Source organism: Streptomyces sp. NPDC002838, assembly GCF_040295365.1.
GTDB lineage: Bacteria > Actinomycetota > Actinomycetes > Streptomycetales > Streptomycetaceae > Streptomyces.
Genome location: NZ_JBEOVF010000045.1, coordinates 1 through 53,935, shown reverse-complemented (window position 1 = coordinate 53,935; position 53,935 = coordinate 1). Strand labels below are relative to the sequence as shown.

At 71.2% G+C, this 53,935-nt stretch carries 60 protein-coding genes and 3 pseudogenes; 39 read left to right on the top strand and 24 right to left on the bottom strand.

The genetic code is table 11. From position 1 onward, the window contains the following. Window positions 1-134: 134 nt before the first annotated feature. From ABT063_RS39450 to ABT063_RS39425, 6 genes are all read left to right on the top strand, one after another. Complete coding sequence (locus ABT063_RS39450) at window positions 135-1,454, top strand: CAP domain-containing protein (RefSeq protein WP_351065508.1); 1,320 nt, start codon at window positions 135-137, stop codon at window positions 1,452-1,454. Window positions 1,455-1,530: 76 nt separating this feature from the next. Continuing rightward, on the top strand, window positions 1,531-2,205 hold the full coding sequence (locus tag ABT063_RS39445; protein ID WP_351065507.1) for an AIM24 family protein: 675 nt from the start codon (window positions 1,531-1,533) through the stop codon (window positions 2,203-2,205). Between the two features lie 173 nt (window positions 2,206-2,378). Then, a complete protein-coding gene (locus tag ABT063_RS39440; protein WP_351065505.1) occupies window positions 2,379-3,419 on the top strand; it encodes a tetratricopeptide repeat protein in 1,041 nt (346 codons plus the stop codon). Continuing rightward, on the top strand, window positions 3,419-4,441 hold the full coding sequence (locus ABT063_RS39435) for a polyprenyl synthetase family protein (RefSeq protein WP_351065503.1): 1,023 nt from the start codon (window positions 3,419-3,421) through the stop codon (window positions 4,439-4,441). Before ABT063_RS39440 ends, ABT063_RS39435 begins: the two co-directional genes overlap by 1 nt. Before the next feature lie 81 nt (window positions 4,442-4,522). Then, complete coding sequence (locus ABT063_RS39430; protein ID WP_351065502.1) at window positions 4,523-5,482, top strand: threonine/serine dehydratase family protein; 960 nt, start codon at window positions 4,523-4,525, stop codon at window positions 5,480-5,482. 161 nt (window positions 5,483-5,643) lie between these two features. Continuing rightward, the gene (locus ABT063_RS39425) at window positions 5,644-7,287 is read left to right on the top strand and encodes a serine/threonine protein kinase (RefSeq protein ID WP_351065501.1); all 1,644 of its coding nucleotides are present in this window, start codon (window positions 5,644-5,646) and stop codon (window positions 7,285-7,287) included. Here the strand turns inward: ABT063_RS39425 and ABT063_RS39420 are convergent. Continuing rightward, window positions 7,279-8,728: pseudogene (locus tag ABT063_RS39420) on the bottom strand (serine hydrolase domain-containing protein). The gene ABT063_RS39425 and the pseudogene ABT063_RS39420 overlap by 9 nt on opposite strands. 106 nt (window positions 8,729-8,834) lie before the next feature. Here ABT063_RS39420 and ABT063_RS39415 point away from each other — a divergent pair. The 3 genes from ABT063_RS39415 to ABT063_RS39405 all read left to right on the top strand — a co-directional run bounded on the left by ABT063_RS39415 (window position 8,835) and on the right by ABT063_RS39405 (window position 11,419). Further along, window positions 8,835-9,806 carry an LLM class F420-dependent oxidoreductase gene (locus ABT063_RS39415; protein WP_351065499.1) on the top strand — a complete coding sequence of 324 codons (972 nt, stop codon included), beginning with the start codon at window positions 8,835-8,837 and terminating at the stop codon, window positions 9,804-9,806. A 93-nt stretch (window positions 9,807-9,899) separates the two neighbouring features. Further along, a complete protein-coding gene (locus ABT063_RS39410) occupies window positions 9,900-10,931 on the top strand; it encodes a hypothetical protein (protein ID WP_351065497.1) in 1,032 nt (343 codons plus the stop codon). Between the two features lie 62 nt (window positions 10,932-10,993). Further along, the gene (locus ABT063_RS39405) at window positions 10,994-11,419 is read left to right on the top strand and encodes an SsgA family sporulation/cell division regulator (RefSeq protein ID WP_351065496.1); all 426 of its coding nucleotides are present in this window, start codon (window positions 10,994-10,996) and stop codon (window positions 11,417-11,419) included. A gap of 28 nt (window positions 11,420-11,447) precedes the next feature. Here ABT063_RS39405 and ABT063_RS39400 read toward each other — a convergent pair whose 3' ends face one another. Continuing rightward, window positions 11,448-11,948 carry a DUF6328 family protein gene (locus ABT063_RS39400; RefSeq protein WP_351065494.1) on the bottom strand — a complete coding sequence of 167 codons (501 nt, stop codon included), beginning with the start codon at window positions 11,946-11,948 and terminating at the stop codon, window positions 11,448-11,450. A 142-nt stretch (window positions 11,949-12,090) separates the two neighbouring features. Here ABT063_RS39400 and ABT063_RS39395 point away from each other — a divergent pair, with 142 nt between their 5' ends. Then, complete coding sequence (locus ABT063_RS39395; protein ID WP_351065493.1) at window positions 12,091-12,519, top strand: hypothetical protein; 429 nt, start codon at window positions 12,091-12,093, stop codon at window positions 12,517-12,519. Window positions 12,520-12,618: 99 nt separating this feature from the next. Next, window positions 12,619-12,966: a hypothetical protein gene (locus tag ABT063_RS39390; protein ID WP_351065491.1), complete on the top strand. Its 348-nt coding sequence runs from the start codon at window positions 12,619-12,621 to the stop codon at window positions 12,964-12,966. Between the two features lie 15 nt (window positions 12,967-12,981). Here the strand turns inward: ABT063_RS39390 and ABT063_RS39385 are convergent, their stop codons facing one another. Then, window positions 12,982-13,965 (bottom strand): aldo/keto reductase, encoded by a 984-nt coding sequence (locus ABT063_RS39385; protein WP_351065489.1) that lies wholly within the window; start codon window positions 13,963-13,965, stop codon window positions 12,982-12,984. A 238-nt stretch (window positions 13,966-14,203) separates the two neighbouring features. On the opposite strand from ABT063_RS39385, the gene ABT063_RS39380 reads away from it, so the two are divergent. From ABT063_RS39380 to ABT063_RS39365, 4 genes are all read left to right on the top strand, one after another. Continuing rightward, a complete protein-coding gene (locus tag ABT063_RS39380; protein WP_351065487.1) occupies window positions 14,204-15,826 on the top strand; it encodes a cholesterol oxidase substrate-binding domain-containing protein in 1,623 nt (540 codons plus the stop codon). A gap of 291 nt (window positions 15,827-16,117) precedes the next feature. Then, the gene (melC1, locus tag ABT063_RS39375; protein WP_351065485.1) at window positions 16,118-16,486 is read left to right on the top strand and encodes an apotyrosinase chaperone MelC1; all 369 of its coding nucleotides are present in this window, start codon (window positions 16,118-16,120) and stop codon (window positions 16,484-16,486) included. A gap of 32 nt (window positions 16,487-16,518) precedes the next feature. Next, window positions 16,519-17,343 (top strand): tyrosinase MelC2, encoded by an 825-nt coding sequence (gene melC2 / locus ABT063_RS39370; RefSeq protein ID WP_351065484.1) that lies wholly within the window; start codon window positions 16,519-16,521, stop codon window positions 17,341-17,343. A gap of 94 nt (window positions 17,344-17,437) precedes the next feature. Beyond that, the gene (locus ABT063_RS39365; protein WP_351065482.1) at window positions 17,438-17,890 is read left to right on the top strand and encodes an SRPBCC family protein; all 453 of its coding nucleotides are present in this window, start codon (window positions 17,438-17,440) and stop codon (window positions 17,888-17,890) included. Window positions 17,891-17,904: 14 nt separating this feature from the next. Here the strand turns inward: ABT063_RS39365 and ABT063_RS39360 are convergent, their stop codons facing one another. After that, window positions 17,905-18,606, bottom strand: coding sequence for a ribonuclease H family protein (locus ABT063_RS39360; RefSeq protein WP_351065480.1), 702 nt, complete (start codon window positions 18,604-18,606; stop codon window positions 17,905-17,907). Window positions 18,607-18,639: 33 nt separating this feature from the next. After that, window positions 18,640-19,440, bottom strand: coding sequence for a VOC family protein (locus tag ABT063_RS39355; protein ID WP_351065478.1), 801 nt, complete (start codon window positions 19,438-19,440; stop codon window positions 18,640-18,642). Window positions 19,441-19,615: 175 nt separating this feature from the next. On the opposite strand from ABT063_RS39355, the pseudogene ABT063_RS39350 reads away from it, so the two are divergent. Continuing rightward, window positions 19,616-20,664: pseudogene (locus tag ABT063_RS39350) on the top strand (zinc-binding alcohol dehydrogenase family protein). Between the two features lie 133 nt (window positions 20,665-20,797). Next, complete coding sequence (locus ABT063_RS39345; protein WP_351065476.1) at window positions 20,798-21,721, top strand: SGNH/GDSL hydrolase family protein; 924 nt, start codon at window positions 20,798-20,800, stop codon at window positions 21,719-21,721. A 39-nt stretch (window positions 21,722-21,760) separates the two neighbouring features. Here ABT063_RS39345 and ABT063_RS39340 read toward each other — a convergent pair whose 3' ends face one another. Then, window positions 21,761-22,243 carry a VOC family protein gene (locus ABT063_RS39340; protein WP_351065474.1) on the bottom strand — a complete coding sequence of 161 codons (483 nt, stop codon included), beginning with the start codon at window positions 22,241-22,243 and terminating at the stop codon, window positions 21,761-21,763. A 137-nt stretch (window positions 22,244-22,380) separates the two neighbouring features. Between ABT063_RS39340 and ABT063_RS39335 the strand changes: the two are divergent. The 3 genes and pseudogenes from ABT063_RS39335 to ABT063_RS39325 all read left to right on the top strand — a co-directional run. Continuing rightward, window positions 22,381-23,482, top strand: a pseudogene (locus ABT063_RS39335) (epoxide hydrolase family protein); the annotation flags it as partial. A gap of 168 nt (window positions 23,483-23,650) precedes the next feature. After that, window positions 23,651-24,304 (top strand): ATP-dependent Clp protease proteolytic subunit, encoded by a 654-nt coding sequence (locus ABT063_RS39330; RefSeq protein ID WP_351065472.1) that lies wholly within the window; start codon window positions 23,651-23,653, stop codon window positions 24,302-24,304. Window position 24,305: 1 nt separating this feature from the next. Further along, a complete protein-coding gene (locus tag ABT063_RS39325) occupies window positions 24,306-24,908 on the top strand; it encodes a ClpP family protease (RefSeq protein WP_351065470.1) in 603 nt (200 codons plus the stop codon). A gap of 22 nt (window positions 24,909-24,930) precedes the next feature. On the opposite strand, the gene ABT063_RS39320 is transcribed toward ABT063_RS39325, so the two are convergent. After that, a complete protein-coding gene (locus ABT063_RS39320) occupies window positions 24,931-25,377 on the bottom strand; it encodes a helix-turn-helix domain-containing protein (RefSeq protein ID WP_351065468.1) in 447 nt (148 codons plus the stop codon). A gap of 349 nt (window positions 25,378-25,726) precedes the next feature. Between ABT063_RS39320 and ABT063_RS39315 the strand changes: the two genes are divergently transcribed. Further along, a complete protein-coding gene (locus ABT063_RS39315; RefSeq protein ID WP_351065466.1) occupies window positions 25,727-26,617 on the top strand; it encodes an RNA polymerase sigma factor SigF in 891 nt (296 codons plus the stop codon). A gap of 63 nt (window positions 26,618-26,680) precedes the next feature. Here the strand turns inward: ABT063_RS39315 and ABT063_RS39310 are convergent, their stop codons facing one another. Next, window positions 26,681-27,136, bottom strand: a complete 456-nt coding sequence (locus tag ABT063_RS39310; RefSeq protein WP_351065465.1) for an ATP-binding protein — start codon at window positions 27,134-27,136, stop codon at window positions 26,681-26,683. Between the two features lie 171 nt (window positions 27,137-27,307). On the opposite strand from ABT063_RS39310, the gene ABT063_RS39305 reads away from it, so the two are divergent. Together ABT063_RS39305 and ABT063_RS39300 are read left to right on the top strand one after the other, a co-directional pair. After that, window positions 27,308-28,570 carry a streptophobe family protein gene (locus tag ABT063_RS39305; protein WP_351065464.1) on the top strand — a complete coding sequence of 421 codons (1,263 nt, stop codon included), beginning with the start codon at window positions 27,308-27,310 and terminating at the stop codon, window positions 28,568-28,570. A 189-nt stretch (window positions 28,571-28,759) separates the two neighbouring features. Beyond that, window positions 28,760-29,113 carry a nuclear transport factor 2 family protein gene (locus ABT063_RS39300; protein ID WP_351065462.1) on the top strand — a complete coding sequence of 118 codons (354 nt, stop codon included), beginning with the start codon at window positions 28,760-28,762 and terminating at the stop codon, window positions 29,111-29,113. Between the two features lie 47 nt (window positions 29,114-29,160). Here the strand turns inward: ABT063_RS39300 and ABT063_RS39295 are convergent, their stop codons facing one another. Continuing rightward, window positions 29,161-29,571, bottom strand: coding sequence for a hypothetical protein (locus ABT063_RS39295; RefSeq protein ID WP_351065461.1), 411 nt, complete (start codon window positions 29,569-29,571; stop codon window positions 29,161-29,163). A gap of 353 nt (window positions 29,572-29,924) precedes the next feature. Between ABT063_RS39295 and ABT063_RS39290 the strand changes: the two genes are divergently transcribed. Continuing rightward, a complete protein-coding gene (locus ABT063_RS39290) occupies window positions 29,925-30,308 on the top strand; it encodes a nuclear transport factor 2 family protein (protein WP_351065459.1) in 384 nt (127 codons plus the stop codon). 75 nt (window positions 30,309-30,383) lie between these two features. After that, window positions 30,384-30,668, top strand: a complete 285-nt coding sequence (locus tag ABT063_RS39285; RefSeq protein WP_351065457.1) for a DUF1905 domain-containing protein — start codon at window positions 30,384-30,386, stop codon at window positions 30,666-30,668. Window positions 30,669-30,698: 30 nt separating this feature from the next. Here the strand turns inward: ABT063_RS39285 and mgrA are convergent, their stop codons facing one another. Then, entirely contained in the window at window positions 30,699-31,694 is a 996-nt protein-coding gene (mgrA, locus tag ABT063_RS39280) for an L-glyceraldehyde 3-phosphate reductase (protein WP_351065455.1), read from the bottom strand. Window positions 31,695-31,820: 126 nt separating this feature from the next. Here mgrA and ABT063_RS39275 point away from each other — a divergent pair, with 126 nt between their 5' ends. Together ABT063_RS39275 and ABT063_RS39270 are read left to right on the top strand one after the other, a co-directional pair. Further along, entirely contained in the window at window positions 31,821-32,708 is an 888-nt protein-coding gene (locus ABT063_RS39275; protein ID WP_351065454.1) for a LysR family transcriptional regulator, read from the top strand. A 27-nt stretch (window positions 32,709-32,735) separates the two neighbouring features. Beyond that, on the top strand, window positions 32,736-33,251 hold the full coding sequence (locus ABT063_RS39270; RefSeq protein WP_351065452.1) for a mycothiol transferase: 516 nt from the start codon (window positions 32,736-32,738) through the stop codon (window positions 33,249-33,251). On the opposite strand, the gene ABT063_RS39265 is transcribed toward ABT063_RS39270, so the two are convergent. The 8 genes from ABT063_RS39265 to ABT063_RS39230 all read right to left on the bottom strand — a co-directional run bounded on the left by ABT063_RS39265 (window position 33,233) and on the right by ABT063_RS39230 (window position 38,804). Continuing rightward, window positions 33,233-34,303 (bottom strand): adenosine deaminase, encoded by a 1,071-nt coding sequence (locus tag ABT063_RS39265; RefSeq protein ID WP_351065450.1) that lies wholly within the window; start codon window positions 34,301-34,303, stop codon window positions 33,233-33,235. The genes ABT063_RS39270 and ABT063_RS39265 overlap by 19 nt on opposite strands. Window positions 34,304-34,328: 25 nt before the next feature. After that, on the bottom strand, window positions 34,329-34,742 hold the full coding sequence (locus tag ABT063_RS39260) for a VOC family protein (RefSeq protein ID WP_351065448.1): 414 nt from the start codon (window positions 34,740-34,742) through the stop codon (window positions 34,329-34,331). A gap of 94 nt (window positions 34,743-34,836) precedes the next feature. Then, a complete protein-coding gene (locus ABT063_RS39255; RefSeq protein ID WP_351065446.1) occupies window positions 34,837-35,511 on the bottom strand; it encodes a maltokinase N-terminal cap-like domain-containing protein in 675 nt (224 codons plus the stop codon). A gap of 22 nt (window positions 35,512-35,533) precedes the next feature. Beyond that, window positions 35,534-36,439 (bottom strand): aldo/keto reductase, encoded by a 906-nt coding sequence (locus ABT063_RS39250; RefSeq protein WP_351065444.1) that lies wholly within the window; start codon window positions 36,437-36,439, stop codon window positions 35,534-35,536. A gap of 64 nt (window positions 36,440-36,503) precedes the next feature. After that, a complete protein-coding gene (locus tag ABT063_RS39245) occupies window positions 36,504-37,370 on the bottom strand; it encodes a hypothetical protein (protein WP_351065443.1) in 867 nt (288 codons plus the stop codon). Next, window positions 37,367-37,939 carry a sigma-70 family RNA polymerase sigma factor gene (locus ABT063_RS39240; RefSeq protein ID WP_351065441.1) on the bottom strand — a complete coding sequence of 191 codons (573 nt, stop codon included), beginning with the start codon at window positions 37,937-37,939 and terminating at the stop codon, window positions 37,367-37,369. Before ABT063_RS39240 ends, ABT063_RS39245 begins: the two co-directional genes overlap by 4 nt. Then, window positions 37,936-38,100, bottom strand: coding sequence for a hypothetical protein (locus tag ABT063_RS39235; protein ID WP_351065439.1), 165 nt, complete (start codon window positions 38,098-38,100; stop codon window positions 37,936-37,938). The genes ABT063_RS39240 and ABT063_RS39235 overlap by 4 nt, the downstream gene beginning before the upstream one ends. Window positions 38,101-38,357: 257 nt before the next feature. Next, window positions 38,358-38,804, bottom strand: a complete 447-nt coding sequence (locus ABT063_RS39230; protein WP_351065437.1) for a MarR family winged helix-turn-helix transcriptional regulator — start codon at window positions 38,802-38,804, stop codon at window positions 38,358-38,360. A gap of 142 nt (window positions 38,805-38,946) precedes the next feature. Between ABT063_RS39230 and ABT063_RS39225 the strand changes: the two genes are divergently transcribed. The 6 genes from ABT063_RS39225 to urtE all read left to right on the top strand — a co-directional run bounded on the left by ABT063_RS39225 (window position 38,947) and on the right by urtE (window position 45,124). Further along, window positions 38,947-40,059 carry a substrate-binding domain-containing protein gene (locus ABT063_RS39225; protein ID WP_351065436.1) on the top strand — a complete coding sequence of 371 codons (1,113 nt, stop codon included), beginning with the start codon at window positions 38,947-38,949 and terminating at the stop codon, window positions 40,057-40,059. Between the two features lie 305 nt (window positions 40,060-40,364). Next, complete coding sequence (gene urtA / locus ABT063_RS39220) at window positions 40,365-41,621, top strand: urea ABC transporter substrate-binding protein (RefSeq protein ID WP_351065435.1); 1,257 nt, start codon at window positions 40,365-40,367, stop codon at window positions 41,619-41,621. A 59-nt stretch (window positions 41,622-41,680) separates the two neighbouring features. Beyond that, on the top strand, window positions 41,681-42,577 hold the full coding sequence (gene urtB / locus ABT063_RS39215; RefSeq protein ID WP_351065433.1) for an urea ABC transporter permease subunit UrtB: 897 nt from the start codon (window positions 41,681-41,683) through the stop codon (window positions 42,575-42,577). Further along, window positions 42,574-43,662, top strand: a complete 1,089-nt coding sequence (gene urtC / locus ABT063_RS39210) for an urea ABC transporter permease subunit UrtC (protein ID WP_351065431.1) — start codon at window positions 42,574-42,576, stop codon at window positions 43,660-43,662. The genes urtB and urtC overlap by 4 nt, the downstream gene beginning before the upstream one ends. Further along, window positions 43,659-44,432 (top strand): urea ABC transporter ATP-binding protein UrtD, encoded by a 774-nt coding sequence (urtD, locus tag ABT063_RS39205; RefSeq protein WP_351065429.1) that lies wholly within the window; start codon window positions 43,659-43,661, stop codon window positions 44,430-44,432. The genes urtC and urtD overlap by 4 nt, the downstream gene beginning before the upstream one ends. Further along, window positions 44,432-45,124: an urea ABC transporter ATP-binding subunit UrtE gene (gene urtE, locus ABT063_RS39200; protein WP_351065427.1), complete on the top strand. Its 693-nt coding sequence runs from the start codon at window positions 44,432-44,434 to the stop codon at window positions 45,122-45,124. The genes urtD and urtE overlap by 1 nt, the downstream gene beginning before the upstream one ends. Window positions 45,125-45,134: 10 nt before the next feature. Here urtE and ABT063_RS39195 read toward each other — a convergent pair whose 3' ends face one another. Together ABT063_RS39195 and ABT063_RS39190 are read right to left on the bottom strand one after the other, a co-directional pair. Further along, complete coding sequence (locus tag ABT063_RS39195; protein ID WP_351065425.1) at window positions 45,135-46,325, bottom strand: RNA polymerase sigma factor; 1,191 nt, start codon at window positions 46,323-46,325, stop codon at window positions 45,135-45,137. Continuing rightward, window positions 46,325-46,678: a YciI family protein gene (locus ABT063_RS39190; protein ID WP_351065423.1), complete on the bottom strand. Its 354-nt coding sequence runs from the start codon at window positions 46,676-46,678 to the stop codon at window positions 46,325-46,327. The genes ABT063_RS39195 and ABT063_RS39190 overlap by 1 nt, the downstream gene beginning before the upstream one ends. 98 nt (window positions 46,679-46,776) lie before the next feature. Between ABT063_RS39190 and ABT063_RS39185 the strand changes: the two genes are divergently transcribed. Beyond that, window positions 46,777-47,817: an acyl-CoA dehydrogenase family protein gene (locus ABT063_RS39185; RefSeq protein ID WP_351065421.1), complete on the top strand. Its 1,041-nt coding sequence runs from the start codon at window positions 46,777-46,779 to the stop codon at window positions 47,815-47,817. Window positions 47,818-47,900: 83 nt separating this feature from the next. On the opposite strand, the gene ABT063_RS39180 is transcribed toward ABT063_RS39185, so the two are convergent. Next, window positions 47,901-48,068: a DUF8839 family protein gene (locus ABT063_RS39180; protein WP_172629584.1), complete on the bottom strand. Its 168-nt coding sequence runs from the start codon at window positions 48,066-48,068 to the stop codon at window positions 47,901-47,903. Between the two features lie 219 nt (window positions 48,069-48,287). On the opposite strand from ABT063_RS39180, the gene ABT063_RS39175 reads away from it, so the two are divergent. After that, window positions 48,288-48,725, top strand: a complete 438-nt coding sequence (locus ABT063_RS39175) for an SPW repeat protein (RefSeq protein WP_351065419.1) — start codon at window positions 48,288-48,290, stop codon at window positions 48,723-48,725. 90 nt (window positions 48,726-48,815) lie between these two features. Here ABT063_RS39175 and ABT063_RS39170 read toward each other — a convergent pair whose 3' ends face one another. Together ABT063_RS39170 and ABT063_RS39165 are read right to left on the bottom strand one after the other, a co-directional pair. Then, window positions 48,816-49,583, bottom strand: a complete 768-nt coding sequence (locus ABT063_RS39170) for an ArsR/SmtB family transcription factor (protein ID WP_351065554.1) — start codon at window positions 49,581-49,583, stop codon at window positions 48,816-48,818. Between the two features lie 78 nt (window positions 49,584-49,661). Then, window positions 49,662-50,396 carry a phosphotransferase gene (locus ABT063_RS39165; RefSeq protein WP_351065418.1) on the bottom strand — a complete coding sequence of 245 codons (735 nt, stop codon included), beginning with the start codon at window positions 50,394-50,396 and terminating at the stop codon, window positions 49,662-49,664. A gap of 70 nt (window positions 50,397-50,466) precedes the next feature. Between ABT063_RS39165 and ABT063_RS39160 the strand changes: the two genes are divergently transcribed. From ABT063_RS39160 to ABT063_RS39145, 4 genes are all read left to right on the top strand, one after another. Continuing rightward, entirely contained in the window at window positions 50,467-51,018 is a 552-nt protein-coding gene (locus ABT063_RS39160) for a GNAT family N-acetyltransferase (RefSeq protein WP_351065416.1), read from the top strand. 43 nt (window positions 51,019-51,061) lie between these two features. Next, window positions 51,062-51,640 carry an adenylyl-sulfate kinase gene (locus ABT063_RS39155; RefSeq protein ID WP_351065414.1) on the top strand — a complete coding sequence of 193 codons (579 nt, stop codon included), beginning with the start codon at window positions 51,062-51,064 and terminating at the stop codon, window positions 51,638-51,640. 73 nt (window positions 51,641-51,713) lie between these two features. After that, window positions 51,714-51,977, top strand: coding sequence for a GlsB/YeaQ/YmgE family stress response membrane protein (locus ABT063_RS39150; RefSeq protein WP_351065413.1), 264 nt, complete (start codon window positions 51,714-51,716; stop codon window positions 51,975-51,977). Between the two features lie 170 nt (window positions 51,978-52,147). Beyond that, window positions 52,148-52,540, top strand: coding sequence for a GNAT family N-acetyltransferase (locus ABT063_RS39145; RefSeq protein ID WP_351065411.1), 393 nt, complete (start codon window positions 52,148-52,150; stop codon window positions 52,538-52,540). Window positions 52,541-52,606: 66 nt separating this feature from the next. On the opposite strand, the gene ABT063_RS39140 is transcribed toward ABT063_RS39145, so the two are convergent. Then, window positions 52,607-53,530 (bottom strand): NAD-dependent epimerase/dehydratase family protein, encoded by a 924-nt coding sequence (locus ABT063_RS39140; protein ID WP_351065409.1) that lies wholly within the window; start codon window positions 53,528-53,530, stop codon window positions 52,607-52,609. Window positions 53,531-53,935 lie beyond the last annotated feature (405 nt).

Below are 53,935 nucleotides of genomic sequence, written 5' to 3'. Positions count from 1 at the left end.
GGATCCTCTCCGAACGGGATGACGACCGGGTGAACTCGTAGTGTTCCCACAGAGCGGGCGGGAACCCGTGTGCCTTGGCGCACGTTGTCCGGACGACCCCGAGGGGTCCCGGACGACGACATCAGGGCGGCACGATGAGCGAGTTGGTCCCCGGCGGCAATCTGCTTCTCCCGGGCGGTGCCGTGACCGTCCGGGTCCCCGGCCCGTTCGACGTGTCCGCGCTCATCACGGACGACGGCGGCAAGGTCCGGGGCGACGACGACTTCGTGTTCTACAACCAGCCGGCCGCTCCGGGCGCCCGACTGCACGGCGACACCCTGACCGTCGACCCGCCGAGGCTGCGCACCGGAGCGAGCCGGGTCACGGTGGTGGTCAGCCCCTCCGACCCCGCCACTCCCCTGGGCCGCCTGCCCGCCCCCACGCTCCACGTCACCGGTGCGGGCGGCCGACCGCTCGCCCGGTTCGCGCCGCCACGGCCCCGACAGGAGACCGTGCTGCTGCTCGCCGAGATCTACCGGCGCGGCGACGGCTGGAAGCTGCGGGCACTGGGGCAGGGGTACGCCGACGGACTGGCGGGCCTCGCCCGTGACTTCGGGGTCGACGTCGTCGACGACACGCCGACGCCTCCGGCCTACGGCACGTCCCCCACAAGCCCGGAGCCGCCCCTGCCCTCCCCCGACCCGGACGGCTTCCTCGGCCTGGTCAACTCCGCCCGCAGCGCGGCCGGTTCACCGCCGGTCGTCCTCGACCCCCGTCTGACCGCCGCGGCCCGTGCCCACGCCTCCGCCATGGCCTCGTCGGGGCGCCTCGGCGTCGAGGGCCCGGACGGTGTCTCCGTCCACCAGCGTGTCACCGCCACCGGATACGCGTATCTCACCGTCGGCGAGCACCTGGTCTCCGGCCCGCGCACGCCCGCGGAGTTCGTCGCGTACTGCCTGCGCACCGACCAGCCCCGCCGCACTCTGCACGACCCGGTCTTCACCCACGCCGGTCTGGCGTACGTCGGTGACGGCCGCACCGGCGACACGTACTGGACCGCGCTGTGGACGAGCCCCTTCACGCCCGCCGGTCTGGCGCGGACGCAGGCCGACGTCGTCGACCTCACCAACCGGGAGCGCGCCCGGGCGGGGCTGCGTCCGCTGGCGGTGGATCCGCTGCTCACCGTCGCCGCGCAGGCGCACAGCGCGGACATGGTGGCCCGGGCCTTCTACTCCCACACCTCGCCGGAGGGTTCACAGCCCTGGGACCGGGCGGCCGCCGCGGGATGCCGACGGCGTTCGATCGGCGAGAACATCGCCTGCGGCCAGCGCTCCCCCGCCGAGGTGGTGGAGGGCTGGATGAACAGCCCGGGCCACCGCGCCAACATCCTCAAGCCGGACTTCACCCACATAGGGGTCGGCTTCGAGGGCGGCGGTCCCTCGGGCACGTACTGGACCCAGCTCTTCGGCGCCTGAGAAGGCGCCCGGGGCACCGACACGACCGCGAGCCGCGATCTTGGCGGAGCGCGGCCTTCCGGGACAGGATGCCTCCATGAAGGGTGACCTGTTTTCCAGCGAGCACATGGTGCAGCCGGCCACAGCGCCGGGTATGACGGTCGAGAACTCCAAGTGCATCCGGTACGCGGTGCACGGCGAGATGCTCGCCCGCCAGGGGGCGATGGTCGCCTACCGCGGCAATCTCCAGTTCGAACGCAAGGGCCAGGGCGTGGGCGGCATGCTCAAACGCGCGGTCACCGGGGAGGGGCTGCCGCTGATGGCGGTGCGCGGGCAGGGTGAGGCCTGGTTCGCGCACGAGGCGCAGAACTGCTTCGTCGTCGAGGTGGACCCCGGCGACGAGTTCACCGTCAACGGCCGCAACGTCCTGTGTTTCGACTCCTCGCTGTCGTATCGGATCTCGACCGTGAAGGGGGCCGGAATCACCGGTGGCGGTCTGTTCAACAGCGTCTTCTCGGGGCACGGCAAGCTGGGGCTGGTGTGCGACGGCACTCCGCTGGTCATCCCGGTCTCGCCGCAGTATCCGGTGTTCGTCGACACGGACGCCGTCGTCGGCTGGACGGCGGGCCTGGACACCTCGCTGCACCGTTCGCAGTCGATCGGGTCGATGCTGCGCGGCGGTTCCGGGGAGGCCGTGCAACTCATGCTTCAGGGACAGGGCTACGTCGTCGTACGGCCGAGTGAGGCCACACCTCAGAAGGCTCAGCAGTGAGATCCCCCGTGAGGTGATCTGCGCCTCACGGGCAACCCGGTCGGCTCCGCCCACGTCTTGATCGACAACAGACCACGCCCTGGCCCTTGGGCCGGGGCTGGTTTTCGACGAACTATACACTCTGTGTATACATGCAATGTATAGATGGCGTGTATACGGACCGAAAGGTATGCATGTACGGCAAGGCATTCGCCCCCGAGTACCAGGGCGCCCTCACCACCCTCTCCGTGAACTCGTCGCTGACCGACGTACTGGCCGTCGGCACCGAGCGGTTGAGGGCCGCCGAGCGCGCCGGGCAGCACGGGGAGGCGGCGCGCTCCGGGCTCGCGGTGGCCGAGGCGCACCGCCGGCTGGGCCGGATCGGGGAGGCGGACCGGGCGTGGAAGGCGAGTTACCGGGCGGCGCGGGCGGCCGGGGACACCGCCTCGATGGCGTGGGCACTGTGGAGCGGCGGCACGCTGGCCCGGCAGCGCGGCGCGTTCGCCCTGGCCCGGCGGCTGCTGGAACTCGCGGCCGACCTCGGCGAACGCGGCGGCGACATCGTGGCCCGCGGCTACTCGCTGGCGGGCCTCGCCGAGACCGGCCGTATCCAGGGCGACTACGAGGCCGTCGGCAGGCTGCACGAGCAGTTGCTGGCCGAGGCACGTCGGCGTGGCGAGGCCCGGCACACGGTGTGGGCGCTGGAGGGCATCGCGCAGATGCACCGCAACACCGGCGCGTACGACACGGCGTACGCGATGTTCGAGGAGGCGGCCGGCATAGCCGCCCGGGCGGAGGACCGGCGGGGTCACGCCTGGGCGTTGCGCGGGCTCGCCGATGTCGTCTCCGTGCGCGACGGCGACACCGAACGGGCGCTCGCCCTGCTGTCCGAGGCGGAGACGACGTGCCGGGCGATGAACCTCTCCAGCGCGCTGGCGTACAACCACAAGATGCGCGGCAACGTCCTCTACCGCGCCGGGCGTTACACCGAAGCCAGGGACCTGTACGAGCAGGCGCTCGGGGAGTTCCGGGCCATGAGCGAGCCGCGCGGTGAGGCGCTGGCCCGGCTCGGGCTGGCCAAGTCCCTGGCCCGGCTGGGCCGCGACCGCACCGAGACCGCCGCCGAACTCGTCGGCCTGGCCCGCGTCCTGGAGCGGATCGGTCTGCGGCACGCGCGCGAGATGGTGGCGCGGGCCCAGGAGGAGCTCGGGCTGCGGGCGGAGGTCGTACGGTGATGGCGCTCACGTCGGCGGTCGCCGTTCCCGAAGTTCTCGAACGCTGCCGGGCGTTGGTGCGGCCCGCGCTGCGGGACGCCGTCGGACGGCTGCATCCATGGGTCGGCGAGATGGCCGCGTACTCCTTCGGCTGGTGCGAGGTCGGCGGCAGCCCGGCCGTCGCGCCCGGTGGCAAGGGGGTGCGGCAGGCGCTGGCCGTGCTGGGCGCGGAGGCGGCCGGTGCGCCCGGGCGGGACGGGGTGCCCGCGGCGGTCGCGGTGGAGTTGGTGCACACCTTCTCCCTGCTGCACGACGACATCATGGACGGCGACGCGGCCCGGCGCCGCCGTCCCACCGTGTGGAAGGCGTACGGAACGGGCCCGGCGGTCCTGGCGGGCGACGCGCTGTTCGCCCTGGCCGTCGAGACGCTCGCCGTCCCACCGGCGGGCCCCGGGGCGCTGCGTCTGCTCTCCGCGGCCCTCGGCGACCTGGTGTGCGGCCAGGCGGACGACCTGCTGTTCGCCGGGCGGCCGTGGACGGGGCGGCGGCGGGTGCGGCCGGAGGAGTATCGCGCGATGGCCGAGCACAAGACCGGCGCGCTGCTCGGCTGCGCGGCCGCGCTGGGCGCCCTGCTCGGCGGCGCGCCGCCCGCCACGGCCGCCGCGCTGGACCGTGCAGGACGGCACCTGGGGGTCGCGTTCCAGGTGGTCGACGACGTGCTGGGGATCTGGGGCGACCCGGCCGTCACCGGCAAACCGGTCCACAGCGATCTGCGGGAACGTAAGAAGACCTTCCCGGTACTGGCCGCGCTCGACTCGCCGAGTCCCGCCGCCGGACGCCTCGCCGAACTACTGGAGGCGGACGGGGAACCAGGGGCGGTGGCCGCTCTGATCGACCAGGCGGGCGGCCGGGCGGCGGCGCTGGCCGAGGCACGCCGGCACCTGACCGCGGTCGATGCGGCGCTCCTCGACGTGCCACTGGCGGCGGGGCCGGCCGAGGAGCTGCGGTCGCTGCTGGACTTCCTGCCGCGGCGCGACCTCTGAGGCCGTGTTGACCTTCGCCGCACCGCGCGTCAGGGTTCGAGGCGGCGCGGATCTCCGCCCCGTGCCGGAAGGGTGACTGCCTTGATCGGGATCACGGACATCGAGAACGCGGCCGAGCGGATCGCCGGCCACTTGGTACGCACCCCGACAGTGCCGAGCCCCGGCCTGTCCGCACTGCTCGGTGTCCCGGTCACGGCGAAGCTGGAACTGCTTCAGCGCACCGGCTCGTTCAAGGCGCGTGGGGCGACGGCCAGGCTGCTATCGCTCGGCGAGGCGGAACGGGCCGCCGGGGTGGTGGCGGTCAGCGGCGGCAACCACGGGATCGCCCTCGCGGTCATGGCCGCGGCCCTCGACGTGAAGGCGACGGTCGTCATGCCGCGCTCGGCGCCCGCCCGGGCGGTGGAGATCGCCGGGGCCGTCGGCGCGTCGGTCCGGCTGACCGACGACATGGACGGCGCGTTCGCGCTGGTGACGCGGCTGCGGGACGAGGGACTCACGCTGGTCCATCCCTTCGACGACCCGGTGGTGATCGCCGGGCAGGGCACGGTCGGACTGGAGTTCGCCGAGGACGCCGGTGACCTCACCGACGTGCTCGTCAGTGTCGGGGGCGGCGGGCTGATCGCCGGTGTCGCGGCGGCACTGCTCGCCCGCCGGCCGGGCCTGCGGATCTGGGGCGTGGAGACCGAGGGCGCCGAGGCGATGTCCCGGGCGCTGGCGGCAGGCGGCCCGGTGCCGGTCGCCCTGTCGTCGATCGTCTCCACGCTCAGCGCCCCGTCCGTGTCGCAGCTGACGTACGACCATGTGTCCGCCCTGGTCACCGAGGTGCTCGTGGTCTCCGACCGGGAGGCCGTGCAGGGCTCGCTCGATCTGGCCGACCACGCCAAGGTATGGGCCGAACCGGCCGCCGGCTGTCTGCTTCCCGCGGCCCGGCGGGTCCTGGAGCGGGTCGGTGACGGGGCCCGGCTGGGACTCGTGGTCTGCGGGGGCAACGCGACGACCGGTGATGTCATGACCTGGTCCCAGCGGTTCGGGCTGCGTTGAGACGGGACAACTCCGATCAGCGGTTGGACAGTTCTTATTGACTGGTCGTACAGCAAGCGAACAAAAGAAAAGAGGCGCCTTTCAGTTGCGGATTCATTGAACGCACCCCGACGCAGCCGCCGTACCACTGTGAAAGGTGAGAACCAGGGGTTCAGCGAGGGATGACCATGGTCAAGGCGCACGTCTCCACACACGAGTTGGTCGCCGGCAGGTACCGGCTCGTGGAGGTCCTCCACCGCGAAACGAACCGCATCTGCTGGTACGGCGAGGACATCCAGGTCGAGCGCCCCTGCCTGCTCACCCAGATCGGGCTCCCGGTCGGCCTGGACGGGGAGACCTCCCGTCGGGCCACCGCCCGGGTCGTCCGGATGTCGGAGACCATGGGGCTGCTGTGTCCCGGCCGGGTCGCCGTGGTCGTCGACGCCGTCGAGGAGTCCGGCACCCTGTGGACCGTCACCGAGTGCATCGACGGCATCCCGCTGGGGGAACTCATCGCCCGGCAGGGCACGTTCAACTACGTACGGGCGGCCCGCATCGGCCTGGAGCTGCTCGACGTGCTGGAGGCCGCGCACGGCGAGGGCATCACGCACGGCGAGCTCAGCCCGGGCCAGGTGTTCGTGCAGGAGGGCGGCTCCGTCGTGGTCACCGGCTTCGGGCTGGCCGGCGCGACCCTCGCACCCCGGGTCAGCGCACCCTCGTACGCCTCCCCCGAACAGGCTCGCGACGATCGCATCGGACCGGCCGCCGACCTGTGGGCGCTCGGCGCGATTCTGTACACGATGGTCGAGGGCCGTCCGCCCTTCCGCGACCGGGACCGGCCCGAGACCACCCTGAAAGGAGTGGACCGCCTTCCACTGCGCACGCCGGTGCGCGCCGGCCCGCTCACCCAGACCTTGCAGGGGCTGCTCCGCAAGAACTCCACGGAGCGACTGACCCGCCCCGTGGTCCGCGAGGCGCTTACACGTGTCCTTACCGGGGACCCCGACGAGGCCACTCCCATGGTGGGCAGGCCCCGGCTGCGCGGCGTGTACGGCGCGGGCCCGGGGTGGAGCAGGCGCACCATGGTCGCCGGCACGGCCCTGGCCGTCGTCACCGTCGCCGTCTCCGTCCTCGCCGTGACCCGGCAGCTGCCGGGCACCGGCACCTCCGCCGGCGAAGCGCCGCCCCAGCCCTCCGTCTCCGCCTCCGTGCCCGACGACGGCGCCGACGGACAGCAGCCCTCCCAGCCGCCGACGACACCGACAACACCGACACCCACCCCTACGCCGACACCGACTCCGACGCCCACACCCACGCCCACCCCCACACCGACGGCGTCCCCCACAGGCACGCCGCTGCCCCCCGGGTTCCACCTCTACCACTCCCCGGAGGGCTTCTCCGTCGCCCTCCCCGAGGGCTGGAAGCCGCTGCGCACGACGCGCGCGTCCGGCCTGGCGTACCGCGTCGTCTTCGGCGCGGACGACGACCCACGCGCACTGGCCGTCACCTACAGCGAACGCGTGGGCCCGGACCCCGTCGCCGTCTGGCGCGACGACGTCGAGCCGGGTCTGAAGGAGGAGGCGGGCAGCTACCGGCGGGTCGGCGACATCCGCGCGACGACCTATCAGGGACGCGAGGCGGCCGACATGGAGTGGCTCGCCGACATCAACGGCACCCTCCTGCGCACCTTCGGTCGGGGCTTCCTCATCGGGGAGGGCCGCAGCTTCTCGCTGCGCTGGGCCACCCCGGCGGAGGACTGGAACGACGCCGCGAACCAGGAGGCGCTGGACACCTTCCTGAGAACCTTCCGGCAGGCCTCAGACTGAGCCACGGGGAGCCCGCATCGCGTGGAGCGGCCCTCCGTGCAGCGGCTCGGTGCGCCAGCGCGCCGTGAACGTCCGGTCCGCGAGCGAGCACGTCACCACCAGGTGGTGCGGCGTCTCCAGGAAGGCCACGTCCACGACGAGGGTGTGGGCGTCGGTCCATCCCCCGCTCACGGCCGTCGGGACCGGGCCGTCGTCGTGGACGGTCCAGCCGTCCCCGCCGAGCCGCAGGACGAGTCGGTGACCGACCTCGGTGAGCGTCAGACTCCAACCGTCGGCGTCCGCGCCGACCCCCACCGCGGTCAGCGTCGGCTGGTCCGCGCAGGCACCGCCGTACGGCGTGAACTCTGCGCCGGACCAGGCCTCCGGCCGCTCCGGCGGGGTCGGCTTGCCCGCGGCCGGCGGCAGCGCGAGCCGCGCCGGCCGCTCCCCCAGTGCCGCGTCGGCGTCCTGCCCGCCGGGCAGCGGTCCGGGGCCGAACGCCGGCAGCAGATGCTCCCAGACCAGGTTCAGCAGTTTCTGCATCTGCTCGGTGGCCGCGGTCGTGGCGATCACGGCCTCGTGCTCGGGCAGCACCAGGCAGAACTGGCCGTACGCCCCGTCGCCGCGGTAACCGTGCCGGGACCTCCAGAACTGGAAGCCATAACCCTGCTGCCAGTCCGACAGCGCGCCCTCGGGCGTACCGTCGGCGTTCGACACGTGAGCCCGCGTTGCCTCGGCGACCCATCCCTCGGGCAGCAGCCGCTCGCCGTCCCACACACCGTCCTGGAGATGGAGCAGCCCGAGCCGGGCGATGGCGTCGGTCGTGGCGTGCAGTCCGCTGAAGCCCAGTTCACGCTCGGCCCGGTCCCGCGCCCATGCGACCTCGCCGATGCCGAGCGGATCCAGCAGCCGGGGTCGCAGATAGTCGGTCAGCGACTGGCCGGTGACGCGCTGGAGGATGGCGCCGAGCGTGTACGTGGTGGGCTGGTTGTACGCGAAGACACTTCCCGGCTCACGCTCGGGCGGCAGCAGCAGGAATCCGCGCACCAGTTCCCCGGGGTCGATCGCGTGTGCGCGTTCGAACGTCTCGGCGTCGTGTCCGCTAGGCCATCGACGCCACGTGCCGCACGAGCATCGCGCGGCTGCGCGGGTCGGTGATGTCGGCCTCGAACTCCGGGAAGTACGAGATCACCGGGTCGTCCAGCCGGATCAGTCCCTCGGCGACGGCGAGACCCGCGGCCGTCGCCGTGAAGCTCTTGCTGAGCGAATACAGGAGATGCGGCCGTTCCGGGGTGTACGGCGCCCACCACCCGGACGCCACGACCTGACCGTGCCGCAGGATCATCAGGCTGTGCGGCTCGATGTCCGGGGCCGCTTCGAGGGCGTCGAGGAAGGTGCGGACGCCCGCCGCGTCGACGCCTTGGGCGGCGGGGGTGCTCCGGGGCAGCGGGCGATCGCTCATGCCCGCATCCTCTTCCGGCGACCGGGAGGTGATCGAGGGGAATCGAGCGGTTTGCCGGCCCTCAGACGGCCTGTTTTCGCTTCCGCTGACCGGGGACTCAACCCTTATGGTGCAAATCGGATACACGATGATGACCGAGCAGGCCGGCCCCCGTGAGCTCGTCGACCATCTGGTACGGGCCGAGGAGGCGGGCTACGACTTCTCGGTGACCTCGGACCACTACTTTCCGTGGCTGCGCTCACAGGGTCACTCGCCGTACGCGTGGAGTGTGCTGGGCGCGGCCGCCCAGGCGACCTCGCGCATCCCGCTGATGACGTACGTGACGTGTCCCACCGTCCGCTACCACCCGGCGGTGGTGGCGCAGAAGGCGGCGACGATGCAGCTGCTGTCGGAAGGCCGGTTCCGGCTGGGGCTCGGCTCGGGCGAGAACCTCAACGAGCACGTGGTGGGCGGCGGTTGGCCGTCCGTGGACGTGCGGCACGAGATGCTCGAAGAGGCGGTGGAGATCATCCGCGCGCTGTTCGAGGGCGGCCATGTGAACCATCGCGGTACGCACTTCGACGTCGAGTCGGCCCGGCTGTGGGACCTCCCCGACCAGCCGCCGCCGATCGGCATCGCGGTCTCCGGCGAGCAGTCCTGCACCCTGGCGGGCCGACTGGCCGACCTGGTCATCGCCACCGAGCCCAAGTCGGGGCTGCTCGACGCCTTCGACCGGCACGGCGGCGAGGGCAAGCCGCGGGTGGGCCAGCTGCCCGTCTGCTACGACCCCGACCGCGACGCGGCCGTCAAGCGCGCCCACGCGCAGTTCCGTTGGTTCGGAAGCGGCTGGAAGGTCAACTCCGAGCTGCCGCACCCGGACGCCTTCGAAGCGGCCACGCAGTTCGTCACGCCCGACGACGTCGCCGACGCGATTCCCTGCGGCGACGAGCCGGAGGACTTCGTGGAGGCCGTACGGCCGTACGCCGAGGCCGGTTTCACCGAGATCGCCCTGGTGCAGATCGGCGGGGAGTCGCAGCAGGCGTATCTCGACTGGGCGGCGAAGACGCTGCTGCCCGCGCTGCACGACGCCCTCGACTGAGCGGGACGTACGGCCCCCGCACCGCGGGCGGGTGCAATAGGCTTCCGACCTGCACATTGTGCGGTCCGACCAGCCTGCCCAGGAGAAACAACCGTGACCCTGTCGATCGTCCCGTCCGAGACGTCCCCCGTACCCCTGTCCGACCTCGTGGCGCGGGACGCGCGCGAGTTCGGGGTCTACGCACGGACCGGAGGATGGGCCTTCGGCCTGCTGGTGGCGCGCAGCGTGCGGCCCGGAGGCCAGAGCGCGGACGAGACACCGAAGGTGTCGGCGAAGGAGTTCGCCGAACTCGCCGGATGCTCGCCCGAGCGCGTCATGCGCTACTACAAGGCCTGGGACCGTGCCGCCGACGACGGTCTCGTCCCGCACTTCGAGGCGCTGACGCCGGGTCAGGAGGTGGAGCTGCCGGACGCGGACGTATGGCTCAGCTACTACGTCTCCCGCAACAGCGCCACCTCCGAGCGCGGCACCGCCATCGCCGAGGCCGCCGAGGCCGAGGGCATCCGGCCGACCAAGGCGCTGGAGGTCGCCGAGAACCCCACCGCGCTGCGCGCCGCGATCCTCGCCGACCCCTCCACCGCGCGGGCCGCGCGCAGCGCGCTGCTCGACCGGCTGAGGGAGGACCCGGAACTCCAGGCCGAGTTGGCGCGTGACGTCGTACGCACCGACGACCTGAAGAAGGCAGTCGCCAGCGAGAGCCGGGCCGCCGACCGGATCGGATACGTGCGGCAGATCGCCGAGTCGGGCCAGGTCAAGACGCCCGCCGGGCAGACCATCGACGCGCCCGTCGACCTCCGTCAGGAGGCCGAGCGGCATCTGTCGCTCCTCGATGAGCTGGAGGAGGACGAGGACACCGGCGAGTGGGCGACCGATGCGTACGACACCATGAAGTCGCTCGTCGTCGAGGCGGTGGAGGCCGATCCCGAACTGCGCGTCCAGGAACGGCGGACGAAGTTCTACAGCAGCCTGCAGAAGGCCACCAAGGTCTTCGAGGAGCTCACCTTCGACGACGCCCAGGAGTTCTACGAGGACGACATGGTCCAGCGCCTGGAGGAACTCCAGCAGGCCATCGCCACGTGCATCACCTCGCTGCGCGGGGCGCGGGGCAATCACCCGCAGGGCTGAGCATCTTGTGCACGACGGGGGTACTAGAGGGCTCTACGACAGTTCTCACCGGAGGCCCTCTCGTGAACTCCTTCGTGCACAAGTCCCTGGTCGTGCAGCTCCAGGCGGGCACCACGGACCGCTTTCCGGTACTCGCCCATCTGAGCTACGACGCGGCGGACCCGTTCGCCGTCACCGCGGTGTTCAGCCACGACGGCCGGGTGCTCGCGCGGTGGCGGCTGGACCGGGAGATGCTCAGCGACGGACTTCAGGGCCCGGTGGGCGTGGGAGACGTGCGGCTGCGTCCCGTGTCGACGGGCGTGTGGCAGGAGCTGCGCATGGAGTTCCGCGGCGACGCCCGCCCCGACGGGGGCCGTCCGTGTGCCGTGGTGTTCGCCTGGGCCCCGGCGCTCGCGGCCTTCCTGCGGGAGACCCGCGACATCGTGGCACCCGGGCGGGAAGAGGTCCGCATCGACGACTTCCTCGCGGAGGTCATCGCCGGGGGCTGACACGAACGGCGGTTCGACACCCTCGCCATCACTTCGACGTACGGCCACGCCGCGTCAGCATCGGAACGACGAACCAGCACAGCACGTACCAGACGAGCACTCCCGTGACCAGCCAGGGCACGTACGCGTCATCGGTCGCGACCCTGAGGATCAGCAGGAGCGCGGAGGTCAGGGTGGCAAGCAGCAGCATCAGGCCGACGAAGGTCAACCGGGAGGCCCACTCGACCGCCTGCGGCTTCACCCGCCGCCCCACCACCAGGCGGTGCAGGGACACCGGGCCGATCAAGGCGCCGGTGGCGGCGGCAGCCAGCAAGACCGTCACGATGTAGATGACCTTGTCCGTGTGCGGCAGGTCCTCGTACTTGGGCGTGAACACGACGGTGAGCAGGAAGGCGAACAGAATCTGCACGCCCGTCTGGGCGACCCTGACCTCCTGGATCAGCTCTCCCCACTTCCGGTCGGCTCTCTCCTCCTCGGTCTCGTTGCGCCCCGTGTATCCCGCATCTGCTCCGCTTCCGGTGCCCGACACGCTTCCTCCCTGCCTGAGTGGCCCCGTTCTCCTTCTCTGCACCGTGTTCCCTGCTTCGCGCGGAACGGACAGGTCCTGCGTCGATGGGCACAGCATGTGACGCAACGTGTTTGCGACGCGGCCGAGCGGCAAACCGGATCCCATGACGGAATCGGAGAAGGAAACGAACAAGAAGACAGCAGCCGCCTCGACCGCCGCCTCCAAGGCGCGGCAGAACGCGGACAAGGCGACGGCCCCGGCGGCGGAGACCGCGCGCGCCGCCGCCACGAAGACGGACGACGCGGCGTCGATGGCGAAGGCCGGTGCGCAGCGGGCCGCCGATTCGACGAGCGCGGCCGCGCACACGGCGGCCAAGAGTGTGGAAGCGGGCCGTCAGGCGATTGTGTCGGCCTCGGGCCAGGTCGCGGCCGGCGCGAAGACGGCGTGGACGGTGCTCAGCCACCGCAAGCTGGTCACCGCGGGCGTCGGAGCGGGCCTGACCGCGCTCGGCGCGGCGTCCTACGTGGCGGGCCGCCGTGCGGAGCGACACACTCTCGGGCCGGTCACGCGGCTCACCGGCGGACGCCTCTGAGGTGCCGACGGCGTGGGCGGGGGCCGTTTCAGCGATCAGCGGACGGTTACACGAAGCGCGAGACGTACGGCGTCGACCATCCGAGGAGTCCCGTTGACCATGTCCGGCCCCGAGCTCACTGTCACACTCAGCGGCGGCAGCACCGCCGACGCGCAGAAGATCGTCCGGGCCCTGGAGCCCGCCTTCGGCCCCGCGGACGACCTGCCCGCCGACGATCACGCCACCGTCCACACGGCGACGTTCGCCGACGGCACCGCCGACCGGCTCGCCGGGACTCCGCAGGGCCACCTCGGTCACCTGTCCGCTCCGGTGACCGTCACCGTGCAGGGCACGCCGAAGGCCGTGGAAACGGCGAGCGACATGCTGTCCCGCGCCTTCCCCGTGCACGACCAGGGCTCCGCCTCGGGCGACCAGGAGCGGGAGAGGCAGCTGCTCCTGGCGCCGTGAGCGACATGCCGGGACCTACCAGCGGGCTTCCACCTGGTCCTTGATCCGCCGGTCGTACAGGTCGCCGATCGCGGTGAGCGTCGCCTCCGACAGCTCCGGCAGCTTGGCGGCGGCCGCGTTGGCGCGGGCCTGCTCGGGCGAGCGGGCGCCCGGGATCACGGTGGTCACGCCCGGCCGCTGGATGATCCAGCGCAGGGCCAGCTGGGCCGGGGTGTACCCCTCGGGGGCGAGCGCGGCGAACTCGGCGGCGGCCTCGACGCCCGTCGTGTAGTCCACGCCGGAGAAGGTCTCACCCACGTCGAAGGCCTCGCCGTGCCGGTTGTAGGTGCGGTGGTCGTTCTCCGGGAAGACCGTGTCCTTGGTGTACTTGCCCGACAGCAGGCCCGAGGCCAGTGGGACGCGGGCGATGATGCCGACGCCGGCTTCCCGGGCGGCGGGGAGCACCTCGCGCAGGGGCTTCATGCGGAACGGGTTGAGGATGATCTGCACGCTCGCCACGCCCGGCCGGGCGATCGCGGTCATCGCCTCCTGGCAGGTCTCCACACTGACGCCGTACGTGGCGATCCGCTCCTCCTCGACCAGGGTGTCCAGGGCGTCGAACACCTCGTCCGTGGAGTACACCGGCGTCGGCGGGCAGTGCAGCTGGACGAGGTCGACGCGGTCGACGCCGAGGTTGCGCCGGGAACGGTCGTTCCAGGCGCGGAAGTTGTCCAGGACGTAGTTCTCCGGGATCTGGTCGACGCGGCGGCCCATCTTCGTGGCGACCAGCACATGCAGGTCGGGCCTGCCGCGCAGGAACGTGGCGATGGTCTGTTCGCTGCGCCCGTCGCCGTACACGTCGGCCGTGTCGAAGAAGGTGACCCCCGACTCGGCCGCCGCCTCCAGTACCGCCAGGGCTTCCTTGTCGTCGACGTCTCCCCAGTCGGCACCCAGTTGCCAGGTGCCGAGACCGACGACGGATGCGTGCTGTTGCGACCTACCGAATGTGCGCTCGTCCATGACGTCAGTCTGTCATCCGTCACCCGCCCGCGCGGAAGCGGCCGCTCCGGCCGGTCACCCGCACATCGTTCACTCACACGAGTGAGGAGGCGCCACGGAAGGCATGCACGCGTCAATCGCCGCCTAGTGTGGGCCCGTGCCCGATCGTTCAGCATGCAACTTCCCACAGGGAGACCCTTCCTGAACCCGTCGCGGCTTCCTCCGTTCCGCCGCCGCCCTGGCCGCCGTACCCGTCCTGGTGGCGGCGGATCCGGCGGTCGCGGCCGAGGAACTGCCGGACTTCCCGGCGGGGGTCGCCCTGTACCGCTCGGCGTACCGGAACTGGGTCGGCGAGATCACCGCCGACGGACTGTGGGCCTGTGCGCCGGCCGGCCCCGACCAAGTCGTCGCCGTCGTCAACTGGGCCTGGCGGCACGACTGGACGGTACGCGCCCGAGGCTCCTCGCACGGCTGGTCGCCACTGACGATCACCGAGGGCACCGCGTCGGACGCACGTGTCCTCCTCGTCGACACCGCCTCCCACCTCACCGGCCTGTCCGTGGAGTCCGCCTCCTCCGTCCGCGCCGGCACCGGCGTCACGCTGGAAGCGCTGCTCACCTACCTGGAGGAGAACGGCCTCGGTGTCACCGCCGCGCCCGCTCCCGGCAACCTCACACTCGGCGGCGCGCTGGCCATCGACGCGCACGGCACCGCCGTACCGGCGCGGGGCGAACAGCGGCTGCCCGGGCACACGTACGGCTCGCTCAGCAATCTCGTGCTGTCGCTGACGGCGGTCGTCTGGGACGAGGACAGCGGCGCCTACGCGCTGCGGACCTACCGCCGCGACGAGGCGGACTGCGCCGCGCTCCTCGCCCACCTCGGCCGTGCCCTGGTCACCGAGGTCGTGCTGCGGGTGGGCGCGAACACGAATCTGCGGTGCGTGAGCCGTACGGACATTTCGGCCGGCGAGCTCTTCGCGGCACCCGGCGGTGACGGGCGTACGTTCGCGAGCTTCCTGGAGCGGTCCGGGCGGTTGGAGGCGATCTGGTTCGCCTTCACGGAGTATCCGTGGCTGAAGGTGTGGAGCGTGGCATCCACACGGCCGCTCACCTCCCGGCGGGTGACGTCGCCGTACAACTACCCGTTCTCCGACAACGTCCCGACCCCGGTGGCGGACCTGGCCGGGCGGATGGTCTCGGACGCGGCCTGGTACCTCGCGCCGGTGCTGGGCACCGCACAGTACGAGGCGGCGGCGCTCGGGCTCGTGGCGACGCTGTCCGCCGACATCTGGGGGCCTTCCAAGAACACCCTGCTCTACCTGAAGCCCACCACGCTCAAGATCACCACGAGCGGGTACGCCGTGCTCACCACCCGGGACCAAGTGCAGCGTGTCGTCGCCGAGTTCGCCTCCTTCTACCGGGAGCGGCTGACGGTGTACGCGGCGCTGGGCCGCTTCCCGGTGAACGGCTCGGCGGAGATCCGGGTGACGGGCCTCGACGATCCCGCCGACGCCGAACTGGACGGCGCCCGCGCCCCACTGCTGTCGGCGCTGCGGCCGAGCGGCGAACACCCCGAGTGGGACACGGCCGTCTGGCTGAACGTCCTGACGCTGCCCGGCACGCCGCACGCGGAGGCCTTCCTGCGCGAGATCGAGCGGTTCCTGCTGCGTGCGTACGACGGCGGGCACGCCCTCACCCGGGTCGAGTGGTCCAAGGGCTGGGCGTACACGGAGGAGGAGGTGTGGGACGACGAGGAGGTGCTGGGCACGGCCGTGCCCGCCTCATACGGCGAGAGCCTGTGGGAGGAGGCGACCGGAGTCCTGGACCGGCTCGACCCGCACGGCGTCTACGGCAACGCCTTCCTCGACCGGTTGTTCCGTTAGGGCGTAACGGGTCGGCGGCCTTCCGGATCGCGTCACTTTCTTCGGGTGAGGCAGGCCACTGCTGGGGCCCCGTCCATGAAAGATCACCGGAATGCGCGCTCCCGCGCGAAGGAATTCCTCCTTCCGGGTCCCGCGGACCACCCTGACAGCAAGATCATCTTCGTTCAATCTTGCACGACATGTTGGTAATTGTCCGGATCGGAGCCAACCACCCTCGGGGGATTTCTCCCGCTCTCATCCGCACCGATAGGCATGCGGGGTCGCCAAACGAACGATCCCAGGAGGTCCCGCATGCCCGAACTCAGCCGTCGCCGTGCGCTCACCGCCGCGGCCGCCCTCGCCACGGTGGCCGGCGCCCACGCCGTCGCCGCGCCACCCGCGGCCGCCGCCGACCACCACCCCGGCTCCCCCGAGGCCTTCGACGAGGTCTACAAGGGCCGCCGCATACACGGCCGGTCGGCCGCCGGCGGCGGTCACCACCACGGCACCGGATACGCGGTGTTCGTCGACGGGGTGGAGCTGCACGTCATGCGCAACGCAGACGGCAGCTGGATCAGCGTCGTCAGCCACTACGACCCGGTGCCCACCCCGCGCGCCGCCGCCCGCGCCGCGGTCGACGAACTGCGGGGCGCCCCGCTCCTCCCGTTCCCCGCCAACTGACCCCGCCCATACGCTCGTTGGGAGACCCGCAGATGACCGTCCGCAAGAACCAGGCGAGCCTGACCGCCGACGAGAGGCAGCGTTTCGTCGCCGCGGTCCTGGAGCTCAAGCGCAGCGGCCGTTACGACACCTTCGTCACGACGCACAACGCCTTCCTCCTGTCCGACACCGACAACGGCGAGCGAACGGGCCACCGTTCACCGTCCTTCCTGCCCTGGCACCGCAGATTCCTGCTGGAGTTCGAGCGCGCGCTGCAGTCGGTGGACGCCTCGGTCGCGCTGCCGTACTGGGACTGGAGCACCGACCGCTCGGCGCGCTCCTCCCTGTGGGCGCCCGACTTCCTCGGCGGCACCGGACGCAGCCGGGACGGCCGGGTGATGGACGGGCCGTTCGCCGCCTCGACCGGCAACTGGCCGATCACCGTGCGCGTGGACGGGCGCACCTACCTTCGGCGTGCGCTGGGCACCGGTGCCCGGGAGCTGCCGACGCGGGCCGAGGTCGAGTCCGTCCTGTCCATACCGACGTACGACATGGCCCCCTGGAACAGCGCCTCGGACGGCTTCCGCAACCACCTGGAGGGCTGGCGGGGCGTCAACCTGCACAACAGGGTCCATGTCTGGGTCGGCGGGCAGATGGCCAGCGGGGTCTCCCCCAACGACCCGGTGTTCTGGCTGCACCACGCGTACATCGACAAGCTGTGGGCCGAGTGGCAGCGCCGTCATCCGGGCTCCGGTTACCTGCCGGCCACCGGGACGCCGGACGTGGTCGACCTCGGCGAGACGATGAAACCGTGGCATGACACGCGTCCCGGGGACCTGCTGGACCACACCGCTCACTACGCCTTCGACACCGACTGACGGACGCCGGTCGCCGGTTTGCTCCGCAGGTCACGCGGTACCCGCGCCGGACAACACCCGACGAGTCACATAACGACGAGGAAGGGAGCGACCCGTGTCGAAGGTCGAGGAATCCATCGAGGTCGGCGTTCCGGTGCACACGGCGTACAACCAGTGGACGCAGTTCGAGACGTTCCCGGAGTTCATGAACGGGGTGGAGCGCATCGAGCAGCGCTCCGACACGCTCACGCACTGGGTGACCAGCGTCAACGGCGTGCACAGGGAGTTCGACGCGGAGATCACGGAGCAGATCCCGGACGAGCGGGTCGCGTGGACGACGGTCTCCGGGGAGGCCCGGCAGGCGGGTGTGGTCACCTTCCACCGGCTCGACGACGACCACACGAAGGTGATGCTGCAGATGGACTTCCATCCGGACGGCGTCACCGACACCGTCGGCGACAAGCTCGGCTTCGTGAAGCGGCAGACCAAGGGCGACCTGGAGCGCTTCAAGCAGTTCATCGAGGAGCGCGGCCAGGAGACCGGCGGCTGGCGCGGCGCGGTCGTCTGACCGGGCGCGGTGCGCTAACCGGCCGCTTCAGTACGGCACTCCGGGTGCCCCCAGCCCTGGGCGTTCTTGGCGATGGGCTCGCCGGCCGCGTAGGACCGCCCGCACAGACAGCGGCCGGGGAACTTCGCCTTGATCGTCCTGGCCGAACCGCCGCGCCCGGCCGAAGCCTTGGCCCCGCCGGACCGCTTGCGCGGGGCACGAGCCGGTACGTCCGGTGCGGGCGGCGGCTCCGGCGAACCGAGGCCGCTGCCCGCGGGCTCCTGGACAGTCGCCGCCTGGCTGGCGGCCCGGTCGGCGAAGTCGTTGAGCTTGTCGCCGTCGACCTGGTGGGCGGGCACGTAGCGGAACTCGACCGAGCGGCCGTCGAGCAGTTCGTCGATGCGTACGACCAGGTCCTGGTTGGCGACGGGCTTGCCGGCGGACGTCTTCCAGCCGTTGCGCTTCCAGCCGGGCAGCCAGGTGGCGACGGCCTTCATGGCGTACTGGGAGTCCATCCGGACCTCCAGCGGCACGTCCGGGTCGGTCGCCGCCAACAGGCGTTCCAGCGCGGTCAGTTCCGCCACGTTGTTGGTGGCCTTGCCGAGCGGCCCCGCTTCCCAGCGGGTCGGGGTCTCCGACTCGTCGGCGACGACCCAGGCCCAGCCGGCCGGTCCGGGGTTTCCCTTCGAAGCGCCGTCGCACGCGGCCACCACACGTTCACGCATGGACCCGATCATGCCACGGCCGGACGGGGCGCTCGGACCCCGCTGTCAGGAGACCTCGGTGACCTGCGGCATCTCGCCCTCGGTCGTCGTCACGTCGATCACCGAGAAGCTCGCGCCCTGCGGGTCGCTGAGGGCCGCGAACCGGCCGAACGGGGTGTTCATCGGTCCGAACCTGAGGACGCCGCCGAGCTTGGTGGCCCGGGCGACGGCGTCGTCGCAGTTGTCGACGGTGAAGTAGACGTTGATGTACGGCGGCACCTCGGGCGGGAACTCTTCCGTCATCTTCATGCGGCCGAGGACCATGTCGCCGTCGACCTCGAACAGGCGGAAGTCGACCGCCTCGTCCTGCATCTGCTTCGCGGAATACGGGAAGACGGCCGGGAAGAACGCGTCCGACTTCTCGGGCTCACGGGTGAAGACCTCGGCCCAGCAGAACGCGCCGGGCTGCTCGGGCGGCGCCTCGAACCCCTCGTGGGCGCCGGCCTGCCACACGCCGAAGACGACGCCGCTGGGATCGCGGCCCAGACACATGGTGCCGAAGTCGCCGACCTGCATCGGCTCCATCACCACCTCGCCGCCGTTGTCCCGGATCTTGCGGGCGGTGGCCGCGGCGTCCGCCGACGCGAAGTACAGGCACCACTGCGACTGCCCCTCCTGGCCGGGCATCGGCGGTACGACGGCGGCGACGGCCTTGCCGTCCGAGTAGGCCTGCGTGTAGTTGCCGTACTCCGACGACGCCTCGCCGAAGGTCCAGCCCAGGACGTCACCGTAGAAGCTCTTGGCTCCCTCGACGTCCGTGAACATCGCGTCGGCCCAACAGGGGGTTCCCTCAGGTTGTACGGCCATGGCTGCGGCCCTCTCCGAATCGGTGGATGGTCCGTTTCCTCACGCTAGCCATCGATGCGCCCGACCGCGCGTCGAATGGCCGGGTCCGTTTCAGACTGGACAGGAGAGGTCGGCTTTCGACGGGATTTCCGGCAGGGGCCTCGGCGGGACGGGGTGCGGTATGGCGGACGGAATGATGCGCGCGTGGTCCGTGGTGGCGCCCGGGCCGGTCGAGGAGGGCTCCCTCCGGTTCGTGGGCAAGCCGGTGCCCGTGCCCGGGACGACGAGTTGCTGCTGCGGGTGCGCGCCTGCGGGGTGTGCCGTACGGATCTGCATGTCGCCGAGGGCGACCTGCCGGTGCGCCTGCCGGGGGTGACGCCCGGGCACGAGGTGGTCGGGGAGGTGGCGGGCCTCGGGGCGGCGGTGCGCGGCTTCGCGCCCGGCGACCGGGTGGGCGTGGCGTGGCTGCGCGGCACCGACGGCACGTGCGGCTACTGCCGACGCGGGGCCGAGAACCTGTGTCCGGCCTCCCGGTACACGGGCTGGGACGCGGACGGCGGATACGCGCAGTACACGACCGTCCCGGCCGCCTTCGCACACCGGCTGCCCGACAGTCTCGACGACGTGACCGCCGCGCCGCTGCTGTGCGCGGGCATCATCGGCCACCGCGCGCTGCGGCGGGCCGCGCTGCCGCCGGGCGGACGGCTCGGTCTGTACGGCTTCGGAGGCAGCGCCCACCTGTGTGCGCAGGTCGCGCTGGCCGAGGGCGCCACCGTGCACGTCATGACGCGCGCAGCCGAAGCGCGGCGGCTGGCGCTCGCCCTGGGAGCCGCCTCCGCCCAGGACGCGTACACCCCGCCGCCCGAGCCGCTGGACAGCGCGATCCTGTTCGCGCCGGTCGGCGAGCTGGTCCCGGTCGCGCTGCGGGCCCTGGACCGGGGCGGGATCCTGGCGGTGGCCGGTATCCATCTGAGCGACATCCCGCCGCTGCGCTACGAGAGCGACCTCTTCTACGAGAAGGAGCTGCGCAGCGTCACCTCCAGCACGCGTGCGGACGGCCGCGAGTTCCTGGCCCTCGCCGCCCGGTACGGTGTGCGCGCCACCACGCACACCTATTCGCTGTCCCGGGCCGACGAGGCCCTCATGGACCTCAAGGCCGGCCGCTTCGACGGGGCTGCGGTGCTGGTCGACGACCTGGCCGCCCGAACCGGCTCGTCGGCAGGGAGCATGGGCGGCGGCTTGTGAGGCGGCCGGGCGCCCTTCACGCGGACCGCGGGTGAGCGGCGCGCGGGTCCGTCGTGGCCGACGCGTGTCTTCCCCCCGGTGCCCGGCTGTGCTTGCCTGGGGAACCGTTTCGGGCCAGGGCGGGAGTGGTCGCATGCGGAGAGCGTGGATCGTGGGTGTGCTGCTGGTCGGCCTGCTGCTCGGCGCGTGCGGGGATCCCTCGTCCGGTCCGGAGGGCGCGCCGCCCTCCCCCGACGTTCCGGCCTCGTCGGCCACCACCGAGCACCGGCGGCCGGCCGCCTCTCCGCGGGCATCGGCGAAGGCGCCCGGCGCACCGGCGAAGGCACCCACCGTGCTGTATCTCGGCGACTCGCTGGCGATGGAGAACCAGCGGGTACTCGGCGAGGAGCTGCGCCGCGACCTGAAGGCGCGGTACACCAGCGCCCCCTATTCGGGCACCACGTTGTGCGACTACCTGGAGGGCACCGGGGCGAAGTCGCTCGTACCGGACCGGGACAAGGCGGCCGCCCTGGTGCGGTCACTGCACCCGGACTACGTGGTCCTGCAGTTCTGGGGCAACGCGTGGGACTACACCTGGTGCATGGACGGCATCGCCCACGCCGACTCGCCCACCGAGTACTTCAAGCGGTACGCCGCCGACGCCCGGCGGCTCACGGAACAGATCACCGCGGCCGGCGGTGACCGGCGTCCGCGGATCGTCTGGGTGTCGCAGGGCCCGGACCCGATCACCCCCGACCGGGTCCGGCGGGTGAACGAGCTCTACGAGGAGCGGGCGGCCGCCTCGGGCGACCTCGTCGCCGACGCGGGAAGGACGGTGAGTGCCGCCGGAGCCCGCTACACCTGGGTCCAGCACCTGCCGTGCACCGACTACGAGCACGACCACCCCGACTACTGCACCCAGCCGGACCGGGACCGCACCGCCCTCCACCTCGACGACGACTACCTGCACTTCTGCCTGGCACCCACGACGTCCACGCCGAAACCCTGCCCGGTGCGCTCCCCCGGCATCCTGCGGATCGCCCGGGAGATCACGCGGGTGATCGGCGAGGATCTGTAGCGTCGGCCGCCCTTGTGCGGGCGGCCGGCCCAGCGTGGCTCACTCGCCCGCGGCCGCCTTTTCCAGGGCGGCGATGTCGATCTTGCCCATCGCCATCATGGCCTTGGTCGCGCGGGCCGCCGTCTCCGGGTCCGGGTGCGTGGTCAGCTCGATCAGGCGGTCGGGGACGACCTGCCAGGACAGGCCGTACCTGTCCTTCAGCCAGCCGCAGGGGCCGGGCTCGCCGCCGCCCTCGGTGAGCTTGGTCCAGTAGTAGTCGACCTCTTCCTGGTCCGCGCAGGCGATCATGAAAGAGATCGCCTCGGTGAACTTGAACTCCGGGCCGCCGTTCAGGGCGAGGAACCGCTGGCCGTTGGCCGTGAACTCGACGGTCAGCACGGAACCGGCGGGTCGCGGGCCGGCCTCGGTGTAGCGGGAGACGTTCCCGACGCTGGAGTTCTTGAAGATCGAGACGTAGTAGTGGGCGGCTTCCTCGGCCTGGTCGTCGAACCAGAGACACGTGGTGAATCCGTCGGTGGCCATGACTACCTCCTGGGGCGTGGAACTCGGTCATCTGTATCGACCGATCCTCGCCGCGGAACTCATCGGTCGGACCGCCGATCAATCCGGGTGGCCGATACACCGGCCGGAACTAGCATCCGGACCATGACGTCTTCCCCCGTTGGCCGGACGATCTGTCCGGCACGGGCTGGGCGTACGGCGTACCGGCGGACTACCTGAGGGAGTTCGTGCGGTACTGGCGGCACTCCTACGACTGGCGGGCGGCCGAGGCGCCGCTGAACGAGTGGCCGCAGTTCACGACCACCCTCGACGGGGCGAACGTGCACTTCGCCCACATCCGCTCCCCCGAGCCGGACGCCACTCCGCTGATCATCACGCACGGCTGGCCGGGACCGATCGTCGAGTTCCTCGACATCGTCGGGCCGCTGACCGACCCGGCCGCCCACGGCGGCGATCCGGCCGACGCCTTCCACCTCGTCGTGCCAGCATTCCGGGGTTCGGCCTGTCCGGCCCGGCTGTGGACACGGGCTGGGAGGCGGGGCGGGTCGCGGACGCGTGGGCCGAGCTGATGCGGAGGCTCGGCTACGAGCGGTTCGGGGCGCAGGGCGGCGACTGGGGAGCGGCCATCTCCCGCGAGCTGGGCCGGGCCCATCCCGACCGGGTCATCGGCGTCCATCTCAATCTGCTGCCGGGCGCACAGGCGGCCACCGAGCCGACACCGGAGGAACTGGCGGCGCTCGGCCCCGAGGAGCGGGAGCGCACGCTCGCCTCCTGGCGCCGGTGGAGCGAGTTGTTGCGCGAGGGCACCGGATACGCCGTGCTGCAATCCACCCGGCCGCAGACCCTGGCGTACGCGCTCACCGACTCGCCCGTCGGTCAACTCGCCTGGATCGTCGAGAAGTTCCCTGAATGGACGGACTCCGAGGAACCGCCCGAGGAGGCCGTGTACCGGGACCGGCTGCTCACCGACGTGATGCTGTACTGGCTGACCGGAACCGCCGGTTCGGCCGCCCGGATCTACTACGAACGGGCCCACGCCACGGACGTGCCGCCCGGCCGACCGAGCCGTCGACCGCGCCGACCGCGCTCGCCCTCTTCCCGGCCGAGCCGCGGATCCCGCTGCGGCACAAGGCGGAGCGCACCGAGAACATCGTGCGATGGACGGAGTTCGACCGGGGCGGCCACTTCGCCGCGATGGAGGAGCCGGACCTGTTGGCCGGGGACGTGCGGGCGTTCTTCCGGCAGCTGCGCGAGAAGTGAACCGGTGAAGTCCCTCTGCCCGTAGCGAATCTGCTGCGGGCCTACAAATCCCCGGCAGGGGCGGTCCCCGGCCCAGAGTGGAGATCACGGCGACGCGCACCGCGTCCCGACCACCCCCGACGACTCGACGACTCGACGACTCGTCACAGCTCGTCCTAAGGAGTGCCGATGTCTCCATTCACCGCCGGCCCGGGGCCGGCCCTGCTGCCGCGGGCGGAGGAGGGCGACACCCCTCCGACCCGGTTCGACGACCACCTCGCCGCCCAACTGCTCGGGCAGCGCATCGTCCTCCTGGGCACCCAGGTCGACGAAGTCTCCGCGAACCGGGTCTGCGCCCAGCTGCTGATCCTGTCCGCGGAGGACCCGCGCACCGACATCAGCCTGTACATCAACAGCCCGGGCGGTTCGGTCCACGCGGGCCTGGCCATCTACGACACGATGCGGCTGATCCCGAACGATGTCTCGACCCTCGCCATGGGCTTCGCGGCGAGCATGGGGCAGTTCCTGCTCAGCGTCGGCGCGCCCGGCAAGCGCTACTCGCTGCCGAACGCGCGGATCATGATGCACCAGCCGTCGGCGGGCATCGGCGGCACCACCGCGGACATCGAGATCCAGGCGGAGAACCTGGAGCAACTCAAGCGGACCATCGAGCGGATCACCGCCGAGCACACCGGGCAGAGTCCGGAGACCATCTCCCGGGACGGCGACCGGGACCGCTGGTTCACCGCCGAGGAGGCCAGGGAGTACGGCATGGTGGACCGGGTCGTGGAGTCGCTCGCCGACGTCCGCCCGGCCGCCTCGAAACGACGGATGGGGCTGTGACATGGGGACGTACACGATTCCGAACGTCGTCGAGCGGACCCCGCAGGGCGAGCGGTCGTACGACGTCTACAGCCGGCTGCTGGCCGAGCGGATCATCTTCCTCGGCACCGAGATCGACGACGGCGTCGCCAACGTCGTCATCGCGCAACTCCTCCATCTGGAGTCCTCGGCCCCGGAGAACGAGATCGCGATCTACATCAACTCCCCCGGCGGCTCGTTCACTTCGCTGATGGCGATCTACGACACGATGACCTATGTGCAGCCGCCGATCTCGACGGTCTGCGTCGGCCAGGCGGCCTCCACGGCGGCCGTCCTGCTGGCCGGAGGGGATCCCGGGCGGCGGGTCGTGCTGGAGCACGCGCGAGTGCTGCTCGGGCAGCCGGCCACCGCCGGCAGCCGGGGCACGGTCTCCGATCTCGCCCTGCAGGCCAAGGAGATGGTGCGGATCCGCTCCCAGGTCGAGGAGGTGCTCGCGCGGCACACGCACCACGACATCGCGACGCTGCGCGCCGACATGGACCGCGACAAGGTGTTCACCGCCGAGGAGGCGGTGGCGTACGGGCTGGCCGACGAGGTGCTCAGCCGACGCCTCGTGACAGTCTGAGGCGCCGGCCGACGCCGATGGGTCAGGCGGCCAGGCAGAGCCCGTTGTAGGGCGCGGTGGACGGGCCTCGGCTCCTGCCGGAGTGGCGGGTGAGCTCACCCTGCGCCAGCGACAGCAGGTCGCCGAGACCCAGGCCGAGGGCATGGGCGGCGGCCGCGAGGACCTCCGAGGAGGCCTCCTTGCGGCCGCGCTCCACCTCCGAGAGATACGGCATGGAGATCCGGGCCGCGTCGGCGACGTCCTTGAGCGTGCGCTCCTGGGCGAGGCGTTGGCGCCGCAGGACGTCACCGATCAGGTCGCGCCAGAGGGGTTCCTTCGGCGCGCGGGGGGCTTGGGGAGCGGGGGCCGACGGCACCGCGCGGGGCGGGGACGCGGCGGGGCGTTCGGACGCTGGGCGGGCGGTCCCCGGGCGGGCGGCGGGCGGGCGCAGGGGGATGACGCGGGCTTCGTTCGGCGCTTGGTTGCTCACCTCTTCAGACTAAATTCCCTGGCCCGAAGGGGAAGGGTCCGGCATTCCGCCCTGGGTGGAATCACGATCGAGAAGGGGTGCGGGAACGGTGCTGCGCGAGACGTTCGCCTCCGGCACCGGACAACTCACCGTCCCTCTGGACGAGTTCGGCTGCCCCTGCGCGAAGTCGGTCAGGGGGCGGGCGCCGCTGTGAGCCACCACCCAGTTTCTCTCCCGGCCATGCGTTCGGGCATGCGCCGTCACAGGCCGGGTACGCGCTACGGAGAACAACCGCGAAAACCGCAGCAGGATCCGAGACAACCGAGGCCGAAGAGGCAGAAGTCGAGCCGTGACTTTCGTGGGAGAGGTAATGGACACCGCCGTGATCCGGTCGAAGGCACAGGTCGTGAAGCAGACCGCCGTGACCAGGACGACGGGTGACGGACCGCTGCCAGGAGTCGAAGACCCGAAGACCGTGGCTCCGCGCGACGCGCGAGAGCTGTCCCGCCAGTTCTTCCAGCGCCTGACGCAGCTCGAGGAAGGCACACACGAGTACCAGTACGCGCGCAACACGCTCATCGAGATGAACATCTCGCTCGTGCGGTTCGCGGCCGGCCGGTTCCGGGGCCGCGGGGACGACATGGAGGACATCGTCCAGACCGGGATGATCGGCCTCATCAAGGCCATCGACCGTTTCGAGCTCGCGCGCGAGGTGGAGTTCACGTCGTTCGCGCTGCCGTACATCGTCGGAGAGATCAAGCGGTTCTTCCGTGACACCACATGGGCGGTGCACGTACCGCGGCGGCTGCAGGAACTGCGCGTGGAGCTGGCCAAGGCGCGCGAGGAACTCGCCAGCCGCCTGGACCGCGAGCCGACCGTCGCCGAACTCGCCACCCTGATGTGCATCCCCGAGGACGAGGTCGTCGAGGCCCAGATCGCCTCCAACGGCTACAACTCCTCGTCGCTGGACGCGGCGCTCACCGGCGACGGGCCCGAGGGCGGCGAGGCGGTCCTCGCCGACTTCATCGGCGTGGAGGAGGACGGGCTGCGGCTGGTGGAGGACTTCCAGTCGCTGGCCCCGCTGATGGCCGAACTGAGCGAGCGCGACCGGCAGATCATCCACATGAGGTTCGTGGAGGAAGCCACCCAGGCGGAGATCGGCGAACGTCTCGGCTGCTCGCAGATGCACGTGTCCCGGCTGATCAAGCGGATCATCGCGCGGCTGCGCGAGGGCATGCTGGGCGAGCTGGGCTGCGCCTGACCCGGATGCCTGAAGGCGGGTGCCGCCCCACGTACGGGTCCGGGGCGGCACCCGCGACTCGGCTCACTGTCCGCCGAAGGGCACCACGGCGCGTACGCGCTTGCCGACGGGCACGCGTTCGACGGCGATCTCCGCCGCCAGCGTGTGCACGATCTCCAGCCCGTGCCGGCCGACCCGTTCGGGATCCCGGGGGAAACGGCGGGGCAGTGCGGCGCTGCTGTCGTAGACCACCACCCCGACCGCGGTGTCCGTGCCCTCCAGCTCCAGGATGTACGGGCCGTTGCTGTGCCGGTCCGCGTTGGTGACCAGTTCGCTGACCACCAGGAGCACCCCGTGCTCGGTGCGGTCGTCGACGGTGGCGCACCACTCGGTCCTGAGCTGGTCGAGGAAGGCCGCGGCGAAGGTCCGCGCCTCGGCTATGGAACCCGGTTCACCGCTGTAGTGCGCCGCCCGCCGTAGCGGTTCCACGGGCACGTCGAAGCCAGTGGGTATCACTGCTCCGTCCAGGTGCTCGATCATGCGTTTCTCTCTCGGAAGCCGGACTGGCCGGACGCTGCTGCATCAGTGCTCGTACCCCGAGCCGCGCGCCGCAGTCCCCGAGTCCGCGTGACGGCCCTTACGTCGTCGACGGCGCGACGCGGACGGCCCTCCCGGCGGGCGCGCCGCGCGGGTGCTGCTTAGCGTGGCAGCGTGAGTCCGCGAACACCCTCCGAGCAGGCCGTCGTCGCCCGGCACGGCTGGCTGCAGGCGGCGGCCACCGTCCTGGGCGCGCTGATCGTCATGGGGGTGGTCGCCGCTCTGGGGCTGTGGGCGGCCGGTGCGGCCGACCTGCCGGACAACGCCTTCCCCCGGGTGGTCGCGGCGACCGTCGTCACGGCCGTCGGCGGCACGATCGAGCTGTCGGGGAACGCCGGAGAACTCGCCACCACCGAGGCGGGGCTCACCGTGACCCCGCTGTCGGTCACCCTCGTCGGGGCGCTGGTGCTCGCCGCCGGCTTCCTGCGGCCCCTGCGGCACCGGGCGGTCACCGGCGCCGGTGAACTGGTCGAATGGGCCGCCCGGATCGCCGTGCTGTGGCTGCTCGCGCTCCTTGCTCTGGCCCTCGCGGCCCGCCAGACCTTCGCGGTCTCCCTCGGCGACGGCACGCTCGGCGACATCGGTGAATTGTTCGGCCTGGCGCCGGAGGTCGGGTTCACCACGGATGTGCCGCTGACGCTGTTCTTCGGCCTGCTGTGGCTGGCCGGTGTGATGGTGCTGGCCATACTCGTGTCGCGCGGGGCTCCGGTGCCGCCCCGGCTGCTGCGCGTCCAGGAGACGGTACGGCCCGCCGCGTACGCCATGGTCGTCCTGCTGCTCGCCTGCGTCGTCCTCGGGATCGTCATCGCGCTCGTCGTCGCGGCGACGCGCGGCCACGCTGCGGAGACCTTCGCGCTGATCCTGCTCGGCATGCCGAACCTGGTCTGGCTCACCTTCACGATCGGCCTCGGCGCCACGTGGAACGGCCGGGTGGAGGGCCCGTTCGGGCTGCCGATGCCGCATGTGCTCGACCAGGTGCTGCGGGGTCAGGACGTCTCGGCGCTCAACCTGAGCACGATCGCCGAGTACGACGGCAGGGTGTGGTGGCTCGTGGTCGTGGACGCCGTACTGCTGCTGGGCGCCGCGTTCCTCATGGCGACACGCTCCCCGGCCCGGACGCGCGCCTGGCAGAACGCCGTGCACATGGCGGTCGCCCTCGCACTCACGGTCCTCGTGATCTGCCTCGTCGGCCGCATCTCCGCGCACTACGGTCTGTCGCTCCTCGGCATCGGCGACCTGGCCGGCGATCTGGCCGGAGAGGTGTTCCTGAAGCCGGAGGTGTGGGGCGCGCTCAGCCTCGCCCTGCTGTGGGGGCTGCTCACCGGCTTCCTGGGCGGGCTGCTGCCGAGGCCGGTGCGATGGCGGCGTGCGGACTAGGGCCCTTCTGATGGATCAGATCGCAGGAAATCGGCGGCGCCCCGTCGACGCGGCAGACGGGCGTGCCAGACCTCGCCTCTGCGGCATGGTCCGCCGGACAGGCCCCTGGCTGCACTGGAGGCTGGGTGCGTCGCCGCACGACGGCTCTGGCCCTGCGGTACACCCGAAGACCGCCTGGCCGTCTCCGAGTTGATCGCCCTGCACGGGCATCTGGTCGACGCCGGCGAGCTGCACCGTTCGGCGGAGGTCTTCACCCCGGACGTCGTCTACGACCTGTCCGACTTCGGCCAGGGCCAGGTCACCGGGATCGCCGCCCTCACCGAGGCGGCTCTTGCGCTGGGCGCCGCGAATCCCGTCGCGCACCACGTCACCAATGTGGTGATCGAGGAGATGGACGACGGCCGGGTGCGGGCCCGGTCCACGGGGCTGGGTGTCATGGCGGACGGCTCGTGCGGGTCCGTGACGTACGAGGACACGGTGGTGCGTGCCGCCGACGGCTGGCGGATCTGTCACGCAGGGTGCTGGCGCGGCGCGTGCCGCTGAACGGGCTGGGACAGGCCTGACGGTCCGGCACTCCCGCGGGACGCGGCTCAGGCGACGGGCGTGAACAGCGCCGCGGCGGTCCGCTGCATGCGTAGGGCGTCGACCGACTCGGCCAGCAGTTCGTACTCGGTGGTGTCGTCACTGGCGGCGATCCGTACCAGCCGTCCCGCCGCCAACTCGTCGGCGACCAGCTCCTGTTGGGCCATGTCCCCGCACCAGGCGCGCAGCATGGCGGGCACGTCGGGCACGGTGTCGGCGACCGGGGCGAGCGCGCCGGGCGGGAAGTGCCCGGCCTCGGGCTGGGGGTCTAATCGCTCGGCGATCCAGGAGGCGCGGTCGCGTAACCACCACAGGGCCAGGGCGAGGGTGGGGGCGCGGTAGGTTCCGAGGGGTACGCCGATGCGCCGACCGCCGCAGGTGCCGTACCCCGTGACATGGCACAGGAATTCGTCGTGCACGATCACTCCCCCGTTGCTTCACTAGCCTGTCGGCCGGGCCTCGCTTTCGATGCGGCTCGTGTGCTGTGCGCGGCTCATGCGCAATGCGTGACGGGAGCTTCGCTGGATGTGAAGGCTCCTAGCAGATGAGTATGTTCACTACTGAAACACTGTCACCACAACTTTCCGGCCAGTCTCCTGGCATATTCACCGCCCGGACTGGCCGAAATCTGACGAGTGCATGCCGACGCCGTCATTACCCGAGGGGTAATCGACCGCCGCGGGCCGTCCGGGCATGGTTGCGGTACCGGGTCCGCCGCGCCGCGGACCCGGTTCCGACCAGCAGATACGTCCTCGTTGGAGGCTGATGTCCCATGCCCGAGAACACCGACCGTCACGAGAGCGCCGTCGCCCGCTACTTCGAGGCCTGGAACGCGCGTGAGCCCGAGGTGCGGGCCAAGGCGGTCGCCGCCGCCTGGACCGCGGACGGCGGCTACACCGATCCTCTCGCCGACGTCAGTGGCCATGAGCGGATAGCGGCCGTGATCGCGGCGGCCCACGAACAGTTCCCCGGCTTCGCCTTCCGGCTCACCGGCGCGGTCGACGGGCACCACGACACGGCGCGCTTCTCCTGGGAACTGGTGAGCGAGGCCGACGGATCGGCGCCCGTCGCCGGATCCGATGTGATCACGCTCGACGCCGACGGGCGGATCAGCACGGTGCTCGGTTTCCTGGACCGGGTGCCCGCCGGGGCGTGAGGGACGTCGTCCGCGATGAGTTTTCCCGCTGCCGGTGGTCTCTTCAACAGGAGACCACCGGCACAGGAGGACATCATGGCCACGACCGGAAAAGTGGACGCGGAATTCACCGCCGAGCTGCGCGGGAGCCCGGAGAAGGGCAGCTGGACGTGTGTCCTGTGGCCCGCGTCCGTCGAGTTCTTCGGCACCCGCGGGTTGGTCAAGGTGCGCGGGACGATCGACGGGCACCCCTTCCGCAGCTCCTTCATGGCCCTCGGGGACGGTACCCACATGCTGCCCGTGAAGGCCGAGGTGCGCCGGGCCATCGGGAAGGAGGCGGGGGACACGGTGACCGTGCACCTTCAGGAGCGGCTCAGCTGATACGTGCCGACAGTCCCCCCGCGATACGGGTCAGGCCCTGACGATCGCGTCGATCCGCGCCAGCTCCTCCGCGTCGAAGTCCAGGTTGCGGATCGCGCCGACGCTGTCCTCCATCTGCTGCGGGCTGCTCGCCCCGACGAGCGCCGAGGTCACCCGGCCGCCGCGCAGGACCCAGGCCAGCGCGAGCTGGGCCAGCGTCTGGCCGCGGGACTTGGCGATGTCGTCGAGGGCGCGCAGCCTGCCGACCAGTTCCTCGGTGACCGCGTCGGAGTTCAGGAAGGGGCTGTCGCTCGCGGCCCGGGAGTCCTCCGGGATGCCGTCGAGGTAGCGGCCGGTGAGCAGGCCCTGCTCCAGCGGGGAGAAGACGATGGAGCCGACCTGGAGCTCGTCGAGTGCGTCGAGCAGGCCCTCGTCCTCGGGACGGCGGTCGAGCATCGAGTAGCGCGGCTGGTGGATGAGGAGCGGGGTGCCCAGCTCACCCAGGATGCGGGCGGCCTCGCGGGTCTGCTCGGCCGAGTAGTTGGAGATGCCGACGTACAGCGCCTTGCCCTGCTGGACCGCCGAGTGCAGGGCGCCCATCGTCTCCTCCAGGGGAGTCTCCGGGTCGGGGCGGTGCGAGTAGAAGATGTCGACGTAGTCCAGGCCCATCCGCTTCAGGCTCTGGTCCAGCGAGGACAGCAGGTACTTGCGCGAACCCCACTCGCCGTACGGGCCGGGCCACATCAGATAGCCGGCCTTGGTGGAGATGATCAGCTCGTCGCGGTAGGACGCGAAGTCGGCCTTCAGGGCCTCGCCGAAGGCGGACTCGGCGGCGCCCGGCGGCGGGCCGTAGTTGTTGGCCAGGTCGAAGTGGGTGACGCCGAGGTCGAAGGCGCGGCGCAGGATGGCGCGCTGCGTCTCGACGGTCCGGTCGGCGGGGCCGAAGTTGTGCCACAGGCCGAGCGACAGCGCGGGAAGCTTCAGGCCGCTGCGTCCGGTGCGCCGGTAGGGCATGTCCGCGTAGCGGTCGGGGTGTGCGGTGTACAACGCGACTCCAGAGGGGTTGGCACACGAAGGTCGGTTTCCGATGAACCGGTATCCACTCTTTCGCGACCTGCTGGCAGTGGTCCAACAGGTAAATCAGATGGAATTCAGCGGATACGCTTCTCAATCATGGAACTACGCCATCTCCAGCACTTCGTCGCGGTCGCCGAGGACCAGCATTTCACCCGGGCTGCCGAACGCCTCATGGTGTCCCAGTCGGGTCTGTCGGCCTCGATCCGGGCGCTGGAGCGGGAGTTGCAGACCCCGCTGTTCGTGCGGACGACCCGACGGGTGACTCTGACGCCTGCCGGGCGGGCGCTCCTGGGTGAGGCCGAGCGGATCCTGGCCCAGGTGCGGGCCGCCCACGAGGCGGTGGCCGCGGTGCAGGGCGTGCTGCGCGGGATGCTCGCGCTCGGGTCGGAACAGTGCATCGCCGGGGTGAATGTGGCGGGACTGCTCGCCGCGTTCCGGCGGCAGCACCCGGACGTGGAGATCTGCCTGCGGCAGGCGGGCTCGGGCGCGCTCGCGGAGGAGGTCGCGGCCGGGCGCCTCGACCTGGCGTTCGCCGTGCGGTCGGCGCACGAGGAGGACGAACAGCTGCGCGCCGTACCGGTGACCAGCGAGCCGATGACGGTGCTGTGCCACCCCACCCACCGGCTCGCGGCAGCCGGTGCGGCCGTCACCCCGGAGGAACTGGGCGGCGAGGTCTTCGTCGACTTCCACCCCGACTGGGGGCCGCGCCGCACCACCGACGCCGCGTTCGCCGCGGCGGGCGTCCGGCGCACCGTCGCGCTGGAGGTGAACGACGTGCACAGCCTGCTCGACCTGGTGGACGAGAACCTCGGCATCGCCGTCGTGCCACGGCACTTCCGGTCCAAGCGCGCGTCGCTGACCGCCCTGCCCGTGAAGGACACCGGCGAGACGGTGTACGAGACGGTCGCCCTGCTGCCGCCCCCGCAGGCCACCAGCCCGGCGGCCCGGGCGCTGATGGCACTGCTGGCCACAGAGAGCGCGTGACGGACGGGGATGCGCGATGGTGGAGGCATGCATGCCAAGGACATCCTCATCGACGGATACAGCCGCATCCAGGAAGAGGTCCACGCCGCCGTCGAGGGTCTCGACCCCGACGACCTGCACGCCCGCCCCTCCGACGCTGCCAACTCCATCGCCTGGCTGGTCTGGCATCTCACCCGGGTCCAGGACGACCACATCGCCGACGCCTTCGATCTCGACCAGGTGTGGCTGTCCCAAGACTGGCAGAAGAGGTTCGGGCTGGATCTGCCGCGCCGCGACACCGGGTACGGCCACACCCCGGCGAAGGTGGCCAAGGTGCGAGTCGACTCCGGTGACCTGCTGACCGGCTACCACGACGCCGTGCACGCCCAGACCCTCCAGGCCCTGCGCGAGCTGACCGCCAAGGACCTGGAGCGGATCGTGGACGAGCGCTGGGATCCGCCGGTCAGCCTGGGCGTACGGCTGGTCAGTGTCCTGTCCGACGATCTCCAGCACGTCGGACAGGCAGCCTACGTCCGGGGGCTGGTTCAGAGCGCGGGCTCGTAGCCCGGCAGGACGACGCCCTCGATGAGGGCCTTGCGCTCGTCGAACGGGAGAAACGCGCTCTTCACTGCGTTCACCGTGACCGTGCGCAGGTCCTCGACCGTCCAGCCCGCCTGCTCGACCAGCAGGGACATCTCACGGGTCATCGTCGTGCCCGACACCAGGCGGTTGTCGGTGTTGAGGGTGACGCGGAAGCCGAGGTCCTTCAGGGCGGTGATGGGGTGCTCGGCGATCGAGGCCGCGGCGCCGGTCTGGAGGTTGGACGTCGGGCACATCTCCAGGGCGATACGGCGGTCGCGGACCCAGCCCGCGAGGCGGCCGAGCTTGCCGTCGACGATGTCGTCGGTGATACGGACGCCGTGCCCGATGCGCTGGGCGCCGCACACCTGGAGGGCCTGATGAATGCTGGGCAGGCCGTGGGCCTCGCCGGCGTGGATGGTGAACGGGACGCTCTCGCGGCGCAGGTGCTCGAAGGCGGCCAGGTGGTCGGCGGGCGGGAAGCCGTCCTCGGCGCCGGCGATGTCGAAGCCGACGACGCCCGCGTCCCGGAAGGCGACGGCCAGGTCGGCGGTCTCCTTGACGCGGTCGAACATCCGCATCCCGCACAGCAGCGTGCCGACCCGTACCGGCGTGCCCGCGGCGGCGGCCTTCACCATGCCCGCCGCCAGGCCCTCCTGGACGGCTTCGACGACCTCGGGCAGAGTCAGCCCGCCCTTCAGCATCAGCTCGGGGGCGTAGCGCACCTCGCCGTAGACGACGCCGTCCGCGGCCAGGTCGAGGACGTACTCCTCGGCGGTGCGCAGCAGGCCCTCGCGGGTCTGCATCACCGCGAGGGTGTGCTCGAAGGTGGCTATGTAGCGGACCAGGTCGCCGGAGCCCGCGGCATCGAAATACCAGGCGGCGAGCTCGTCGGGGTCGGTGGTGGGCAAGGTGTGGCCGACCGCGTCCGCGAGCTCCACCACGGTGGCGGGGCGCAGGCCGCCGTCGAGGTGGTCGTGCAGCACGGCCTTGGGCAGCCGGCGGAGGGTGTCGGTGTCGATGCGGGGCGCGGTCATGTGCGTGTTCCTCGGCAGGTGGTTCTCAGTCGGTGGCGGGCTGGAGGTCGGTGGCGGGCTGCAGCAGGTCCCAGCGGTTTCCGTACAGGTCCTGGAAGACGGCGACCGAGCCGTACGACTCGTGGCGCGGCTCCTCCAGGAAGGTCACGCCCGCGGCGAGCATGCGGGCGTGGTCGCGGGCGAAGTCGTCGGTGTGCAGGAAGAAGCCGACGCGCCCGCCGGTCTGGTCGCCCACCCGGCTCCGCTGTGTCTCGCCATTGGCGCGGGCCAGCAGCAGATCGGCGCCGGCCTGCCGCAGACCCGGCCGCACGACGACCCAGCGGGAGCCGTCGGGCCGCGGGGCGTCCTCGACGAGCCGGAATCCGAGGGCCTCGGTGTAGAAGCGGATCGCCTCGTCGTAGTCGTCGACGACGAGTGTGACCAGGGCGATACGTCTCATCGAAACCTCTCGGGACGGGTGATTGACGGGAGAGGTTATACGTAAAACCTCGTGCGCGCCAGTCGGCCGGGACCGGGAGCCCGGACGGTGCCCCTCAGCCCCGGGGGCCGGTGTGCAGCACGGCGAGAAGCCCCCGTGCGCGGGTGCCGCCCGGCAGGTGCCAGGCGCCGGCGACGTGGCCGGTCGCGCCCGGCGGCAGGACGGGCGTGCCCTCCTGGGCGGGTCGCAGGACCCGGTGCAGCCGGAGTGCCGCGCCGTGCGGGAGGGACAGCTCCGTGCCCTCTGCGTCGTCGGTGGCAGTGGTGCGGAGAGCCGAGAGGGCGGGGCCGTCACCGGTGCAGGAGCGGGTGACCTCCCGGTCGGGGGCGTCGGTGGTGTTCTGGTCCTGGGCGTGCACCCGGCCCTCGATCAGGGCGAGCAACTGGGCGACCAGCACCGGGTCGTGGCAGCCGTCGTAGGCCCAGCGGCGCCCCAGCACGCCGTGCTCCATGGTGCCTACGAGGGCGTGCTCCGCCCCGTCGAGCGGGGCGCCGCGATAGGTGAGCGGCACCAGGTACGCGGCCGGGTCGGCGCCGGAAGTGTCAGCTGTGTCGGTGACCACCATGAACTCGATCCCGACCTCACCTTGCGGATCGTCCAGCCGGAACCCGCCGGCCTTCGTCAGCGCCGGTTCGCCCGCGCCGCCGGAGTACCAGGGGCGGGAGGGAAGCCAGGCGGTGAGCAGTTCGAGCTTGGTCGGCTTGAGGGTGGTGTGGTGGATGACGGCCATGCCGGAGCTTCCCTCTCTGGTCTCAAGCAGCTTGCTGGTGCAGCGCGTCGAGCGTGGCCAGTTCCTCGTCGGTCAGGCGTACGGCGCCCGCGGCCACGTTCTCGACGAGGTGGTCGGGGTTGCCGGTGCCGGGGATGGCCAGGACGTGCGGGCCCTGCTGGAGGGTCCAGGCTATGCGGATCTGGGCGGGGCTCGCTTCGTGGGCCTGTGCGATGGCGAGCACCTCGTCGTCGTGGGATGCGGTGGCGCCCTGGGAGCCGCCTTCGCCCGCGATGGCGAAGAACGGTACGAAGGCGATGTCCTGTTCGCCGCAGATCCGCAGGAGTTCGTCGGTCGCGGGGTCGTGGAGGTCGAGCCCGAACCGGTTCTGTACGCACACCACCGGTGCGATGGCCTGCGCCTCGGCGAGGTGGCGGGGCTCGACGTCGGAGATGCCGAGGTGCCGGATCAGGCCCTCCTCGCGCAGCTCGGCGAGCGCGCCGAAGTGCTCGGCGATGGAGTCCTGCCGCATGCGGCGGAGGTTGACGACGTCGAGGTGGTCGCGGCCGAGCTGGCGCAGGTTCTCCTCGACATGGCCGCGCAGGTCGTCGGGGCGGGCCGAACTGCCCCACTCCCCCGAGTAGTTGCGGAAGGGACCGACCTTGGTGACCACGACCAGGTCGTCGGGGTACGGCGACAGCGCGCTGTTGATGAGTTCGTTGGCGGAGCGCAGGGAGGAGAAGTAGAAGGCGGCCGTGTCGATGTGGTTGACGCCGAGTTCGATCGCCTTGTGCAGTACGGCGATCGAGCGCTCCCGGTCGCTCGGCGTTCCGAGGTGGAAGGCGGCACTGCCCGTCAGACGCATCGCGCCGAAGCCGATGCGGTGGACGGGCAGGTCGCCGAGTTTCCAGGTGCCCGCGGCGTCCGCGGTGATCGTTTCCGTGGTCATCGGCGGAGTGTCGCACATGCGGCGAACGTCTGCCCAGGCACGCCTCTCCGCCGGCGCTCGGGCCTCAACAGGCCACCGTCTCCTCACACTTGCGCAGCGCCTCCTGGACATCGCGGCTCCAGTTCCGCGCGGGCCGCGGAGAGGCCGACGACACGGTGTGCACGTTCGACTCCCTGCGTTCGGGCAGCGCTCCGCGCCTGGTGCGGCGGCGTTCCCGGACGGGGGCCGAGCCGTACGCGGTGACTTCTTCGACGATGTCGGCCAGATCGCCGTCCGGGAGGGGAAGCTCCAGGTCGTCGTCGACGAAGCCGACCACCGCCGGCACGTACTCCACCAGCGCCCGCAACGCCCTGGGCAGCCCCCTCCGGTCGCGCCGCAGGGCGGTGAGCACATGCAGTGCGGTGGCGATCTCCAGCTCGGTGGCCTCCCTGCTCAGGGTGGCGGGGGTGATCTCCGTGTGGCTCAGCCACCAGTCGGCCTCCTCGTCCTCGCCCATCGACCGATGGTGGAGGTAGAGGCAGTACGAGGAGACAGTGTCGGAGGCGCCGGCGCCGTACTGCCACCAGAAACGGGCGCTGTCCTCGCAGCCGGCCAGGTAGAGGATGGCTCCGAGGATCCTGGCACCGGAGGGCTCGGGCAGCGCGCTGCCGAGGAAGTTGCCGAGGCCGTGCAGAGCACCGGGCCGGGTGAGGAGCGCCTCGCACAGCGCCCGCAAATCCCGGGCCGCGGGGTGGGTCCCCGGGGGGCGGCAGGCGACGGCGGCGGTCCAGGCGTGGGCCCTCGCCCGGGTCTCGCCGATGCCGCCGGCCGCCACCCGGGCGGCGATACGCGCCTCGGCGGCCTCTATGTCGGAGCGGGTGTAGGGGGCTGTGGGCGCGAGCCGCACCCTGGACAGCAGGGTGTCCACGTCACTCGCGGTGTCGAAGGTCATGAACGCTCCGCCTCCTCCTCGGCGCACGCCGCGTAGATCTCGCGCAGACGACGCTTGGCGTATCGCTCGATGGAACGCACTCCGGCTTCGGTGATGCCCATGTGGAAGGCCACATCGGCGGTGCTGCAGCCCTCGCAGTAGCGGAGCCGGATGACGTCCTGCTGCCGTTCGGGGAGGGCGGAGATGGCGTGGAACAGTCGCAGGTTCTGCTCGATCACCTCGAAGGCGTCCTCGGCGCCCTGCAGGGTCACGGTCTCGAACACCGCGGTGTCCATGAGCGTGGCGCGACGGCCGCGGGCTCGGGCGTGGTCGATGATGCGGTTCTTCACCACCCGCCAGGCGTAGGCGGCGGGGTTGTCGGTGCGCAGTATCTGCCGCCACTCCTGGGCGAGTTGGACGAAGGCCTCGTCGACGGCCTCCTCGGCGTCCGCCCGGCAGCGCAGGCAGCGCTCGGCCTCGCGGACGTAGCGCGGGCGGTGCATCTGGTGGAAGGCGGAGAAGTCCAGGGGGAGCTTCTCCGGGGCCCGCGGGTTTCCGGCGGGACGCAGCGACGACTCCTCCCGGGTCACCGATCGCCTCCCGGCAGTCGGCGATCCATCTCGCTGACGCCCACCCGCACGAGGGCGGCCGCGACCCGGCGCGAGAGGGAGACGACGCCGGGCCCGAAGACCCGCAGGGCGAGAAGGGACAGCGCCACGTCCCGGGCAAACTGTTCGAACTGGTGGTTCACGGACCCTTCGGTCCTCTCCGCTGGCTGGTCGGGGCCCGCGGGCCCCGGAAGGCGACGGTTACACCTTCTGCCCCTACGGCGTCCGGCCGTGCCGTTTCGTGCATGCCGGATTCGAAAGTCTTTGGGAATTGGCCGTTTCGGACTACGGACCTTGCCGTTCCGGACTAAGTACCGTGGCGTTCCTGCCACTTGGCGGGCTACTTGCGCCCGGAGATGCCCGGAAGGCGACACGCGGCCGATCGTCCCATCCGGACGACTCAGCCGGTCGGCTCCGCCGCAGCCCCGTCGAGGGTGTTCACCAACCGCTCCAGCAACGCCCGCAGCAGGTCGTCGTCGCTCTCGCTCAGCACCGGCCACTGTGCGTGGACCTCACGGCTGATCCGGCGCCAGTGGGCCTGCCCGCGCGGGGTGAGGTGGGCGAGTATGCGGCGGCGGTCCAGGGGGTCGACGCGGCGGTAGACCAGGTTCTGGTCCACGAGGTGGTCGACCAGCTTGGTGAGCGTCGGCGGCGGCAGGAAGACCGCTTCGGCGACCGCCGTCATGTGGTGGCCCTCGCCGTCCGCGAGCAGGGCGAGCACCCGCCAGGCGTCGAGCGAGCAGCCGTCCTCGTCGAGGACGGCCTGCAGCCGCCGCGCGGCCAGTCGTTCGGCCCGCGTCAACAACTGCATCAGGTCCTGGGGCTGACGCGGAGGTGGGGCAGGCATCCGTCTCCTCGGTCGGGGTGCGGACATCGTACAAGTGCCGTCTTGCGAAAGGATCGTGTCCGTCTTCCCTTACCCTTCCGCCCCGCCGACCGGTCCACGAGACGGACTGGAGTTCACCGGGCGGACCCGGAATCATGACCGCATGTTCGAGCTCGATCCCCATCCGCTCGACTGGTTCACAGTCGACGACTCCGCGATCAGCGTGGCGCTGGTGTTCCCCGCGCAGGGCGCGGCGGGGATCTTCGGACCCACCTGCGAGCTGTGCGCGCGGCTGGCCGCGGAGGAGGTCAACCACGCGGGCGGGGTGCTCGGCAAGGAGCTGCGGCTGCTGCCGGTCGACGGCGGCGCCGAGCCCGGGGAGATCGCCGACCGCGTCGAGACGCTGGTGGACCTGGGTGTCGTGCAGGGGGTCACCGGCTGGCACATCTCCTCCGTACGCCAGGCGCTGGCCCCGCGCATCGCCCACCGCGTCCCGTACGTCTACACGGCCCTGTACGAGGGCGGGGAGCACACCACGGGCGTCTTCCTGACCAGCGAGACGCCCGACGACCAACTGCGCCCCGCGATACGGCTCTTGGCGCGCGAGCACCGGGTGCGCCGCTGGTTCGTGGTCGGCAACGACTACGTGTGGCCGCGTCGCACCGCGCAGGCCGCACGCGCCTACGCGCGCGAGTCCGGGGGCGGCATCTGCGGCCAGGCCTATCTTCCGCTCGGCACCCACGAGTTCGACGGAGTGCTGCGCCGGATCGAGCAGACGGAGGCGGACGCCGTGCTCATGCTCCTCGTGGGCAGTGACGCGGTCCGCTTCAACCGCGCGTTCGCCGCGGCCGGGCTCGACCAGCGGTGTCTGCGGCTGAGCACGCTGATGGACGAGAACATGCTGATGGCCAGCGGACCCACCGCCACCGTGGACCTCTACAGCACGGCCGGGTTCTTCACCTCGCTCGCCAACCAGGACACCCTCGACTTCCACGGCCAGTACGCCGGAAGGTACGGCATCGAGGCGCCCGCTCCGGGCAGCCTCGGCGAGTCGTGTTACGAGGGCGTGCTGCTGCTCGCGGCGCTCATCGCCCGGGCCAGGACGCTGGATGTGACGGCCATCGGCGCGACGGCCGAGTCCGTGTCGTACGAAGGGCCGCGCGGGCTGCTCCGGTTGCGGGACGGCCACGTCAAGCAGCGCATCTACCTCGCCCAGGCGGACGGGGTGGACTTCGACGTCCTCACGCAGCTGGACCTGGACCCGGCCCACCCTTGACATGCCCGCAGCACAGCCAGATACTTCACGCAGGAAGTATCTAAAATACCCCGGGCGACTTGTGAATTCTGGTGAAGAATTCGGCCCGGGGATTTTTTGTTTCCCGCTTTGTTTCCCGCGAAGGGTCGGAAGATACGGCCGGGAAAGTCGCGCGAAACGCGTCGGAAACAGGGTGACTTGAGGCTGTGGACCGCACTTCAGGGACCAGCCGGAACACCATCGCGCCTGAAGGGCTGCCGATTCATGACTGATTCCTGCTGATTCCTTCCCTTTCAGGTCTCCTCGTAAGGGGCAAGGGGGTTCTTTTGTCCAGCGTTCCCAGCATTCACCGGCGCCGGCTCCTGGCCGGCACCGTGGCACTCGCGGCCGTCGTCGCGCTCTCGGCGTGCGGCGCGAAGACCGACGCGGCCGATTCGTCCGACAAGGCCGCGAAGATCGACGCCAGCGGCGACACGGTCAAGGTCGGCCTGCTCAACTCCCTCTCCGGCACGATGGCCATCAGTGAGGTCACCGTACGCAACTCGCTGCTGCTCGCCATCGACGAGATCAACGCCAAGGGCGGTGTGCTCGGCAAGAAGATCAAGCCGATCAGCGAGGACGGTGCCTCGGACTGGCCGACCTTCGCCGAGAAGGCGACCAAGCTCATCAAGGAGGACGGCGTCGCGGCCACCTTCGGCTGCTGGACCTCCGCCAGCCGCAAGGCCGTCAAGCCGGTGTTCGAGAAGAACAAGTCGCTGCTCTTCTACCCCGTGCAGTACGAGGGCCTGGAGGAGTCGCCGTACATCTTCTACACGGGCGCGACCACCAACCAGCAGATCGTCCCCGCGCTGGACTACCTCAAGAGCCAGGGCAAGAAGAGGCTCTACCTGGTCGGCAGCGACTACGTCTTCCCACGCACCGCCAACAAGATCATCAAGACGTACGCCGAGGCCAACGGCATGACGATCCTCGGCGAGGACTACGCACCGCTGGGCTCCACGGAGTTCAGCACGATCGCGAACAAGGTGAAGGCCTCGAAGGCGGACGCCGTCTTCAACACACTCAACGGCGACTCGAACGTGGCCTTCTTCAAGGAGTACAAGTCCGCCGGCCTGACCGCCAAGAGCATGCCGGTCGTCTCGGTGTCGATCGCCGAGGAGGAGGTCAAGTCGATCGGAGCGCAGTACCTGGCGGGCCAGTTGACGGCCTGGAACTACTACCAGACCACCCCGGGCGCGGCGAACACCACGTTCGTGAAGGCGTACAAGGCCAAGTACGGCCAGGGCAAGCCGACCAGCGACCCGATGGAGGCCGCCTACACCTCGGTCCATCTGTGGAAGGCCATGGTCGAGAAGGCGAAGTCCTTCGACCCGGAGAAGGTGAAGGCCGCCTCGGACGGCATCACCTTCGCCGCGCCCGAGGGCGAGGTCACCGTGGACGGCGCCTCGCAGCACATCTACAAGACCGCCCGGATCGGCGAGATCGGCACCGACGGACTGATCAAGCAGGTGTGGGACTCCGGCAAGCCCATCAAGCCGGACCCGTACCTCAAGGGCTACTCCTGGGCCTCCGGCCTGTCCTGACCGCCCGTCACGCGGGGGCTCGACCGGCCCCCGCGTACCGCCCTTCCCGGAGCCGCCGTATGACCGTGATCCTCGGTCAGACCTTCACCGGCATCAGCATCGGTGCCGTCCTGCTGCTCATCGCGCTCGGCCTCTCGCTCACCTTCGGCCAGATGAACGTCATCAACATGGCCCACGGCGAGTTCATCATGGCCGGCGCCTACACCACGTACGTCCTGCAGAAATCCATTTCCGGCGCCGGAGTCTCACTTATCGTCGCGCTGCCCGTCGCCTTTCTCGTCTCCGGCGCCCTCGGCGCGCTGCTCGAATGGCTGCTGATACGGCGCCTGTATCTGCGGCCGCTCGACACCCTTCTCGTCACGTGGGGCGTCTCGTTGATGCTCCAGCAGCTCGCCCGGGACATTTTCGGCGCGCCGAACGTGCAGACCCGGGCGCCCGACTGGCTGACCGGGAACATCACCCTCATCGGCGGCGACGATCCGCTCACCGTCGCCAACAGCCGCCTGTTCATCCTGGGGCTGGCCCTCGCGGCGGTGGTCGCGCTGTCGCTGACGCTGCGGCTGACGCCGCTCGGCCGCCGGATCCGGGCCGTGGTGCAGAGCCGGGACCTCGCCGAGGTGTCCGGGATCTCCACCAGCCGGGTCGACCGCACCGCGTTCTTCCTCGGGTCCGGGCTCGCGGGCGTGGCGGGCGTCGCGCTGACGCTGGTCGGGCCGATCGGGCCGACGATGGGCACCAACGTCATCATCGACGCTTTCCTGGTGATCGTGGTCGGCGGCATCGGGCAGCTCAAGGGGACGGTGATCGTCGCCTTCGTGCTGGGCGTGCTGCAGTCGGTCCTGGAGTACTCCACGACCGTCAGCGTCGCCAAGGTGCTGGTGCTCGTCGCCATCGTCGCGTTCCTCCAGTGGCGGCCGCAGGGGCTGTACACGCTGCGTACGAGGAGTCTCGTATGAACCTTCTGAAAGGTGGCTCGGCGCGGGCCTGGGCGGGTTTCGCCGGGGCCGCGGTCCTCCTCTTCGCCCTCGCCCCGCTCGCCCTGTCCGACTTCCGGCTGGGCCTGCTCGCCAAGTACCTGTGCACGGCCATGGTCGCCGTCGGCATCTGTCTGGCCTGGGGCCACGGCGGGCTGCTGACGCTCGGTCAGGGCGTGTTCTTCGGCCTCGGCGGCTACGCGATGGCGATGCACCTGAAGATCGCCGACGCGGGGCCCGGGAACCTGCCGGACTTCATGCAGTTGTACGGCACCGCCTCCGAACTGCCGTGGTGGTGGCAGCCGTTCGCGAACCCGGTGTTCGCGCTCGCCGCGACCGTGCTGCTGCCGATGGTGGTCGCGGCGCTGCTCGGGTCGTTCATCTTCCGGCGCCGGGTCAAGGGCGCCTACTTCGCGATCCTCAGCCAGGCGCTCGCCGCCGCCTTCGCGATCTGGCTGATCGGCCAGCAGGCCACGACCGGCGGCACCAACGGACTCACCGACATCCAGGGCTTCTTCGGATACGACCTCAACGACCCCGTCAACCAGCGGATGGTGTACTTCGTCATCGCCGCCGCCCTGCTGCTTCTGATCGCCCTCGCGCGTCAGCTGATCCAGAGCCGGTACGGCGAACTCCTGGTCGCCGTACGGGACTCGGAGGAGCGGGTGCGCTTCCTCGGCTACGACCCGGCCAACGTCAAGCTGGTCGCGTACGTCGTGGCGGCGGGCATGGCGGGCCTCGCGGGCGCGCTGTTCGTGCCGGCGGTGGGCATCATCTCCCCCGCGCTGATCGGCATCGTGCCGTCCATCGAGTTCGTCATCGGTGCCGCGGTGGGCGGCCGGGCCAGCCTGGCCGGCGCGGTGCTCGGCGCGGTGGCGGTCGCCTGGGCGAAGACGGCGCTGTCGGAGGAGTTCCCGGCGGCCTGGACGTACTTCCAGGGGCTGCTGTTCATCGTCGCCCTGGCGTTCCTGCCGGGCGGTCTCGCCTCACTGGCGGTGTTCGTACGGCGGCGCAGGAGCGGGCGGAAGAAGACGGCGGCCGTCGTACCGGTGGGAGAAGCGGCATGAGCGAGCTCGCGGGACTCGAGATACGTCAGCTACGGGTCTCCTTCGACGGGTTCACCGCCGTCGACGGCGTGGACCTCGACGTCCGCCCGGGCGATCTGCGCTTCCTCATCGGGCCGAACGGCGCGGGCAAGACCACCCTGGTCGACGCGGTCACCGGTCTGGTGAGGGCGGAGGGCTCGGTGCGCTTCGGCGGCGCGGAGCTGCTCGGGCGGAGCGTGCACCGGATCGCCCGGTCCGGGATCGGCCGGACGTTCCAGACGGCCACCGTCTTCGAGGAGTTGACGGTCCTTCAGAACCTGGACATCGCGGCAGGTGCCGGCCGCGGCATGTGGACCATGCTGCGCCGCCGCAAGGGCGTGCCCGAGCCGGTCGCCAAGGCGCTGGAGACGGTCGGGCTCACCGAGCTCGCCGACTCCCCCGCCGGGACGCTCGCGCACGGCCGGAAGCAGTGGCTGGAGATCGGCATGCTGCTCGTGCAGGACGTACAGCTGCTGCTGCTCGACGAGCCGGTGGCCGGAATGAGCCATGACGAGCGTCAGGCGACGGGCGAGCTGCTGGAGCGGATCAGCGTGGAGCGGACCGTGGTCGTCATCGAGCACGACATGGACTTCATGCGGTCCTTCGCGCGCAGCGTCAGCGTGCTGCACGCGGGCAAGGTGCTCAGCGAGGGCACGGTGGCCCAGGTACAGGCGGATCCGAAGGTGCAGGAGGTGTACCTCGGGCACGCGGCCACCGAGACCACCACCGACGTGGCCGTACAGGAGGCGTGATGCTCCAGATCGACGACGTCCGCGTCGGCTACCAGCGCAGCACCGTCCTGCACGGGGTGACCGTCGAGGTGCCGCAGGACGGCGTGGCCGCCGTGCTCGGGCACAACGGCGCCGGCAAGAGCACCCTGCTGCGCGCGGCCGTCGGCCTGCTCTCCCCCACCAGCGGCACGGTCCGCCTGGACGGCGAGGACATCACCCGCCGCAAGCCGCACGAGCGGGTGGCGCGCGGGATGGCGTACGTGCCGCAGGGCCAGCAGTCGTTCCCGCACCTGACGACCGCCGAGAACCTCCAGCTGGTCGCCGACGGCCGCAGACGCGGCAGGGAGGCGATCGCCGAGGCACTGGACCTGTTCCCGGCGCTGCGGGCGCTGTCGAACCGCCGCGCCGGACTGCTCTCCGGCGGTCAGCGGCAGCAACTCGCCATCGCCCGCGCCTTGGTGACGGAGCCTCGGCTGCTGCTGCTCGACGAGCCCACGGAGGGCATCCAGCCGTCGGTCGTGGCCGAGATCGAGGAGACGATCCTCGCCCTGGCCGCCCGCGGCGGGCTCTCGGTGCTGCTGGTCGAACAGCATGTGGGCTTCGCGATGCGGGCGGCGCAGCGGTACTACGTCCTGGAGGCCGGGCGGGTCACATCGTCCGGGGAGGGCGGCAAGGAGGCCGAGGTGGCGGTGCGGGAGGCGCTCAGCGTGTGAGGGCAAGCGGTCACGTCGGGTCGAGTTCCCGTCGGCGGCGTTCGAGGAAGGCGCGCTCCGCCGGGTTCTCCGTCAGCGCGAGGGCGGCCTCGTACGCCCGTACGGCCTCCGTGTCGCGGCCGAGGCGGCGCAGGAGGTCGGCGCGGACCGCGTGGAAGACGTGGTAGCCGTCGAGGTCCAGGTCGTCCACCAGGTCGAGGGCCTGTCGCGGGCCCTCGGTCTCGGCCACGGCGACCGCCCTGTTCAGGGCCACGACGGGGCTGGGTGCGAGAGCCATGAGCTGGTCGTACAGCTGCACGATCTGCCCCCAGTCGGTGGCGCCGGCGGTCGGCGCGTCGCTGTGGACGGCCTGGATGGCGGCCTGGATCTGGTACGGCCCCGGCTGGTTCCGGCGCAGGCAGCGACGGACGAGTGTCTGTCCCTCGGCGATCAGGTTCCGGTCCCAGCGGTCGCGGTCCTGCTCGGGCAGCGGCACCAGCTCGCCGTGCTCGTCCTGCCGGGCGGACCTGCGCGACTCGACCAGCAGCATCAGCCCGAGCAGGCCGGTGCCCTCGGGTTCGTCCGGCATCAGCTCGGCCAGGAGGCGGCCGAGACGCACGGCCTCCGCGCACAGCTCGGGCGGGCCCTCGTACCCCTGGTTGAAGATCAGGTAGACGACGGCCAGGACCCCCTTGAGCCGGTCCGGCAGGTCGGCGTCACGGGGCACGCGGTACGGGATGCGCGCGTCGCGGATCTTGGTCTTGGCCCGTACGAGTCGCTGGGCCATGGTCGGCTCGGGCACGAGGAAGGCGCGGGCGATCTGGGCCGTGGTGAGCCCGCCCAGGAGACGCAGGGTGAGGGCGACCTGCGCCGGAGTGGCGAGCGCGGGGTGGCAGCAGGTGAAAATGAGGCGGAGCCGGTCGTCGCGCACGGGGCCCTCCTCGGGCGGTGCGTCGGGGGCGTGCAGCAGGGCAGCGTGGGTGTGCCGTTCGTCCCGCTTGGCCTCCCGGCGCAGCCGGTCGATCGCACGGTTGCGGGCGGTGGTGATGATCCAGCCTGCCGGGCTCGGCGGTACGCCGGTCTCCGGCCAGCGCTGGACGGCCAGGGTGAAGGCGTCCTGGACCGCTTCCTCGGCGAGGTCGATGTCGCCGAGGAAGCGGACCAGGACGGCGACCGCGCGGCCGTACTCCGCACGGAAGACGGCCTCGACGTCCGTGGCCATCAGTCCTCGGCTTCGCCCATGAACGGCCGCACCTCGATCGGCAGTGTGGTCGCCAGCGCCAGCTTGCGGCCCCACTCGAGGGCGGCGTCCAGGTCGGGCGCCTTGATGAGGCTGATGCCGCCGAGCATCTCCTTGCCCTCGGCGTACGGGCCGTCGGTGACGAGGACGTCGCCGTCGCGCGGGCGGAGCACGGTGGAGGACTCCGGGCCGTGCAGTCCTCCGGCGAAGACCCAGGCGCCCGCTTCCCGCAGCTCGCGGTTGAGGGCGTCGAGGTTCTTCTCGATCTCGGCCAGGAACTCCGGGGCGGGCGGCTCCCCCACCGGCTGCATCACGTTGAGCAGGTAGTACTTCATGACGGCCTCCTGGGCGTCGTGGCGTTCTCTCTCCTCCTACACGAACGGCGGGCCCCCGGATCGACAGCGCGCACGACGAGACCGGGAGAATCTTGTTCATGACCACCGTGACCCACCCTCTCGTCACCCATGTCCGACAGCTGGCCTCCGGCGTACTGGCTCCTCAGGCGGAGCGTGTCGACCAAGAGGGCGTGCCCGCGAGCCATGTCGCGGCGGTCAAGCGGTCGGGGCTGCTCGGGGTGAGCGCGCCGAAGGAGTACGGCGGTGCGGCCGCCCCCGGCGCGGTGGCGCGGGAGACGGCGGAGATCCTGTCCGGGGCGTGCTGCTCGACGTGGTTCGTGCAGACGCAGCACCACACGCCGGTGCAGTTGCTGGCGCAGTCCGACCTCCCCGTGCGGGAGCGGCTGTTGCGTCCGCTGGCGACGGGCGAGCTGCTGGCCGGGATCGCGTACGCCCATGTCCGCGCCTTCCCCCGGCGCCCCGTACGGGCCACACCCGAGCGCGGCGGCTGGCGGCTCGACGGCACCGTGCCCTGGTACACCGGCTGGGGTTTGAACGACGTGATGCTGCTCGCGGGTGTGACGGACAGCGGCGAGCTGGTGTTCGCGTTCACCGAGGCGCGCGAGCAACCGGGCCTGCGCCCGTCGGCGCCGATGCGGCTCGCGGCGCTCACCGCCACCCGTACGGTGTCCCTGGAGCTGGAGGGCCTGTGGCTGGCGGACGGGGCGGTGGTCCTACGGGCGCCGTACGAGAGGTGGAGCGTGGCCGACCGCACGAAGACCGTGAACGCCTCGCCGGCCGTCTTCGGGATCGCCGAGGCGGCACTGGGCCTGCTGGACGAGGACGTCGCCGGGTCGCTGCGCACCCGCCTCGACGAGGTCCGGCGCCGGGCCTACGCCCTGGCCGATCATCCGGTGCCGAACGAGCACCTGGCGGAACGGCTGGCCCTCAGGACACAGGCGTACGAGGTCATGCGGACGGCCACCACTGCGGCCGTGGTGGCCGGAGGCGGCCGCTCGATGACCTTGACCAGCAAGGCCCAACGTCTGGCGCGAGAGGGCCTGTTCCTGCTGGTCCAAGGCCAGACAGCAGAGTCACGCCGAGCACATCTCAACGCGCTGGCGAACAACATGCCTTAAGGGGCGGCCACGGCACCCCGGCCACCGCCTCCGGACGGGACCGGCCGTTGCGACCAGGTGCGGGCCGCCCCGCATGCCCCCGGTCAGTCCTCGTCGCGGGCCGGGACCACCACGAGGAACGCGTCCGACTTCAGGTCCATCACGACCGTCGCGGGCTCACCCTCGGCGCGGCGCGCCGCAGCGTACTCCTCCGCCGGCCACGATCCGCGCGGAGCCCCCGCAGGAAACCGCTCCAACACCTTCGCGCCCATAGCGGCACCTCCACGTTCCACCACCGACCCGCGTCACCAAGCTCTGGTAACAACCCGCTTGCCCTCGATCCGCGCGGACATGTCATGCCAGCTCAAAACTGTCCGCCATCACTACGACCTCTACACATAAGGAAAAAATAAGCGCAGAATGAACTTACGCGGCGCTTACCGCATACCGCACCAGACGCGGTCAGGCCTGTAAGTCAAAGGAGACGAATCATGGCCAACGTCTCGCCCACCAGAGGTGACATCACCAGCCACCCTGATGCCTCAGAAATGCGGGCACGCTACGCCCGTGTGCTCGGCGGTCGCGATGTGGCGCTCGTGGACGGACCGGTGTTCCTGCTCGGTCTGTACTGCGCCGTATCCCCCTGGATACTCCACTTCACGACGAGCCAGCCCCCGCTCGTGACCCACAACCTGATCGTGGGCATCGCGATCGGTCTGCTGGCCCTCGGGTTCACCCGTGCCCCGGAGCGCATGTACGGCCTGAGCTGGGCCATGTGCGCCATCGGCGCGTGGATGATCATCTCGCCGTGGATCGTCGGCGAGAGCCCGGATGCCGGGGTCATCTGGAACAACGTCGTCATCGGCGCCCTGGCCGTGATCCTGGGGCTGATGTGCATCGGTACGGCGGCGAGGAGCGCCAGGACGTAACACCCGGAGGAGGACAGGACACGTCGGGCGGGTCCGCGGGGGCGTGGACCGGCCCGACGCATGCCGCGTGTGCCGTCCGCTTCCGTCCACTCAGCCGGCCGGCACCGCCCACGGCTCCTGCGGCAGCGGCCTGCCGGTCTCCAGGAGCGACTTGAGGTTGGACAGCACGGCCGGCCAGCCGGAGGCCGCGTCGGCGCGCTCACCCTCGTCGTTGAGGTCCTCATGGGTGACGGTGAGCCGGACGATGTCGTCGTGCGGCCGGATGTCGAAGGTCACCCGGGAGTACCGGTCCTGCCGCCCCTCCTCCTCGGGCGCGGCCCAGGTGGTGACGAGGCGGTTCGGGCGCTCGCTCTCCACCACGGCGCCGACCACGTCGGCGATTCCGGAACCGTCCGTCCGTACGTGCTCCCAGCGTGAGCCGGGCTGCCAGTCCGAGACGTTGCTGTGGCCCCAGTAGGCGGCGGTCAGGTCGGCGTCGGTGAGCGCGTCCCAGACCTTTTCGGGTGTGCTCTCGATGTAGATGACGTACACGAATGTCGGCTTGTCGGTCATGGCTTCCTCGGCTCGTCGCTTCACGGCCCCGAGCGCGCTCAGTCGCGGGCGCTCGAACTTCTCGATCCACCGCTCCTGGATCTCGTGGAGCGGGACGGGGTTGAGGTAGTGGAGCTTCTCGCGTCCTCGCCGCACCGTGCTGACCAGGTTGGCGGCCTCCAGGACGGACAGGTGCTGGGTCACCGACTGGCGTGTCATGTCGATGTGCTCGCACAGTTCCCCCAGCGTCTGGCCGGCCCGCTCGTGCAACCGGTCGAGCAGTCGCCTGCGCGTCTCGTCGGCCAGCGCCTTGAAGGCCTTGTCCATCGCGGGGTCGTCTCCAGATCGCACACTCGACGTTATGCAGGCAATTACCTGCCTGTCAATGGCGGTCCCGCAAGGTCATTACAGGCGGGCCGACAGTTCCCGGCGGTGAGCGTTCACCCATTCCCACGCGGACCGCACCTCGTCCACGGCCCCGCTCTCGCGCAGACCGACCATGGCCGGTTCGCCGCGCTCGGCACCCGCCTGGATCCCGCGCCGACAGCGGTCCTGCCACCACAGGATCGTGTCGAGGAGGCGGCCGCGCCCGTCGAGGCCGTAGGCGTCGCAGACGAGCCGGATCCGGCGGGCCGCCTCCGGCAGGTCGGTCACCCTGGGTCCCAGGTCCAGGTACTGCCAGCACACATGGGCGACGTCCTGGACGCGCTCCCCCGGAGCGGCGATGTCCCAGTCGATGAAGGCGACCGGCCGCCACTCGCCGCCCGTCACGGTGTACACGGTGTTCTTCGGGGCCAGGTCGTTGTGGCACACGACGTCCTGGTCGCCGGCGAGCGGCGTGCCGTGCGTCAGGTCGTGGAACGCACGGACGAGCCGGGCCACCCGCGCGAGGCATGCGTCGGTGCGGGCGGCGGCCCGCTCCCGCGGCGTGAGCGCCGCCCGCCCCTCGACGTAGTCGAAGATCTCCCGGCCCCGCTCGTCCGTCCCCAGGAACCGGGGCGCCCCGGCCCACCCCCGCCGCTCGAACAGCGCGAGCACGTCCCGTACGTACCGTGTCCTCGGCGAGGGCGTTCGCCGCACGGTCGCACCGACCCGTACGACCTCGTTCACCGCGCCGCCGCCGAGCACCGACTCCTCCACCTGACCGCCTCCTCGTCACACCCGCCGCATCCCGGTTGGCCCGATCACGCACCCGGGGCAGGATCAACTCATGAACGACAACGGGAGTTTCGCCCTTCCCCCGGCGCTGCGGCTCGAAGGGTACGGGATCCGCCTGCGCGCCTGGTCGGACGAGGACCTCGCCGATCTCGTCGCCCTGTACGACGATCCCGAGATGGCCCGCTGGACCCCGGTGGCCTCACCCTTCGACCTCGTCGCCGCCCGCACCTACCTCGCCGGCGCCCGGGAGGGCCAGGCCCAGGGGCGCAAACTGCAACTGGCCATCACGACGGACGGGGTCCGGCCGCATGGCGAGGTACTGCTGTTCCGCGGCGAGTCGGACGCACGGGACCTGGAGTTGGCCTACGGCGTCGGGGCCGTTCACCGGGGGCAGGGGCTGGCCGGGCGTGCCGTGCGCCTGGTCGCCGCGCACGCGACCGAGCAGCTGAGGCCGCGCCGCGTGGTGTTGTGCATCGACGCCGGGAACGCGGCGAGCGAGGCGGTGGCCCGTTCCTGCGGGTTCGAGCTCGCGGACGACGCCCCGGTCCGGCGCCGGTCGAGGGGCCGGGAGACGATCCTGCGGACCTGGAGCCTGCGCGGGTGAAACTCCATGGCCCGGCAAGGTCTTGGGCCGGCACGCTGCCCGTATGGATCACGCGGAGGTACTGCTCATCGGCGGACGCGCCGGGGTCGGCAAGACGACGGTGGGGTGGGAGGTGTCGGCACGGCTGCGGGCGGCCGGGGTCGCGCATGCCGTGATCGACGGGGACTTCCTGGCGCAGGTGCATCCGGCGCCGGAGGGCGACCCGCACCGGGCGGCCGTCGCCGAGCGGAACCTGACCGCGGTCTGGGGGAACTACGCCGAACTGGGCTACCGGCGTCTCGTGTACACGAACACCGTCAGCGTGCTCGATGAGGCGGCGGACATGTTCCGGCGAGCGATGGGCGACGGCGTGCGGATGGTGCGGGTGCTGCTGACCGCCTCCGACGAGACGGCCGAGCAGCGGCTGTCCGGGCCGGAGCTCGGCTCCGAGTTGGAGCAGGAGATCAGAGGCAGTGTCCGCAAGGCCCGGATGCTGGAGGAGCGGGCGCCCGCGGACACCCTGCGCGTGGTGACCGACGGGCGCACCGTGATCGACATCGCGAGTGAAGTGGTCTCCGCCACCGGGTGGGTCGGGGATGACGGACGGGGCATGGGCGCCGGGTCCGCTTTGGCCAGTAGTTGACCGGAGCCGGACTGTCCCCGCCTCCAGGGGGAACCCGAACTGCACACGGGGGTCTTGACGAAAAGGGGCGGAGATGGAGATCGACGGCATCATCAGTGCCATCGTGATCGGCATCGTCATCGGTGTCCTGGGCCGGCTGGTGGTCCCTGGGCGCCAGCGCATCGGGGTCCTGTGGACGATCCTCGTCGGCATCGTCGCCGCGCTGATCGGTTCGGCGATCGCCGGCGCGTTCGACGTGGCCGACACCGACGGAGTCGACTGGGTCGAGTGGCTCATTCAGATCGGCCTCGCCGCGCTCGGCGTGGCCGCGCTGGACCGGTCGCGGGCACGCCGCTGACGACGTACGACGGCGGCACGCGGACGGCGGCGCAGACCAAGTGACGCGCGCGGCACCGGCAGGCGGACGGCGGCGCGCGCGGACCTCGGCATGCGCGGACCTCGGCACGCGCGGACCTCGGCACGCGCGGACCTCGGCACGCGCGGACCTCGGCACGCGCGGACCTCGGCATGCGCGGACTCACCAAGCGCGCAAACCCTTTGCGGGCGGCACGACACGGCCGCCAGGTTCGGCGGTTCGTCCTCCGACCCGACCGTGCCGGAGTCCCGTCGTCCCTGCGCATCACCCCGCTCGCCGAGCCCGAGGCCGGTGCCTCCAGTGGTCGCCCGGCCTGGCCGGCCTCGGGAGCCGACGGGGCCCCCCTCGGATCCGCCTTCCTCCGGCTGTTCACGAGGGAGGGGCAGGAGCACCTCGCCGAGCCGGAGTTCGCCGTGCACGCCACGGAACGGCGGCGGGGCGTCGGCACGCGGCTGCCGGAAGCCGCCGTGGCCGCGGCACGCGCGGAAGGGCGGCGGTCGCTTCTCGCGCAGGCCGAGCACGGCTCCCCCTCGCCCGCTGGATGAAGGCGGCGTCGATCCTCCGGGCCCGCGCACGGCACCCCGAGTTCGCGGGGCTGTAGGCCTGGGCGGTCAGCGGACGGCTGCGCGCATGGCCGCGAGGCCTTCCCGGCTGGACGGGTACACCGGCGTCCAGCCCAGTTCCCGCTCCGCCTTCGCCGTGGAGACCCGCAGCGTCGTCGACATCACCGTGTGCGCGTACGACATCGGCCTCATCAGCCATCGAGGTGCCGTCATCGGCTTCGGCAGCCCGAACTCCTCGGCCACGCACAGGACATGCGCCCGGAAGCCGAGCGGGATGCGGTCCGCGACGTTGTACGCCTGGCCGGGGCGACCGCGTTCGACGGCGGCGACCACCGCGCGCGCCGCGTCGGTGAGCTCCACCCACGGCAGGACCCGGCCCCGGTCGTCGGGAACGGGCAGCTGCCGCTTGCGCAGCAGGGTCAGCAGGGCGTCGGTGCCGCCGGGTCCGTAGAACAGGCCGAAGCGCAGCGCGACGCCGTCCAGCCCCTCTGTGCCCAAGGTGAGTCGTTCCTTGGTGCGCATGGCCGCGATGTGCCCTTCCAGCTCCGGTGAGGTGCCGGGTGGGCCGAAGGGGTCGTCCTCGGTGACCGGGCGGGGGCCGTGGTCCCCGTAGCCGTATCCGAAGACCATCGACTCGGCCACGAAGCGGCCGGCGCCGACGGCCCGGGCGGCCTCGACGAGGTGAGCGGTGCCGTCGATACGCAGGGCGTTGGTGGCGTGCATGCCGCGGTGGCGCATGGGTGGCTTGCGCAGGGCGGTCGCGGCGTGGATCACCGTGTCGAAGCGGTGCCCGTCGACGGCACGCAGCAGCGCGTCGCGGTCCATGAGGTCGGCCCGGATGCCGTTGCCCTCGCCCCGGCCGAGCCCGGTGACCTTGTGGCCCGCGTCGGTCAGGGCGCGGGCGACGTGCCGGCCGAGGACGCCGCTCGCGCCGGCGAGGAGAACACTCTGGTTCGTGTGCATGGTCGCCATACTCGTGCGACGGACCGGGCGGGCCCGGACGTGACATCCCCGCGACGGCGATCTCACCCGATGGCGGCTCGATCACGCCGCGTCTGGGGCCCAGGGCCTGTCGTTTGGATCAGGTCGCAGAGAATCGACGGCATCCCGTCAGCGCCGGTGAGCGGGGGTCTGGTGCGTGCAGCTGCAAGGCGAAGGAGGGGAGTCGACGCGGGGCGTCGGGGAGTGACGACAACGCCGCAGATGGGCGTGCCAGACCCCGCGTCTGCGGCGTGATCCAAACGACAGGTCCTAGTACTGCAACGGTGCTTGCCGTGACTGATGGGCAGGTCAGGGGCTGTGTCCGCGTCGTTTGTAGTGGCTGGTGCGGGCCTGGCGTTGTCGCCGTCGACGCCAGGTCGACCAGTGCAGGATGTG

Bases quoted from the DNA above. Each gene is read 5' to 3' on its own strand.
- ABT063_RS39140 (WP_351065409.1), bottom strand. From the start codon at position 53,530: ATGGCGACCATGCACACGAACCAGAGTGTTCTCCTCGCCGGCGCGAGC.
- ABT063_RS39170 (WP_351065554.1), bottom strand. From the start codon at position 49,583: ATGGACAAGGCCTTCAAGGCGCTGGCCGACGAGACGCGCAGGCGACTG.
- ABT063_RS39195 (WP_351065425.1), bottom strand. From the start codon at position 46,325: ATGGCCACGGACGTCGAGGCCGTCTTCCGTGCGGAGTACGGCCGCGCG.
- ABT063_RS39150 (WP_351065413.1), top strand. From the start codon at position 51,714: ATGGAGATCGACGGCATCATCAGTGCCATCGTGATCGGCATCGTCATC.
- ABT063_RS39270 (WP_351065452.1), top strand. From the start codon at position 32,736: ATGCATGCCAAGGACATCCTCATCGACGGATACAGCCGCATCCAGGAA.
- ABT063_RS39325 (WP_351065470.1), top strand. From the start codon at position 24,306: ATGGGGACGTACACGATTCCGAACGTCGTCGAGCGGACCCCGCAGGGC.
- ABT063_RS39250 (WP_351065444.1), bottom strand. From the start codon at position 36,439: ATGACCACGGAAACGATCACCGCGGACGCCGCGGGCACCTGGAAACTC.
- ABT063_RS39230 (WP_351065437.1), bottom strand. From the start codon at position 38,804: ATGCCTGCCCCACCTCCGCGTCAGCCCCAGGACCTGATGCAGTTGTTG.
- ABT063_RS39185 (WP_351065421.1), top strand. From the start codon at position 46,777: ATGACCACCGTGACCCACCCTCTCGTCACCCATGTCCGACAGCTGGCC.
- ABT063_RS39145 (WP_351065411.1), top strand. From the start codon at position 52,148: ATGCGCGGACTCACCAAGCGCGCAAACCCTTTGCGGGCGGCACGACAC.
- ABT063_RS39260 (WP_351065448.1), bottom strand. From the start codon at position 34,742: ATGAGACGTATCGCCCTGGTCACACTCGTCGTCGACGACTACGACGAG.
- ABT063_RS39440 (WP_351065505.1), top strand. From the start codon at position 2,379: ATGTACGGCAAGGCATTCGCCCCCGAGTACCAGGGCGCCCTCACCACC.
- ABT063_RS39355 (WP_351065478.1), bottom strand. From the start codon at position 19,440: ATGGCCGTACAACCTGAGGGAACCCCCTGTTGGGCCGACGCGATGTTC.
- ABT063_RS39390 (WP_351065491.1), top strand. From the start codon at position 12,619: ATGTCCGGCCCCGAGCTCACTGTCACACTCAGCGGCGGCAGCACCGCC.
- ABT063_RS39445 (WP_351065507.1), top strand. From the start codon at position 1,531: ATGAAGGGTGACCTGTTTTCCAGCGAGCACATGGTGCAGCCGGCCACA.
- melC2 (WP_351065484.1), top strand. From the start codon at position 16,519: ATGACCGTCCGCAAGAACCAGGCGAGCCTGACCGCCGACGAGAGGCAG.
- ABT063_RS39310 (WP_351065465.1), bottom strand. From the start codon at position 27,136: ATGATCGAGCACCTGGACGGAGCAGTGATACCCACTGGCTTCGACGTG.
- ABT063_RS39175 (WP_351065419.1), top strand. From the start codon at position 48,288: ATGGCCAACGTCTCGCCCACCAGAGGTGACATCACCAGCCACCCTGAT.
- urtD (WP_351065429.1), top strand. From the start codon at position 43,659: ATGAGCGAGCTCGCGGGACTCGAGATACGTCAGCTACGGGTCTCCTTC.
- ABT063_RS39180 (WP_172629584.1), bottom strand. From the start codon at position 48,068: ATGGGCGCGAAGGTGTTGGAGCGGTTTCCTGCGGGGGCTCCGCGCGGA.
- melC1 (WP_351065485.1), top strand. From the start codon at position 16,118: ATGCCCGAACTCAGCCGTCGCCGTGCGCTCACCGCCGCGGCCGCCCTC.
- ABT063_RS39190 (WP_351065423.1), bottom strand. From the start codon at position 46,678: ATGAAGTACTACCTGCTCAACGTGATGCAGCCGGTGGGGGAGCCGCCC.
- urtC (WP_351065431.1), top strand. From the start codon at position 42,574: ATGAACCTTCTGAAAGGTGGCTCGGCGCGGGCCTGGGCGGGTTTCGCC.
- ABT063_RS39265 (WP_351065450.1), bottom strand. From the start codon at position 34,303: ATGACCGCGCCCCGCATCGACACCGACACCCTCCGCCGGCTGCCCAAG.
- ABT063_RS39340 (WP_351065474.1), bottom strand. From the start codon at position 22,243: ATGGCCACCGACGGATTCACCACGTGTCTCTGGTTCGACGACCAGGCC.
- ABT063_RS39330 (WP_351065472.1), top strand. From the start codon at position 23,651: ATGTCTCCATTCACCGCCGGCCCGGGGCCGGCCCTGCTGCCGCGGGCG.
- ABT063_RS39395 (WP_351065493.1), top strand. From the start codon at position 12,091: ATGACGGAATCGGAGAAGGAAACGAACAAGAAGACAGCAGCCGCCTCG.
- ABT063_RS39315 (WP_351065466.1), top strand. From the start codon at position 25,727: ATGGACACCGCCGTGATCCGGTCGAAGGCACAGGTCGTGAAGCAGACC.
- ABT063_RS39345 (WP_351065476.1), top strand. From the start codon at position 20,798: ATGCGGAGAGCGTGGATCGTGGGTGTGCTGCTGGTCGGCCTGCTGCTC.
- ABT063_RS39255 (WP_351065446.1), bottom strand. From the start codon at position 35,511: ATGGCCGTCATCCACCACACCACCCTCAAGCCGACCAAGCTCGAACTG.
- ABT063_RS39245 (WP_351065443.1), bottom strand. From the start codon at position 37,370: ATGACCTTCGACACCGCGAGTGACGTGGACACCCTGCTGTCCAGGGTG.
- ABT063_RS39415 (WP_351065499.1), top strand. From the start codon at position 8,835: ATGGTGCAAATCGGATACACGATGATGACCGAGCAGGCCGGCCCCCGT.
- ABT063_RS39450 (WP_351065508.1), top strand. From the start codon at position 135: ATGAGCGAGTTGGTCCCCGGCGGCAATCTGCTTCTCCCGGGCGGTGCC.
- ABT063_RS39160 (WP_351065416.1), top strand. From the start codon at position 50,467: ATGAACGACAACGGGAGTTTCGCCCTTCCCCCGGCGCTGCGGCTCGAA.
- ABT063_RS39275 (WP_351065454.1), top strand. From the start codon at position 31,821: ATGGAACTACGCCATCTCCAGCACTTCGTCGCGGTCGCCGAGGACCAG.
- urtE (WP_351065427.1), top strand. From the start codon at position 44,432: ATGCTCCAGATCGACGACGTCCGCGTCGGCTACCAGCGCAGCACCGTC.
- ABT063_RS39425 (WP_351065501.1), top strand. From the start codon at position 5,644: ATGACCATGGTCAAGGCGCACGTCTCCACACACGAGTTGGTCGCCGGC.
- ABT063_RS39155 (WP_351065414.1), top strand. From the start codon at position 51,062: ATGGATCACGCGGAGGTACTGCTCATCGGCGGACGCGCCGGGGTCGGC.
- ABT063_RS39385 (WP_351065489.1), bottom strand. From the start codon at position 13,965: ATGGACGAGCGCACATTCGGTAGGTCGCAACAGCACGCATCCGTCGTC.
- ABT063_RS39225 (WP_351065436.1), top strand. From the start codon at position 38,947: ATGTTCGAGCTCGATCCCCATCCGCTCGACTGGTTCACAGTCGACGAC.
- ABT063_RS39290 (WP_351065459.1), top strand. From the start codon at position 29,925: ATGCCCGAGAACACCGACCGTCACGAGAGCGCCGTCGCCCGCTACTTC.
- ABT063_RS39285 (WP_351065457.1), top strand. From the start codon at position 30,384: ATGGCCACGACCGGAAAAGTGGACGCGGAATTCACCGCCGAGCTGCGC.
- ABT063_RS39360 (WP_351065480.1), bottom strand. From the start codon at position 18,606: ATGATCGGGTCCATGCGTGAACGTGTGGTGGCCGCGTGCGACGGCGCT.
- ABT063_RS39435 (WP_351065503.1), top strand. From the start codon at position 3,419: ATGGCGCTCACGTCGGCGGTCGCCGTTCCCGAAGTTCTCGAACGCTGC.
- urtB (WP_351065433.1), top strand. From the start codon at position 41,681: ATGACCGTGATCCTCGGTCAGACCTTCACCGGCATCAGCATCGGTGCC.